The sequence below is a fragment of the Promicromonospora panici genome (assembly GCF_900608595.1).
Classification (GTDB): Bacteria; Actinomycetota; Actinomycetes; order Actinomycetales; family Cellulomonadaceae; genus Promicromonospora; species Promicromonospora panici.
The window spans coordinates 1-57671 of sequence record NZ_UWYY01000008.1 but is presented as its reverse complement, the minus strand read 5'-3'; the positions used below and the strand labels follow the sequence as shown (position 1 = coordinate 57671).

Annotated in this window: 40 protein-coding genes (1 of these 40 running past the window's edge); 14 read left to right on the top strand and 26 right to left on the bottom strand. The window is 72.3% G+C overall.

From position 1 onward, the window contains the following. Both EW117_RS10715 and EW117_RS10710 read left to right on the top strand, forming a co-directional pair. On the top strand, positions 1-715 hold the 3' portion of the coding sequence (locus tag EW117_RS10715) for a hypothetical protein (protein ID WP_129786528.1). The gene continues 359 nt to the left of window position 1, outside the view; the window shows 715 of its 1074 coding nt (coding positions 360-1074); the start codon falls outside the window, past its left edge; the stop codon is at positions 713-715. Continuing rightward, complete coding sequence (locus tag EW117_RS10710) at positions 712-1935, top strand: DUF6716 putative glycosyltransferase (protein WP_129786526.1); 1224 nt, start codon at positions 712-714, stop codon at positions 1933-1935. The genes EW117_RS10715 and EW117_RS10710 overlap by 4 nt, the downstream gene beginning before the upstream one ends. 98 nt (positions 1936-2033) lie before the next feature. On the opposite strand, the gene EW117_RS10705 is transcribed toward EW117_RS10710, so the two are convergent. From EW117_RS10705 to EW117_RS10695, 3 genes are all read right to left on the bottom strand, one after another. Then, a complete protein-coding gene (locus tag EW117_RS10705) occupies positions 2034-3077 on the bottom strand; it encodes a glycosyltransferase family 2 protein (protein WP_340641082.1) in 1044 nt (347 codons plus the stop codon). Positions 3078-3285: 208 nt separating this feature from the next. Beyond that, on the bottom strand, positions 3286-4179 hold the full coding sequence (locus EW117_RS10700) for an N-acetylneuraminate synthase family protein (protein ID WP_129786524.1): 894 nt from the start codon (positions 4177-4179) through the stop codon (positions 3286-3288). Positions 4180-4236: 57 nt separating this feature from the next. Then, positions 4237-5481: an acylneuraminate cytidylyltransferase gene (locus EW117_RS10695; RefSeq protein WP_129786522.1), complete on the bottom strand. Its 1245-nt coding sequence runs from the start codon at positions 5479-5481 to the stop codon at positions 4237-4239. 216 nt (positions 5482-5697) lie between these two features. On the opposite strand from EW117_RS10695, the gene EW117_RS10690 reads away from it, so the two are divergent. Both EW117_RS10690 and EW117_RS10685 read left to right on the top strand, forming a co-directional pair. Then, a complete protein-coding gene (locus EW117_RS10690; protein WP_129786520.1) occupies positions 5698-7830 on the top strand; it encodes a polysaccharide pyruvyl transferase family protein in 2133 nt (710 codons plus the stop codon). 65 nt (positions 7831-7895) lie between these two features. Continuing rightward, on the top strand, positions 7896-9812 hold the full coding sequence (locus tag EW117_RS10685) for a glycosyltransferase (RefSeq protein WP_129786518.1): 1917 nt from the start codon (positions 7896-7898) through the stop codon (positions 9810-9812). A gap of 153 nt (positions 9813-9965) precedes the next feature. Here the strand turns inward: EW117_RS10685 and EW117_RS10680 are convergent, their stop codons facing one another. The 5 genes from EW117_RS10680 to EW117_RS10660 form a co-directional block, all read right to left on the bottom strand. Continuing rightward, positions 9966-11462, bottom strand: coding sequence for a polysaccharide pyruvyl transferase family protein (locus EW117_RS10680; RefSeq protein WP_129786516.1), 1497 nt, complete (start codon positions 11460-11462; stop codon positions 9966-9968). Between the two features lie 92 nt (positions 11463-11554). Continuing rightward, positions 11555-12454 carry a hypothetical protein gene (locus tag EW117_RS10675; RefSeq protein WP_129786514.1) on the bottom strand — a complete coding sequence of 300 codons (900 nt, stop codon included), beginning with the start codon at positions 12452-12454 and terminating at the stop codon, positions 11555-11557. Positions 12455-12600: 146 nt separating this feature from the next. After that, positions 12601-13944 (bottom strand): polysaccharide pyruvyl transferase family protein, encoded by a 1344-nt coding sequence (locus EW117_RS10670; protein WP_129786512.1) that lies wholly within the window; start codon positions 13942-13944, stop codon positions 12601-12603. Between the two features lie 108 nt (positions 13945-14052). Next, positions 14053-14988, bottom strand: coding sequence for a hypothetical protein (locus EW117_RS10665; RefSeq protein WP_129786510.1), 936 nt, complete (start codon positions 14986-14988; stop codon positions 14053-14055). An 83-nt stretch (positions 14989-15071) separates the two neighbouring features. Continuing rightward, positions 15072-16976, bottom strand: coding sequence for an N-acetylmuramoyl-L-alanine amidase (locus EW117_RS10660; RefSeq protein ID WP_129786508.1), 1905 nt, complete (start codon positions 16974-16976; stop codon positions 15072-15074). Positions 16977-17101: 125 nt separating this feature from the next. Between EW117_RS10660 and EW117_RS10655 the strand changes: the two genes are divergently transcribed. Together EW117_RS10655 and EW117_RS10650 are read left to right on the top strand one after the other, a co-directional pair. Further along, the gene (locus EW117_RS10655; RefSeq protein ID WP_129786506.1) at positions 17102-18400 is read left to right on the top strand and encodes a SpoIID/LytB domain-containing protein; all 1299 of its coding nucleotides are present in this window, start codon (positions 17102-17104) and stop codon (positions 18398-18400) included. A gap of 171 nt (positions 18401-18571) precedes the next feature. Next, on the top strand, positions 18572-19798 hold the full coding sequence (locus EW117_RS10650) for a polysaccharide pyruvyl transferase family protein (RefSeq protein WP_165362641.1): 1227 nt from the start codon (positions 18572-18574) through the stop codon (positions 19796-19798). A 28-nt stretch (positions 19799-19826) separates the two neighbouring features. Here EW117_RS10650 and EW117_RS10645 read toward each other — a convergent pair whose 3' ends face one another. Genes EW117_RS10645 through EW117_RS10630 form a run of 4 tightly spaced genes read right to left on the bottom strand, consistent with a single transcriptional unit; the run spans position 19827 to position 24562 of the window. Then, complete coding sequence (locus EW117_RS10645) at positions 19827-21083, bottom strand: glycosyltransferase family protein (RefSeq protein ID WP_129786502.1); 1257 nt, start codon at positions 21081-21083, stop codon at positions 19827-19829. A gap of 18 nt (positions 21084-21101) precedes the next feature. Further along, positions 21102-22856: a glycosyltransferase family 61 protein gene (locus EW117_RS10640; RefSeq protein ID WP_129786500.1), complete on the bottom strand. Its 1755-nt coding sequence runs from the start codon at positions 22854-22856 to the stop codon at positions 21102-21104. Continuing rightward, complete coding sequence (locus EW117_RS10635) at positions 22857-23057, bottom strand: Trm112 family protein (protein WP_242504216.1); 201 nt, start codon at positions 23055-23057, stop codon at positions 22857-22859. Next, a complete protein-coding gene (locus tag EW117_RS10630) occupies positions 23054-24562 on the bottom strand; it encodes a phosphomannomutase/phosphoglucomutase (protein WP_129786498.1) in 1509 nt (502 codons plus the stop codon). Before EW117_RS10630 ends, EW117_RS10635 begins: the two co-directional genes overlap by 4 nt. Before the next feature lie 859 nt (positions 24563-25421). Between EW117_RS10630 and manA the strand changes: the two genes are divergently transcribed. After that, positions 25422-26660 (top strand): mannose-6-phosphate isomerase, class I, encoded by a 1239-nt coding sequence (gene manA, locus EW117_RS10625; protein WP_129786496.1) that lies wholly within the window; start codon positions 25422-25424, stop codon positions 26658-26660. Positions 26661-26806: 146 nt separating this feature from the next. Here manA and EW117_RS10620 read toward each other — a convergent pair whose 3' ends face one another. From EW117_RS10620 to EW117_RS10605, 4 genes are all read right to left on the bottom strand, one after another. Next, a complete protein-coding gene (locus tag EW117_RS10620) occupies positions 26807-27172 on the bottom strand; it encodes a DUF3499 domain-containing protein (RefSeq protein ID WP_129786494.1) in 366 nt (121 codons plus the stop codon). Between the two features lie 51 nt (positions 27173-27223). Beyond that, positions 27224-28156 carry a lysylphosphatidylglycerol synthase domain-containing protein gene (locus EW117_RS10615; RefSeq protein WP_129786492.1) on the bottom strand — a complete coding sequence of 311 codons (933 nt, stop codon included), beginning with the start codon at positions 28154-28156 and terminating at the stop codon, positions 27224-27226. A 149-nt stretch (positions 28157-28305) separates the two neighbouring features. Beyond that, entirely contained in the window at positions 28306-29430 is a 1125-nt protein-coding gene (locus EW117_RS10610; RefSeq protein WP_129786490.1) for a glycosyltransferase, read from the bottom strand. Then, positions 29430-30539, bottom strand: a complete 1110-nt coding sequence (locus EW117_RS10605; protein ID WP_129786488.1) for a glycosyltransferase family 2 protein — start codon at positions 30537-30539, stop codon at positions 29430-29432. The genes EW117_RS10610 and EW117_RS10605 overlap by 1 nt, the downstream gene beginning before the upstream one ends. Before the next feature lie 167 nt (positions 30540-30706). Here EW117_RS10605 and EW117_RS10600 point away from each other — a divergent pair, with 167 nt between their 5' ends. Continuing rightward, on the top strand, positions 30707-32338 hold the full coding sequence (locus tag EW117_RS10600; protein ID WP_129786486.1) for a glycosyltransferase family 39 protein: 1632 nt from the start codon (positions 30707-30709) through the stop codon (positions 32336-32338). A 1336-nt stretch (positions 32339-33674) separates the two neighbouring features. Here the strand turns inward: EW117_RS10600 and EW117_RS10595 are convergent. Then, complete coding sequence (locus EW117_RS10595; RefSeq protein WP_165362640.1) at positions 33675-35342, bottom strand: DUF2142 domain-containing protein; 1668 nt, start codon at positions 35340-35342, stop codon at positions 33675-33677. 116 nt (positions 35343-35458) lie between these two features. Between EW117_RS10595 and EW117_RS30640 the strand changes: the two genes are divergently transcribed. Then, positions 35459-36067: a metallopeptidase family protein gene (locus EW117_RS30640; protein ID WP_129786482.1), complete on the top strand. Its 609-nt coding sequence runs from the start codon at positions 35459-35461 to the stop codon at positions 36065-36067. Positions 36068-36089: 22 nt separating this feature from the next. Here the strand turns inward: EW117_RS30640 and EW117_RS10585 are convergent, their stop codons facing one another. The 3 genes from EW117_RS10585 to EW117_RS10575 all read right to left on the bottom strand — a co-directional run bounded on the left by EW117_RS10585 (position 36090) and on the right by EW117_RS10575 (position 41555). Further along, a complete protein-coding gene (locus EW117_RS10585; protein WP_129786480.1) occupies positions 36090-37694 on the bottom strand; it encodes a DUF5719 family protein in 1605 nt (534 codons plus the stop codon). Then, a complete protein-coding gene (locus tag EW117_RS10580) occupies positions 37691-41077 on the bottom strand; it encodes a glycosyltransferase family 2 protein (RefSeq protein WP_129786478.1) in 3387 nt (1128 codons plus the stop codon). Before EW117_RS10580 ends, EW117_RS10585 begins: the two co-directional genes overlap by 4 nt. 136 nt (positions 41078-41213) lie before the next feature. Further along, positions 41214-41555, bottom strand: a complete 342-nt coding sequence (locus EW117_RS10575; protein ID WP_129786476.1) for a WhiB family transcriptional regulator — start codon at positions 41553-41555, stop codon at positions 41214-41216. A 574-nt stretch (positions 41556-42129) separates the two neighbouring features. Here EW117_RS10575 and EW117_RS10570 point away from each other — a divergent pair. The 3 genes from EW117_RS10570 (at position 42130) to EW117_RS10560 (ending at position 45917) form a co-directional block, all read left to right on the top strand. Continuing rightward, positions 42130-42876: a TIGR03089 family protein gene (locus EW117_RS10570; protein WP_129786474.1), complete on the top strand. Its 747-nt coding sequence runs from the start codon at positions 42130-42132 to the stop codon at positions 42874-42876. A 137-nt stretch (positions 42877-43013) separates the two neighbouring features. After that, the gene (locus EW117_RS10565; RefSeq protein ID WP_242504215.1) at positions 43014-44345 is read left to right on the top strand and encodes an LCP family protein; all 1332 of its coding nucleotides are present in this window, start codon (positions 43014-43016) and stop codon (positions 44343-44345) included. 3 nt (positions 44346-44348) lie between these two features. Further along, positions 44349-45917 carry an LCP family protein gene (locus EW117_RS10560; protein ID WP_242504213.1) on the top strand — a complete coding sequence of 523 codons (1569 nt, stop codon included), beginning with the start codon at positions 44349-44351 and terminating at the stop codon, positions 45915-45917. Positions 45918-46035: 118 nt separating this feature from the next. Here the strand turns inward: EW117_RS10560 and purE are convergent, their stop codons facing one another. The 4 genes from purE to EW117_RS10540 form a co-directional block, all read right to left on the bottom strand. Further along, entirely contained in the window at positions 46036-46545 is a 510-nt protein-coding gene (gene purE / locus EW117_RS10555; RefSeq protein WP_129786472.1) for a 5-(carboxyamino)imidazole ribonucleotide mutase, read from the bottom strand. After that, positions 46542-47714 (bottom strand): 5-(carboxyamino)imidazole ribonucleotide synthase, encoded by a 1173-nt coding sequence (locus tag EW117_RS10550; protein WP_242504235.1) that lies wholly within the window; start codon positions 47712-47714, stop codon positions 46542-46544. Before EW117_RS10550 ends, purE begins: the two co-directional genes overlap by 4 nt. A 125-nt stretch (positions 47715-47839) precedes the next feature. Continuing rightward, positions 47840-49195, bottom strand: a complete 1356-nt coding sequence (locus EW117_RS10545) for a sensor histidine kinase (protein WP_129786468.1) — start codon at positions 49193-49195, stop codon at positions 47840-47842. A gap of 4 nt (positions 49196-49199) precedes the next feature. Then, positions 49200-49883, bottom strand: coding sequence for a response regulator transcription factor (locus EW117_RS10540; protein WP_026366105.1), 684 nt, complete (start codon positions 49881-49883; stop codon positions 49200-49202). 152 nt (positions 49884-50035) lie between these two features. Between EW117_RS10540 and EW117_RS10535 the strand changes: the two genes are divergently transcribed. Both EW117_RS10535 and EW117_RS10530 read left to right on the top strand, forming a co-directional pair. After that, positions 50036-51523: a sensor histidine kinase gene (locus tag EW117_RS10535; RefSeq protein ID WP_129786466.1), complete on the top strand. Its 1488-nt coding sequence runs from the start codon at positions 50036-50038 to the stop codon at positions 51521-51523. Then, positions 51520-52227, top strand: a complete 708-nt coding sequence (locus EW117_RS10530) for a response regulator (protein ID WP_129786464.1) — start codon at positions 51520-51522, stop codon at positions 52225-52227. The genes EW117_RS10535 and EW117_RS10530 overlap by 4 nt, the downstream gene beginning before the upstream one ends. Positions 52228-52375: 148 nt before the next feature. On the opposite strand, the gene EW117_RS30500 is transcribed toward EW117_RS10530, so the two are convergent. Together EW117_RS30500 and EW117_RS10520 are read right to left on the bottom strand one after the other, a co-directional pair. Beyond that, complete coding sequence (locus tag EW117_RS30500; RefSeq protein ID WP_129786462.1) at positions 52376-54988, bottom strand: ABC transporter permease; 2613 nt, start codon at positions 54986-54988, stop codon at positions 52376-52378. A 37-nt stretch (positions 54989-55025) separates the two neighbouring features. Beyond that, a partial coding sequence (locus EW117_RS10520; RefSeq protein ID WP_340641081.1) for an ABC transporter permease occupies positions 55026-57671 on the bottom strand: 2646 nt, incomplete at its 5' end.

Genomic DNA, 57671 nt, shown 5'->3' with positions numbered 1-57671 from the left:
CCTGGCAACCCTCGAGCTGTGCCGCCTCCTGGTGCGCCGCGACCCGCTGGTCCGGATCGGCCGACCGGCGCGCGCGCCCCGGCGTCGGCTCGGCGCCGTGGCCGCCGGCCGCCTCCGGTCCCTGGCGTCCGACGGCCGCGTCACGATCTTCACAGCACTTCCCCTTACGCCCGATCTGACCGCGGGCCTGCGGGCCCAGGGCTTCGACGTGCGGCCCAACCGCTTCGGCTGGCTCACCGCGCAGCCCGCGGACGTCGCGATGCCCGAACCCACCATCGTCGTCGGCTCAGGCATGCCCGCCGACGGGCTGATCGACCAGCACCGGTACGTCGACTGGATCCGGTCGCTGGCGAAGGAGGGCGCGCTGCGCTACCTGCCGCACCGGCGTCAGACGCCGGAGCTGCTCGCGGCACTGGCCTCGATCGACGGCGTCGTCGTGGACGCCCCCGGCGCCCCCGTCGAGATCCGGCTGCGCGGCCTGCGGCCCGGTCAGCGTGTGCTGAGCCTGCCGTCGACATCGACCATCCTGTTGACCACTATCATTTCACCGCTCGGTGTCCCCGTCACCGCGCTCGACGTGCCCGCCGACTGGTGGACCGCGCGCGCCTCGGCCGATCACCGAGCACACCTGACCAGCGTCGTCGAGCTCGCCCGGCAAGCCCGGGCCGCCGTCGAAAACGCTTCGGAAACAGACTCCCCGGAGGCGAACGAATGACCATCCGCGTGCTCGCGGTCGCGGACAGCGACTCGTACCTGAAGTGGGCATGCGCGACGCTGGACAGGCTCGGCCCGGCCGACGAGGCCGGCCTCGACCGCTCGGCGGTGATCGTCAAGACGCCGATCGCGCCGACCACCAGTCAGATCGCCGCCGCCGTCGCGGGATCCTCAGTGGTCCGTCCCGCCGTGCTGCCCGTCCGGGACCTCGCCGCGCAGATCCGTGACGACACGCCCGACGTCGTGCTCATCGCCGCCACCGGCCCCGTCGCCGAGGTCGTGGCGCGGGCCATCGTCGCCGCCACGGGCGAGCGCCGTCCGGCGCTCGTCACGGGCCTGCCCGGCATGGCGCTGCCCGCCACGCCGGAGGGCACGGGCTGGCGCCGCTGGTGCGACGCCTTCGTGGTGCACAGCCGGCTCGAGATCGACGCCTACCGGGAGGCGTTCGCCGGGCACGGCGTCGCCCCCGAGGTGCCGCTGGCGCACCTGCCGTTCCTCGAGCACATGTCGGCGAGCCTCGGCACCGAACCCGTGAAGCGGGTCGTCTTCGCCGCGCAGGCCAAGGTGCCGGACAACCGGCCCGACCGGGTGGCCCTCCTGGACCGGCTCGCCCGCCTCGCCGAGGACGAGTTCGAGGTCATCGTCAAGCTCCGCGCCCGCAAGGGCGAGCGGCAGACGCACAACGAGGCATTCCCGTACGACGAGCTGTGGGACACCGAGCACGGGCAGCTCGGGCACCGCAGCGACGCCCTGCGGTTCGTCGACGGGCCCATGGCCGAGTGGCTGCAGCCTGGTTCGGCGCTCATGACGGTCAGCTCGACCGCCGCGATGGAGTCGCTGGCCCTCGGCCTGTCCACGGTCATCATCGACGACTTCGGCGTCAGCCCCGAGCTGCTCAACGCGCCGTTCGCCGGCAGCGGCTGCGTGATGCACGTCGCGGACGCCGCGGGAGCGTTCCGCACGGGCGGCCCCGAGCCCGACCCCGCCTGGCTCGAGGACAACTACCTGCACGCCGCCGAGTCGGAGCTGCCGGGGACCGTCCGGGACCTCGCCGCGCGCCGCGAGACCGGGACGCTGACCGCGCTGGCCGAGGTCAAGCCGTGGCTCCGGGCCCGCTACCTCCGGATGGCCCTGCAGATGTACCTGCCGAAGTTCCTCTACGACGTGATCCGGCTGTCGACCCGCCCGGTCCGCCTCCTCTTCATGGACAAGAAGGCCTGACGGGCTGGCACGGCCACCGAGCGATTGTGCCCGAAAACCCCGCGCGGGGTGGGCACAATCGCTCGGTCAGGCGTGCTCCAGGTCGAGCCGGACGCCGGTCAGACCCCGTCGTCGACCCGGACGCGCTCCGTGAGGCCGCGGAGGAATCCCGCGCCCCACGCCATGTGCATCGTCACGAGCGTCGCGGGCAGGGCCAGCGCCGAGCGCAGGTCGAGCCGCGGACGGCGGGTCGCGGCGTGCGCCGAAGCACCGAGCACGCCCAGCAGGTAGACGGCAGGCGGGGTGAGTCCGAGCAGAGCCGTGGGCAGCGAGCCCACGACCGCGCCGACGATCGCGAGCAGCACGGACACCCCGAGAACGACGACGGCGGTCGGTGGGGCGAGGTAACGCAGGTTGGCGGTGCCGGGGTTGCGGCGCACGACCTCGCGGCGCCACATGCCGGTACGCCAGAACTGGGTCGCGACGGCGCCCAGCGTGCGGCGGGGCTTGTACTCGACCACCAGCGACGGGTCGAACCACAGCAGGCTGCCGCTGTTCCGCAGCCGGAGGCACAGCTCCCAGTCCTGCGCCCGCACGTACACCGGCGAGTACCCGCCCACCCGCTCGAGCGCCTCGCGGCGGAACGTGCCCAGGTAGACCGTCTCGGCCGGGCCGGCGCTGCCACCCGTGTGGAACGACGCCGAGCCGAGGCCGGCGGGGTGGCTCATGGCGCGCGCCACGGCCTTCTGGACGGGGGTGTCACCGACGGGCAGCATGCGCCCGCCGACGCCGTCGGCCCCGGCGGCCTGCAGGGCGTCGACCGCGCGGCGCACGTAGGTGGGCTCCGCGACGGTGTGGCCGTCCACGCGGACGAAGATCGAGTGGCCCTCCGGCATCCGCTCCAGGCCCGCGTTGAGGCCGAGCGGCTTGGAACCCGTCGGGTTGTCCACGACTGTGACGCGGCCGGTCTCGGCCGCGAGCTTCTCGGCGATCTCGTGGGTGCGGTCCTGCGACGGCCCCACGGCGAGCACCATGTGCAGCGGGTGCGGGTAGTCCTGCTCCAGGATCGACCGCACCATCGCCTCGAGGTACGGCTCCTCGTCACGTACGACGGCGACCACCGTCACCAACGGCATGCTCGCCGCATCGACCCGCTCGGGCACGTGGCCCCCTCTCGCGATGACCGGGCCGGTTCGGCCCGTTCCGGTCCTGCCGGACCCGGGAACATCGGAGGCGGGCACCGCGGTTGCGGTGCCCGCCTCCGACCATGAACAGTTCAGCAGACCCGACGGTCGCGCGAGGCGACCGGGCCCACGTCGTGCTTGTGGCCCTGGCGCTGTCCTACACGCCCGAGCCGCCTGAGCCCGTGGCTCAGGCGTCGACGCGACGGAGGCGCGACATCGGCGAGAACTCGCCGGGCATGACGCGCTTCTGGCCGTCGCCGAGCGCCTTCTCGAGGATCCGGATGTCGCGCACCAGGTTCTCGAGGCCCTTGGGCTCGAGCGAGGAGGCGTGGTCCGAGCCCCACATCGCGCGGTCGAGCGTGATGTGCCGCTCCACGGCCACGGCGCCCAGCGCCACGGCAGCGAGCGAGATCTGCAGACCGGTCTCGTGGCCCGAGTAGCCCACGGGCACGTTGTAGCGCTCCTGCAGCGTCGTGATGGTGCGCAGGTTCGCCTCCTCGGGGGGAAGCGGGTAGGTCGACGTGGCGTGCAGGATCACGAGCTTGCTCGTGTCCAGGATCTCCACGGCGGCGTCGATCTGCTCCAGCGTCGACATACCGGTCGACAGGATGATCGGCTTACCGGTCGCGGCGAGCGCACGCAGCATCTCGTGGTCCGTGACGGAGGCCGAGGCGACCTTGTGGGTCGGCACGCCCATCTTCTCCAGGAAGTCCACGGAGGGGGCGTCCCACGGGGAAGCGAACCACTGCACGCCCTTTTCCTTGGCGTACGTGTCGATCTCCGTGTACTCGTTCTCCTCGAACTCGACCTTGTACTTGTACTCGAGGTACGTCATCTCGCCCCAGGGCGTCTGACGGATCTTGTCGCGCTGGTCCTTCGGAGTACTGATCTCCGGAGTGCGCTTCTGGAACTTCACGGCCTGGCATCCGGCCTCGACCGCGACGTCGATCAGCTTCTTGGCGATCTCGACGTCACCGTTGTGGTTGATGCCGATCTCACCGATCACGTACACGGGCTGGTCGGCGCCGACCTGCAGGTCGCCGATAGTGACCGGCGCGGGCTGCGCGTTCGTCGCGCTCATAAGAAGGTCCTTCCGAAAGGGTCGAGCACAGGGTAGTGCTGTTACGTGTCGTCGGGACTAACCGGTGACGACGGGGGTCTGGACAGCTGCCGTACTAGGGGCTGCTGGAGCCGGACGCGCAGCGAGTATACGGTCACAGATCTCACGAACCGCACCGTTCCCGCCTTCGCGGGAGAGCACGAGCCGGGCCTGCGCCTTCACTTCCGGGCGTGCGTCGGCGACCGCTACCGGCCAGCCGACGATCGCCATGGCGGCCAGGTCGTTGACGTCGTTGCCGACGTACGCGACGCGTGCCGGGTCGAGGTCCTGCTCGGCGATCCAGGCGCGCAGAGCGGAGGCCTTGTCGTCGACACCGTGCATGACCTGCACCTTCAGCTTGTCGGCACGGGACGCGACCACCTTGTTGGTCTCCGTCGACAGGATCAGGATCGGCAGGCCCGTGCGGCGCAGGAGGGAGACGCCCATGCCGTCGCCGCGGCTCACGCGCACCTGCTCGGTGCCGTCCTGATCGACGTAGGCGTGGTCGTCGGTGTGCACGCCGTCGAAGTCCGTGACGAGCGCGTCGACGTCGAGCGGCCCGGGCGTGGCGTCGACGTCCTGGTCCACGAGCTGCCGGGCGAGCCAGAGGTCGCGGGGCTCGTCGATCTCGATGGCCCACTCGGAGGCGACGGGCTGGATTCCGACGTCGCCGAAGAACCGCGTGCTGCCTGCACGGAACCCGTCGGTCCTCATCACATAGAAGGCACCGGTCTCCCGGAAGTGCGGGGCCCGCTCCTGGCGGCGCGGGCGGTAGTCCGTGGTGTGCCCCACAGGGCTCGCGACACCGTCGTCGATCCGCCACTGGAAGTCGTGCGTCTCGGAGACCGCCACCACCACGTCCTTCTCGCCGGTGGCGACCCGGCGGATGGCGGTGTCGAGGTCCTCGGGGTCGATGAACGGCGAGGTGCACTGCACCAGCACCGTCACGGGCGGGACCTCCTGGGCGGGCAGACCGCCGTCGCCGGCCTCGATCCGGTCCAGCACGTGCAGCAGCGCCGACTCCGACGACGCGGTGCCGCCGGCGATCTCGGCGGGGCGTGCCACGACGCGCGCCCCGTGCAGACGGGCCTCGGCCGCGATCTCGTCGTGGTCGGTCGAGACGATGACCTCGGCCACCGACGGGGCGGCGAGCGAGGCCTGGACTGCGCGCCCGACGAGCGTGATCCCGTCCACCCGCGCGAGGTTCTTCAGGGGGACGCCCTGTGAACCTCCCCGGGCCGGGATGACTACGACGGCGGACGGGGTTTCACCGGGTACTGACATACGTGGCACTCTCGAGTCGGTCGGGATGGATACGCCGTCCACACTAGCGCTATCCGCATCGCATGACGTCCAGCGGGCGCACCGCTGGCGCCCCGGATGTGGGATCCTGCCGTTGCACGCGGCGGCGGAGTGCCGCAACCCCAGAAACATTCCCCACGAACGGTGCGCGGCATCCCGGATGCCGGCGCGACCGTGCTGAGAACGGAGACAGCTCGAGTGCCCGGAACCGAAGGTCGCAAGGCGAACTCCCCGCACCCCGACGGCGGCGCGCCCCGAGCAGCCCCGCGGTCCGAGCGGCGGGAGCGCGCCCGGCGCACCGCCGAGGTCATGCGCACGCTCAAGCAGATCAGCGGCGCGCGGCCCCAGCTCGACTCGTTCACGACGCACGAGCTCGCGAAGGGGCACGTCACGTGGCCCGAGGTCCGGAAGGTCCGCGTCGCGGTGCTGGAGGAGGCGCGCGCCGCCGTCGACCGCTGGGACCTCGACGCGGCGGCGACGCTGACCAACCTCCTGCGGACCGACGCCCCCGACCCCGACGTGGGCCACCTGGCCGGGCTCGTCGCCCTGCTCTCCGGCGACGCCGAGGCCGCCGAGCAGCACTTCTACCAGTCGTCCCGCGGCACGGGTTCGGTGTCCCGGCGCCGGACCAACGCCCACCGCATGGTGGAGGAGCGGCAGCAGTTCCTGGACTACCGGGCCGAGCTGCTCCGCCACGAAGGCCCCGCCGAGCTGGCCGACCTGCGCGAGCTCGCCGCGTCGGTCCCCATCACGAACCGGGCGGACGCCGACGCGGCGTTCGGGCGCTACCTCGTCGCCTGCCTCACGCTCGGCGTCGAGGGCCCGCTGGCCCAGATGCTGGACGAGTTCGCCGACGCGGGCCGCCTCGAGGCCGTCATGGCCCGTCCGGGCGTCCTCGACGTGCCCATCGAGAACGCCGAGTACGTAGCTGCCGACGCCGACCACGCCGGTGCGCTGCGCCTGCTGCAGGGCACGTTCCGCCACTACGGCGTCATCTCGGAGCGGTACCTGATGGCGCTCGGGACGTCGCTGTCGGCGCTCAGCCGGTACGACGCCGCCCGCCGCGCCTTCCGCATCGCGAGTCCCGGGGTGGGCTCCGCGCGCGCGGCGCAGGTCGCCTGGATCATGCACGACGACGAGTCCGCGCACGCGCTCGCCCGCAAGGCCCTGCGGAACGAGATGCCGCGGTCGTCGGTCCGCACCGTGCTGGCCCGGGTGGAGAAGCCGATCACGCCGCGGGAGGCCGATGCGCCGTCCGGCGGCCTGGGTCACGTGGCGTTCTTCGTGGACCGCGGCGAGAACTTCGGCGACATCGTGCTGCCCGACGCGGTCCGCGACGCGATCACCGAGCCCGCCGGCGCCACCGACTGGGTGTCCTTCCACGCCCACCAGGTGTTCGACGACGAGTTCACGCGGATCGCGAACGACCAGCGTGCCCTCGTCGTCGGCGGCGGTGGCCTGTTCCTCCCGGACACGTCGCCCAACGGGAACAGCGGCTGGCAGTGGAACGTGCCCGCCGCCTCCCTGGAGGCGGTGAAGGTCCCCGTCTACGCTTTCGCGGTCGGCTTCAACCTCTTCAAGGGGCAGCAGTTCAAGGGCGATCTGTTCCGCCGCAGCCTCATCGCCTTCACGCGGAAGGCCGAGTTCGTCGGTCTGCGCAACACCGGCTCGATGGAGCGCGTGCGGGACATGCTGCCCGCCGAGCTGCACGACAAGGTGCGGTTCGTGCCCTGCCCGACGACGGTGCTCGAGCACATCCGCCCGGAGCTGCCCGCAGGCCGGCCGGGCTCCGGCACGGTGCTGCTGAACGCGGCGTTCGACCGCAGCGAGCGGCGCTTCGGCGGCGGCTACGCGAACTTCCTGGAGCAGATCGTCGAGTTCACGGAGAAGGCGAGCAAGGCCGGCGCTGAGGTCCGGATCGCGGCGCACACGCGCGGCGACGTCCGGCTCGCGAAGGACCTCGTGGAGGCGCACGACCTGACCCTGCCCGTCGACGAGCTCCACAACCTGGACCAGGCCGACGCGCTCGGCGTCTACCGGCAGGCATCCCTGGTGATCGGCATGCGCGGCCACGCGACGATGATCCCGTTCGGTGTCGGCACGCCGGTCCTGAGCATCGTGTCGCACCCGAAGATGCGGTATTTCTTGGAGGACGTGGATCGTCTGGACTGGGGTTTCGACGTGGCGGACGCCGATCTCGGCGCCCGGCTCGCGGAGCGGACCCTCGACGTCCTCGCCCGGGAGGACGACTACCGGGCGGACGTCGCGCACCGCCAGCAGCTGCTGCTCCCGCACGTCCGCGCAGCGGCCGCGGACATCGCAAAGGCCTGAGCCGTCGTGGGCGAATCTGGCCGTTAGACTCAACCGGTCTCTGTACCTCGAAAGGGAGTTACCCGATGCCCACCATGCGGAGCGTTCCGCTCGGCCGTGAGCCCGGCGACGCGGAAATCGCGTCGTTCGCCGACCTGATCGACAGGCCCCTGCTCATCGTTGGCAACGGGCCGTCGTCGGCCATGCCTCCCTATCACCGGATCCCGGCTGACGTGGTCGTCTTCCGGATGAACTGGTTCTTCCTGGAGAGCAACTACCACTTCGGGGACCGGGTGGACGCGTACTTCACCGCCATCCCGAACGAGAAGCTGGAAAAGCTTCTCCAGGAGGAGATGCGGTCGAGCCGCTACGACGTGCGGCGCATCCTCAGCCCCATGCGCCACGCCGCGAACCGCGACGGCGACAAGTACGGCCTGGAGCCGGAGCCGATGGCCGGCGTCGAGGAGCTGGACTCCTGGTCGATCCCGGCCCGGCACCCCCGCCTCGCCCGCGCGTTCATGAGCCGGCCGGGCCTGCCCACCACGGGCATGCAGGCCCTCGCGTTCGGCCTGGGCGTCGGTTTCCGCGAGATCTACCTCGCCGGTGTCGATCTGTACGAGTCCAAGGACAGCCGGTACGGCTACACCGTCACGCAGGCCGCGGAGTCCGCGCTCAAGGACAAGGACCTCACGCCGGGCTACGAGTCGGCGCACGGCCTGGACTCCGACCTCGCGTTCCTGCGCTCGTGCATCGCGGAGTTCCCGGACGCGACGATCCGCTCCGTGAGCCAGTCGGACACGCTCCACCTGTTCGTGCCGCAGGCCGACGAGCTCACCGACCGACCGCACCTCACGCCCGAGGCCGTGCCCACGCTGGCCGCGTCCAAGGACACGGTGGACCTCTCGTTCCCGGAGGTCGGCGAGGACTCGTCCGTCGTCATCCCCGAGGTCGGCGGTCCGCTGTGGAAGGACATCGACGGGCGCAAGTGCGCGTACGTCACCGTCGTCTCCGGCGCGTACCACCACGGCGCACGCGCCCTGGCGAACTCGCTGCGCGAGCACACCGACGTCCCGCTGATCGCCCTGGTCACGCCCGACGCCGACCGCGCGGCCCTCGCCGCGAGCGGCATCCGGACCATCCAGGTACCGGGCATCCGCAACCCGATGAACTCGGGCGGCAAGAAGATCCAGGCCCGCTTCGCGATGACCTACACGAAGCTCCACGTGTTCCGGCTCGACTTCTTCGACCGCCTCGTCTATCTCGACAGCGACACCGTCGTGAAGGGCAGCCTGGACGAGCTGTTCGACGGCGACGACTTCGCCGCCGTGCCCGACGCGGGTCTGGACCTCCCCGACGGCAACGTCTTCAACTCCGGCGTCTTCGCCGTGAACCCGTCGCACGGCATGTTCGAGACCATGATGTCGCAGCTCAACCACACGACGTCGTACGACGGCGGTGACCAGGGCTTCCTCAACCAGTTCTTCTCGGACTGGCGCAAGCTCCCCCTGGAGTACAACACCACCAAGCGCATCTACTCCCACCACCCGCAGGTGTTCAACGAGGAGGACGTCAAGGTTCTCCACTACGTGGGGCGCAAGCCCTGGGAGCCGACGTCGAAGGGCGAGCGGTACGACCAGCTCGACTACGCCTGGCTCGACCACCTCCAGGACTGGGAGAAGAACGAGCTGGTGCGCGAGCTGCGGCACGCCGCGGCCGGCGGAAAGCCGCCGGAGGCCGGCAGCGCCAGCCCGTTCCGTCAGGCCCAGCAGGCCAACAAGACGAACCGGGCCGCCGACGCCGTCCGCGTCATCGAGGCCGTCATCGCCCAGCGCGAGCCGACGTCGGCCGAGCTGCGCGAGCTCGCCAAGGCGTACCGCCGGCTGGGCCGGCACGACGACTGCGCGCGGGTCCTCAAGCAGGCGTACGCGATCGACCCGCGCCGGAGCGTCATGCGCGACGTGATGCTGGCGCAGGCCCGCTCCATCAAGAGCAAGCTGGCCTGACCCACCCCGTCGAGGTAGAACTCTGGCGAGGTAGGACCCTGGCGAGGTAGGACCGTAGCGCGCGCTGCGGTTCTACTTCGCTGCGGTTCTACTTCGCTGCGGTTCTACCTCGCCAGGGTTCTACCTCGCCAGAGTTCTACCTCGGCGGATGGGTTACGGGCCGACGAAGCGGTCGTGCAGGCGGCGAAGCGGGCGCAGTCGCTGACGCACGCCCGCGGGCAGCTTCAGCCGGCGGTGACCGGCGGTGGCCTCGTGGACCCCGCGCGCCCTGGTCAGCTCCGCCTTGATCTCGCCGACGTCCTGCTCCAGCTTGTCGAACCGTAGGGCGAAGTCGCGCGGCTGCTCCGCGTACGCGACCCCCGCCGGGGAGGGGACGACCCGAACGCCCGCCACATCCCCGCCGAGCGCACCGCCCTCCTGACGCGCGACACCGGTCGCCACCGCGACGGCCTCTTCCACGAGCCGGCGCCGCTCGTAGTCGTCGGCGTAGTCCGCCTGGGCGAGGCTGATCTCGCGATCGCTGTACGGCACGAGCTCGGCGGTCACCCGGTCGCCCGTCAGACGCTCGTAGATCGTCGACAGATTGCTGGTCGTCACGTCGACGAAGCGCTGCTGCGTCGCGGCGAGCTCCGTGCGCAGCGTCGCGCGGTCTGCCTCCGCCGCCTTGATCTGCGTGAGCGCCGCACTCGCGAAGTCGCTCTGCCACGGGTCGATCAGGAACTCGGGGTGCCCGATCTCCCGCGCGAAGTACCTGATCTTGTTGTTGGTGCTCAGGGACAGCGGAATGTTGTTGAGACCGAACGGGATCATCTGCGAGTGGCCGCGGGCGCCCAGGACGATCGGCAGTCGGGCGTAGTGCCGCATCCCCTCGAACAGCACCTTCGGGCTACCGAACAGCGCCCGCCCGGTCAGCCCGAGGTCTGCGCCGTGCTCCCGGAAGAACTTCATGTCCGTACGTTTGTGCCCCACGAACTCGACGTCCCAGCCATCCGCCTGGAGCTTGAGGATCAGGTCACGGAGCTGCGGGAAGATCGCGCCGGGCTCGAGCCCGGCCTCGACGTGGGCCACCTCGAGGCCGACCTGGATGCCGATGCGCTTGTCCGGCACGGGCTCTGCCCCGGCGATACGCGGGAGGAGCACCCGGCCGATCGTCGTCGGGCACGGCTGCATGGTCAGCGGCGCCGAGGCGGGATCGTCCAGCCAGGCCCGCATGTCGTCCACGGCGCCGGTGGAGCGCAGCCCGAAGAAGATGCTCTGCGACATCGTCTGGTTGATGTGCTCGCGAAAGACCGGGTTGTACCCCTCCGGGACGAACTGAGCGGGATTGCCCGCGCCGAAGACGATGATCGGCTTCTTCAGCCGCTTCAGCAGGTCCGTCGTGATGTTCCACTGCCAGCCGGAGGCGGGGGTTGCGTTCGTTCGCCGCGGGAAGATCCCGCCTCCGCCGATGACGACCGCGTCGAAGTTCTCGTTGACGTCGTCGACGAACGAGCTGGTCGCCGCCTCGCGGAACGGGCTCGTGGTCGTCAGCTCGAAGTAGTCTCCACCGCCCCAGGCGTTGAACGACTGCCGGACCAGCTCGAAGAGCAGCTGGTCCCCGTAGCTGTAGACGGTCTTGAGATCGAGGTGGAGCAGTCGCTGACGATTCATCGTCCCCTCACATCACGCGATGGGACCGCCTCCCGTGGGCAGAGTAACAACCATGGGCCGGTCCGGCCCGGTGGCGTCGTCGAGGGGCGGAACTACTGGTTGTCGGGCACGTACGGCGAGGGGCCGTCCTCCCCGATCATGTCGTGCAGAGCCTTGTTCGAGGGCAGCAGCGCGCTGAGCAGCTCGTGCCGTTGCTCTGGCGTGAGGAGCCGCGGCGCCGGGTGCGTCAGGTTGGAGAAGTTGTCGTCCAGGAAGTGGCGCAGCTTCCGCGCGTCGTCCCTCTCCAGCAGGCCGTTGCCGAAGAGCGCCATCTGCAGAGCCATGTCCGAGTAGCCCCGGTTGACGCTCTGGGTGTTGAAGGTGAACTTCGGGTTGACGCCTGTACCGGTCGCCTTGAAGAAGTCACGCACGAAGCCCCGTGCGGTAAGCGTCTTGATGCTCTCGAAGTACTTGATCTTCAGCTCGGCGCCCTCGGGCAGGGCTTCCCGCATCTGGTCGACCAAGACGTCCCAGTGCAGGCGCTCCGCCGTGACCGGCTCCATGAACTCCTCGAACGTGAGGGTGGATCCCATCCGGACCGTCTGCAGGTAGGCGCTCTCCACGAACCGGTCCTGCCGGCGCACGTAGAACAGGAGCGTCGTCCGCTCGGGCCGGAACTCCTCCTGGGCGATGCGCAACACGTCGGCAGCCGGCCCGTAGATCGGCCCCTTGCGGAAGGACGACACCGTCGCGAACAGGTCCTCGTGCGACAGCATCAGGCTCTCCTGCTCGAGCTGGTCCCGCAGGCGCGAGAAGGCGACGTTGACCTTGTCGATGCTCGCGCCCCGCCGGCGCCAGTGGGCGTGTGCTCCGCCGGTGCCGGTCTCGAAGTCGTGCCGGACCAGTACGGCGTATCCCCTGGTCTCGAATGCCTCCCGGTTCGCGTGGAGCGCCTTCTGCACCAAGGTCGTGCCGGTCTTGGCGGCGCCCGCGTGGAGGACGAGGTGTTTCATGAAATCGAACATTACGCGCCGGTGCGTGCGTCGGCGCTCGGACTGCGGACACTTCACCCGCCGGACCGCGGGTAGTTCACCCTCCCGGACACACGAAAGCGCCGAGGTGGTCACCTGACCGCCTCGGCGCCTCCGCTCGATTCAGCTCAGCTGCCCGCGAGCCGCTTGCGCAGCGGGCGCAGCCGGCGGCGCAGACCGTCCGTCACCGACCGACGGGGCTGCCCGTCGATCTCGACGAGGTCGAGCTCCTTGCGGACCTTGGTCAGCTCGCGCTTGATCCGGCCGTTGTCCTGCTCGAGCTTGTCGTAGCGCATGGAGACGTCGTACAGCCGCGCCGCGGTGCGGCGCTCCGGCGGCGTCAGCGCGCGGAACGACGGCGCGACCGTCTCCCCCGTCAGGCTCTTGTAGATCCCGGCGAGGTTGTCCATGGACGTGTCGAAGAAGCCCTGACGGACGTCGGCGAGCTCCTTGCGCAGCTCCGGCTGACGCTCGTGGACCTCGTTGATCGTCTTGTACAGGGTGTCCTGGAAGTCGTCCTTGCGCGGGTCGATCGCCCAGTCCGCGTGACCGATGTCGGTAGCGAAATAGCGGATCTTGTGGTGCACGTACAGGGACAGCGGGATGGTGCCCATGCCGAACGGGACCATCTGCGCGTGACCACGCGTGCCCAGGATGATCGGCAGGTCGGCGAAGTACTCGATGCCCTGGTAGAGCACGTCGCGGTTACCCCACAGGACGTGCTCGCTGGAGACGATGCCGCGCTCCGTGAGGCGGTCGTGGAAGCCCATGTCGGCGCGCGCGTGCGGCACGCCCTCGACCCGCCAGCCCTCGCCGGAGAGCTTCTCCAGGACGTCGATCTGGTCGTCGTAGATCTTGTCCGCGTCGAACCCGGCGCGCGCCTGGCGCTTGCCGACGATCGAGTGGGCGGAGATGCGCCGCTCATGCGGAATCTCGGCCTTGAACAGGTCGGGGTACAGGAAGGACGACAGCGTCGTCGGGCAGGGCTGGTACGCGACCCGGTCCCGGTTCGGCTCGTTGATGTACTCCTTGATCGTCTCCACGGAACCGTGGTTGCGCAGACCGAAGAAGACCGACTTCTCGAGCGTCAGGTTCACGTGCTCGCGGAACGGGTCCGCGAAGTCCGCCTGGTCGATGAAGCGGTTGTTCCCGACCGCGAAGATGATGAGCGGCTTCTCGATGCGGCGCAGCAGGTCCAGCGAGATGTTCCACTGCCAGCCGGAGCGCTGGTTGGGGTTGGTGTCGCTGAGGAACAGGCCACCGCCGCCGACGACGACGGCGTCGACGTTCTCGTTGATGAAGTCGACGAGACGCGGCGTCACGGGGTCGCGCAGCTGCCTGCTCTGGACGACCTCGAAGGCGTCCCCGCCCGCGAAGCCCTCGAAGAGCTCGCGCACGGCCTCGAACAGCAGGGTGTCCCCGTAGTTGCCGTACGTCTTGATGTCGAAGTGGAAAAGTCGAAGTCGCTTCATCGTGTCACGCGCCGGTTCTTGGAATGCACGGGCACCATCCTTGATCACTGGGTCAGTTCTGCCAAGCCCGCCGTCCGGGGACGGCGGGGAGTCGTCGAGCGAGCCGGTTCACTTCCCGCTGGGAAGGTAGGGCGACTCGCCCCTGTTCACCTCGAGGTCCACCGCGCCCTTCGAGAGGCCGCTGGTGATCATCTCGTGCAGCGCCTTGTTCGACGGCGCGAGCGCGGACAGCATCTCCTCACGCTGTTCCTTGGTCAAGAGCAGCGGTGAAGGGTGCGTCACGTTGGAGAAGTTGGCGTCGAGGAACAGCCGCAGCTTGCGCCGGTCCTCCGACTCGAGCTCGCCGTTGCCGACGAGCGCCAACTTCAGTGCCGCATCAGAATACCCGCGGTTGACGGCCTCCGTGTTGAACGCGAACTTGGGATCGACACCCACACCGGTCTGCTGGAAGAACTCGCGCACGAACGGCCGCGAGCGGAGCTCCTTGATGCCCTCGAAGTAGTTGACGCGCACCTCGGAGCCCGCGGGGATCGAGTCCTTGATCTTGTCGACGAGGCTGTCCCACCGCAGGTTCTCCGTCGTCACGGGCTTCATGAACTCCGCGAAGGACTTGGTCGAGCCCACCCGGACGGTCTGGAGGTAGGAGCTCTCGACGAACCGGTCCTGGCGGCGCACGTAGAGCAGCACCGTGGTGCGCTCCGGCTCCAGCACCTTGTGGGCGATGCGCAGGACGTTGTCCGCGGGCGCGTACAGGGGCCCGGTCCGGAACGAGTGCACCGAGGCCAGGAGGTCCTCGTGCGAGATGACCAGGCTGTCGTGGGTCGCGGCGTCGCGGACCATCTCGAATGCCTTCGTGACGTTGCCGAGGCTCCCGCCCTGACGCCGCCACCGCGAGTGGTAGCCCTCCGTGAGGTTCTCGTACTCGTTGCGGATCAGGACGTCGTAGCCGCGGGCGGCGAACGCCTCGCGGTTGGTCTGCAGGGCCTTCTGCACCAGCGTCGTACCGGTCTTGTGGGCGCCGACGTGCAGGACGAGGTGCTTCACGGAAATCAACCTTTCGGGACGATGAACGCCCACGAGGATACAGGCGGATTTAACCCGCACCGTGAAGTTCCTACGTCAGTGCCTCACCACCGCACGAACGCGACCCCGCTGACCCGCACTCTCGCCTCGTCGAGCGTCCGCAGCGTCACCCGTCCGGACATCGCCTCCGGGAGCCGGACGGTCAAGACTCGTTGCGCGTCGCTCGGGGCGTCGGTGTTGATCACCCCGACGCGGGTGCTGCCGACGTACACGGCCACCCTGCCGCGGCCGGGCGCCGTCGCCACCATGACCCGGACCTGTGTCACGCGTTCGACGCCGGACACGACCAGCCGGCTGTCGGCGTGGATCGTGGACCACGCCCGGTCGCGGAAGTAGTCGCCGTCGGAAACGCGCGCCCAGGTGCCCGTGGTGCGGGCCATCGCCGTGAACGGCACGGGGCGGCTGGTCCGCACGAGGTGCGAGACGGGACCGAGCCGGCCGGCACTGTCCACTGCCCGTATCGCGTACTGCACCGAGAGCCCCTCGGCGGCGTACAGGTTGGCCGAGGTGCCCGAAACCGTGATGATGCGGCGCCAGTAGCGCTCGTTCGGCATCGGCGACCCGTACCCCGCGTACCGCTCCAGCACCTGGTAGCGCACGGCCCCGGGCTCGGGGTCCCAAGAGAAGCGCGTGCGGGCAGGCCACTGGATCGGGTACTGGTTCGCCGTCGCGGCATGCGGCTGGATCTCGCCGGTCGGGTACCGGACGGTGCCGTAGCGGTCGAGGGCGGCGTCCTTCATCGCTTTGACCGTCCGCCGGATCGCGGGCAGCCGGGACTGCAGGCGCTCCCCCGGGCACGCGGTCCAGTGCGTGGTGCGGTGCCCCAGGATCCGCGGCACCCGGACGACGCCGCCCGGGCTGCTGCGCGTGTTCGAGTCCGGGCTGCCTCCGTTGGGCAGGGAGACCGACCCGGTCACGGGCACGTGATAGCGGTACGCCTTCCAGGCGAGCACCCGCTCCAGGCTGCGCAGCATCGAGGCGGTGGGGCCCGTCGTCTCGAAGTTGCCCATCGCCGAGACGCCGATGGTGCCCGTGTTGAAGCCCCCGGCCTGCGCGCCGATCGGATTGTCGGTGGCCGCCTCCCTGCGCCCCACGAAGACCGTCCCGTACCGGTCCACGAGGAACTGGTAGCCGATGTCCGGCCAGCCGCGCGACTTCGTGTGGTACGCGTGGATGCCGCGGACGATGGCGGCCGACTGGCTCCGGCTGTAGGAGTTCGTGCCCGCCGTGTGATGCACGTACAGCGCGTCCAGCCGGCCCGACACCTCCGGCCACATCGACCCGAGCGACTCGTCGGCGCCCCAGCCGCTGCGGGGGACCAGCGCGGGCCGGATCTCGTCGCCGGTCGCCGCGGTCGCCGAGCTCGGCGGCCGTGTGGCCGACCGGTCGGCGGCCGCGACGCCCGGGTCCACCACGTCGACCCGCAGGCCCGACGGCGCCCGCCCGCTCAGCGTCCGGACGCGCACCTGGACGGCGTCCGCGCCGGTGGAGAGGAACGGTTCCGTACCGGCCCGCCCGTCGGTCGCCGCGCCGCCGTCCGAACCGATGTTCTCCACGCCGACCGACTGCCAGCCGCCCCAGCCCCGGTCCTCGCGGACCCGCAGCGCCACCTCGGTGACCTCTTCCGCCGTGCCCGCGTCCCACGTGACACCGGCGACGAGGAACTCCAGCGTCTCCGCGCGGCCGCTGAGCGCCGCGAGCCGGCCGGGCGCGGCCGGACCGTCCGCGTGGTCCTGGGCGTGGGGAACCGCGTGGCCCTCGGCCCTGCCCAGGGCGGTCGGGTCCCTGCGCGCCGTCGCGTCGATCCCCGCGACCGGCACGACGCCGACCTCCGGCGGTACGGCGGCGGCCTCGGGCAGGGGCAGCTCGACCGCCGGGAGCAGTACTCCGCCGATCGCGAGCGCGAGCACCAGGGATGCCGTGGTCGTGCGGCGTACGAGTGGCCTCATCTGCTCGACCGTAACCACGGCCGAGCCGTACCGCACCGAAGATCCCGACGAATCGCCCACTCGCCCTCGCCGACGTGCCGTCCGCACTCCAGTGATGCACAGTGGCTGGAAGGAAATGAGCGCACATGAACACCCGAACTGATACCAACCGACCGCATCGCTGGGGCCGTCTGCTCCTGACCCTCGCCCTGGTCGCGGCGACGCTCGTCGCGACGCCGGGTACGGCGTCGGCCGCCGTACCGGGCAAGTTCGTGATCACCGGCTCCGGCTACGGGCACGGCATCGGGATGCCGCAGTACGGCGCGTACGAGATGTCCCGCCGGGGCAGCTCCGCCACGGGGATCCTCGCCCACTACTACCGGGGCTCCGCCGCTGCCCGGGTCGCCACCAAGGCGCTGATCGACGTCCAGGTGTACGGGCCGGAGCCGTACTCGTTCTCCGGTTACGAGGACACGACCGCCACGAAGATCACCGTGCACGACGGCGGGTGGCGGCTGCGCGTGGGCACGCAGACCATCGCCCGCGGCTCGGGCACGCTGGGCATGTCGACGTCGAAGGGCGACGGCCTGGTGCGGCTCCCGAGCGGCCGCACGATCAAGCGCGAGCGCATGGTGCTGCAGTGGGCCGGCACTCCCTACTACCGGCCGGACGCGACGCCGGCGACGGTGACCGTCGCGGGCGCGCACGGGTCCTACCGGTACGGGCAGCTCCTGCTCAGCGCGTCGGAGGGCGTGCCGAACATCGTGAACCGGCTGCGACTCAACACCCAGTACCTGTACGGCCTCGCCGAGATGCCCGCGTCGTGGGGCACGACCGGCGGGCAGGAGGCGCTGCGCGCCCAGGCCGTCGTCGCACGTTCCTACGCGGTGCTCAAGATGCGGCAGCGGAACCCCGTCTGCGAGTGCCACGTCGTGGACGACGTGCGCGACCAGTACTTCTCCGGGTGGAAGCACGCGTCCGGCTTCGCGAACGACTACTGGCGCAACGCCGTCCGATCCACCACCACCTCGCTCACCAGCGGAAGCGTGCTGACCTACGGCGGCGAGACGGTCACCGCCCACTACTACTCGTCGAGCGGCGGGCGCACCGCGAACTCCGAGGACGTGTGGTCCTCCTTCGTCCCGTACGAGCGATCCGTCGCGGACCCGTACTCGGCGGCGGCGCCGGGCAACGGCTATGCGCGCTGGTACCGGGCGATCGGGCAGGCGGCGGCGCAGGACCTGTTCGGCCTGTTGCGGGTCGCGTCCATCCGGGTCGCCGACAAGTACTCGAGCGGTCAGGCCCGGACGCTGGTGGCGACGTCACCGACCGGTGTCACCAGAAGCATCTCGGGCAAGGCCGACGAGATCCGGTCGCTGGTCGGCGACCACACGATCGCGGGCGACGTGCCGTCGTCCTGGTTCAAGAGCATCCGCGCAGATTGAAACACAGCCATGGCGCGCACATTCCGGACAACGGGTGAACTATCGGCAGGACAGCGGGTGAACTCCCGGAAAGTGGGCCCAAAAACCGGCTCTGTACAGGCCGCGACATCGTAATCTCAGCTGGCCGTCCAACAGATCCCCGGACGGGCCATCGAGACCTCAAGGAAAACCGTGCCCGTCAAGAGCTCTGTCTATCGCCTGCACGACCCACTCACCCGGTCGAACTGGGGAGGGCGGTCCACCAGCCTCGCGCTCGGCCGGATCATCGAGGGTTCCGCCGGACGTCGGATCGAGTCGGCGATCGGGGCACCGTACATCCTTCAGCAGCTCACGGAACATGACCAGAGGACCCCGGGCCGGACGGTGTTCGATCTCGTGGACGACATCGCCACCGAGATCGCCTCGCCGCCGAGCGGAGCGTCAGCCCTGCTGATCGAGCTGCACGACATGCTGGAGGGGGCCGACGAGCTGGTGGTGAACGGCGAGGGCGACCTCATCCTGAGGGAACGCCTCACCCTCGTGCGCACGCTGGCCACCATGCGCGCCGCCAAGAAGCTGGGCAAGCCCGTCCACCTGCTCAACTCGATCCTCTCCCACGGGCCGACCCCGCCCGACCACGAGCAGCTCATCATCGACCAGGTCGGCGCGACCATCGAGCTGTGCGACTCGGTCGTGTACCGCGACCCCCACAGCCTCGCCCTGCACCGCGAGCTCTTTCCGCGCCTGGACGCGACGTGGAGCCCGGATGCGCTCTTCTCCTGGGCGGCGTACGCGCGCACCGACCTCGCGCGGCGGGACGCGTTCTCACCGGAGACCGAAGGCCTGCCCATCTCCGTCCAACGGCTGCTCGTGGAGCGCCGGCCGTACGCCGTCGTCTCCGGGACCTCGCGCTACCGGATCAACCATGCCCGGTTCCGCAACACGATGATCGCGTTCGCCGACCAGCTCGCGTCGCGCGGCGTCGAGACGGTCTTCGCCAGCACTGACGAGCCCGACCGCAAGCTCGCAGAGACCCTGGACGGCACCGGCATCGTCTGCGTCGACCCCAAGGTGCCGCTCAGCGCGGCTTCCCGGCTGCTCTGGAACGCGACGGCACTGGTCTCGGGCCGTTACCACCCGAGCATCCTCGCATCGCTCGGCGGCACGCCCTTTGTGCTCATGGCATCGAACTCCCACAAGACCCGCTCGCTGTACGAGGTCGTCCCGTTCGGCGGGGAAGTCGTCGAGGAGCCCTTCTTCTCCGGCGGCAAGAAGCAGGGTGGCCACCTCGCGGAGGTCGTCCTGGGCTACGCGAACTCGGCGGTACGCCGCCGGGTGTCGCGCAGTGCGCGGTCGAACGGCCGCCGCGTGGTCGCGGATTTCACCAGGGCGATCACCGGGACCGCCACACGCTCCTGACCACGGGCGCCCGACCACCGGAGGGCACTCACCTCAACCGCGTCCGGATACCTCCGCGCACGGCTCGCCTCAACCGTCGGTAGCGCTGCGCGAGGCGGTACACCCGGCTCTCGACGTGCTTGTCGAGCTCGGCCCGCAGTGCGTCCCGCTCCTTCGCGAGCGACTCGACCTGCGCCTCGGTCACCTTGAGCTCCGCGACCGCCTTGTCCTTGGCCACCGTCGTCGACCGGAGGAGCCGGTCGAGGAGCGACGAGGCGGCGGCCAGGTCCCGCGCTGGTCGGCCGGACGGCGATCCGGCGGCCTCGACCTTCGTACGCAGCTCTTGCAACGCGTCGGAGAGCCGGTACCTGTGTATCGCGGTCTCCCGGTACGCGCGCGAGAACTCGAGACCTCGCTCCCAGCCGTCGATGAGCTCTCCGGCGAGCTCGGCCGGGCGCCGCTTGTCGAACCCTCGTCCGGAGAAGTTCGTCGCTGCCGCGCTGTCGACGTTCTCGGTGTCCAGCCAGCCCGGCCCGCCGAACCGGTCGTAGCAGAACACCGCCCGGCCGGCGACCAGCGCGTACTGGACGGTCTTGCCGATGCTCACCACGGCGTCGTGAGCGGCTACCAGCTCGGCGTCGACACGCTGCGGCGTGGCACCCAGATGAGTCTGCTGCCCGACGAGCGTCACGTCGAACGTGCCTCCGACCCGCCTGAGCGCCCGGTGCAGGTCCTGAGGAATGTGGTTCGAGACCACGAGGAGCCTGGGACGCTCGCCAGGCACCCGGTCGAGCACCTCCCCGAACGGGTCGGGTGCCGGGTTCGGGAAGACGTGGAGCCGCTCGGGAGCTACCTGCTCGTAAAGCCCCAGAGCGACCTGCGCATCGCGCGACTCCGGCGAGTTGAAGACCACGGCTGACGCCAGCGCCGCCTCGAGCCCTGGCACCAGGGGCGCCTCGGCCGCAACTGTCGCCGACAGGTGGGCGAAGACGACGGGGGCGTCGACGGCGCCCCGCAGCACGGCGCCGGGGACGAGGTTGTGGTGTATCCAGACGAGCGAGAACGGGACGGAGGTCAGCCGGTCGTCGAGACCCGGCCACGTGCTCTCCCGGACCTCGACACCGGGCACCGCCGTGAACAGCGAGGCGATCTTGTCGTCGATCGACCGCGCCACCACGACGACTCGGGTGCCCGCGGCCGCGAAGTGCTCCGCCATCTCGAGCGCGATCATCTCCGAGCCGCCCATACCCCTGAGCCGGCCCTGCGTGATCAGCACATCACCACCGCTGAACGGCGTTTCTGACATGTTCGAGAGACTATCCATTCAGATCGTCCCCGTGCTACCAAGAAGCTCGTCGAGCATCGTTCCGTCACGCTCCAGGTCGACGGCGAAGCCTGAGTGGAACGCCTGCTTGGTCATGCCCGATTCGGGCACGGGCACGTCCGGGTCGCACCACAGATAGTGCAGGTCCGATCCGAAGAGCCTGGCCAGGTGGTACTCGTTGATCGCGGGGTACGAGCGTGACGAGATCACGATCCGCGTCGCGGGCCGCTGGGACCAGACCGCATTGATCATCCCGGAACCCGCATAGCCTGCGATGACCTCCGCCTGCGCGAACAGCTTCGCCTGGACCGCGAGCGGCAGCAGCTCGGGGTGGACGATCTCGAATCCAGCCTCCGCGAACCGTCGTTCGACCTCCACACCGTTCCGGCAGGCGCGTCGTGTCTGGTCCGTCCGCCCCACGAACGCGTGCGTGGGAACCGTGACCTCGCCCGCCGACCGGACGAGGGAGTCCCGGACCCGCGACCACGCGACGGCGGCCTCGGGAGCGAGGAAGAGCGGCTGCTGGAACGCCTGGGTGGCGGTCACGAGCCGCTCGACGCGCGTCGGACCCGCGAGGACCGTCACTCGGTCCGGCCCGATCCCGAACGCGGCCAGCATCTCGAGGACGAAGCCCGGAGCCGCGTTCTCGTCGCCCGTGCCGCTCAGCAGGATCCGGAGGTCCGGAAAGGCCGCCAGCGCCTCGTCCCAGGCCCACAGCCTGGTCAGGTCGTGCGTCAGGAAGTGCCCGTAGTGACCAGGCACCTCGTTGTCGAGATGGAAGTAGGTCCCCGCGAGCTCCAGGAGACCGCCGTCGCGGACGGGCGCCGTGCCGTACTCGCTCGCGGTGGTGTTCCCGGTGAGCTGCCCGAGGGGGCGACGCCATGGCTGCACGTACGACTCGGGCAGCAGCAGCCCCGCCACCGAGACGACCTGCCGTGGCGCGCACACCACGTCCTCGTACGTCCGGCACACCAGCTCCGGGACCTCCTCCGTCGCGGGGAACCGCGCGGCGGAGAACTCCGGTGCGTTCGAGTGCAGCCTGACCGGCGTGCTGACCGTACGTGCCGGCCGCCGCGTGATCTCCCGGTGCCGCACGCCCCGCCGCACCAGCGCGGACCGCGTGCCGGCGGGATCCAGCTTGAGGAGGTGCTCGCCCACCTTGGTGATGATCCGGATCTCGTCGGCGCGCACGACCTCACCCACCGCGGGCACGAGCTGCCGTTCGAGCTGGGTGAGCTCCCGGCGACGCCGTGCGATGCTCCAGCGTCGCGCGCCCTGCAGCGTCGTCAGCCAGTCATCGAGGCTCCCGGCCGGCGGCGTCACCTCGACCGGCCGGCGATAGGGGTCGACGACGGCGGCCGGCGGCGTCCTGTCCGACGCCGGATCCTCGTCCGGGATCGTGAGGACGACGTAGCGCCCGCCGTCGCGCAGGCTGAGGAAGAGGCGGCGGAACGCCCAGTACTTCTGGGCGGCGGGGCTGACGCGGGCATCAACGACGAGGTCGGCCTGCGCCTGGCCGGCCGCCGCCGCGAACAGGTCTTCGTGGTTGCCGCCGTCGAGCACGACGACCTCGGCGCCCGGGAACGCTGCCTCGACCGCGCCGCCGCTGGAATCGGGTCGTTCACCGTCGACGAGCAGCAGCACCCGCCGGGGTACGAACCCGTCCAGCCGGTTCACGGCCTCGTGCAGGAGCGGGCGCCATCGCGCCGTGGCCGGTTCCGCGCCTCGGCGCATCACCCGGCGAAGCAGGTCCACTCAGAGCTCGCGCGCGTCGTCGACCAGCAGCACCGGGATGCCGTCGCGCACCGGGTAGGCGAGCGGCCGCTCGGCGTCGGTCGAGTGCAGCTCGGGCTCGCCGTCCGGCCCGACGCCGTCGACCAGGGTCGCTCCGGTCACGGGGCAGCGCAGGATGTCGCGCACCCAGGGCTCCAGCGCTTCGATCTTGCCAGTGCTCACGGTGTCTCTTCTCCCTCGGCCAGGCCATCGGCCGTCTCGCGTACGAGCGACAGGACGTCGTCGCGTACCTTCTCCATGATGTCCTGGTCCGCGGCCTCGACGTTGAGCCGCAGCAAGGGCTCGGTGTTGGACGCGCGCAGGTTGAACCACCACTGCGGGTGCGCCTCCCAGTGCGAGACGGTCACCCCGTCCAGGGTGTCGACCACGATCGCGGGATACGCCGCACGGTAGGCATCCAGCACTCGCTCGGTCGCCGCCGCGGTGTCCGACACCGTCGAGTTGATCTCGCCCGAGCCGACATACGGCTCGAACATCTCCGCGAGCTCGGACATCTTGTGGTCCTGCGTGCCCACCGCGGCCAGCACGTGCAACGCGGCCAGCATCCCCGTGTCCGCGAACCAGAAGTCCCGGAAGTAGTAGTGCGCGCTGTGCTCCCCACCGAACACCGCACCGTGCTGCGCCATCTGCGCCTTGATGAACGAATGCCCCACCCGGGTGCGGACCGTGCTCGCCCCGGCCGCCGAGAGCAGGTCCGGCACCGCCCGCGACGTGATCAGGTTGTGGATCACGGTCGGGGTACGGCCCGCGGCCAGCTCCTTGGTCACCTCGGCCAGCCCCACCAACGCGGTGACCGCCGACGGCGAGACCGCGCCACCGCGCTCGTCCACCACGAAGCACCGGTCCGCGTCACCGTCGAACGCCAGCCCGAGATCGGCCTCGTTGGCCACCACCGCGGCCTGCAGATCGATCAGGTTGGCCGGCTCCAGCGGGTTGGCCTCATGGTTCGGGAACGACCCGTCCAGCTCGAAGAACAACGGCACCACCTCCAGCGGCAGCCCCGCCAGGCCCGCCGCCTCCTCCAGGACGGCCGGAGCGGTCAGGCCCGCCATCCCGTTGCCGGCGTCGACCACGACCTTCAGCGGGCGGATACCGGACAGGTCCACCAGCGACCGCAGGAACCCTGCGTAGTCCGCGAGCATCTCGCGTTCGATCACCCGGCCCGGCCCGGCGACCGGCTGGGGAATCCCCTCGTCCAGGAAGCCCTGCGCCAGGTCCCGGATCTGCGCCAGACCGGTGTCCTGGCCCACCGGGCGGGCACCCGACCGGCACAGCTTGATCCCGTTGTACTGCGCCGGGTTGTGGCTCGCGGTGAACATCGCACCCGGCAGATCGAGCTGGCCCGACGCGAAGTACAGACCGTCCGTGGAACACAGCCCGATCAACGTCACGTCCACGCCCTCGGCTGCTAGCCCGGCGGCGAACGCGTCGACCAGGGCAGGACCCGAGTCACGCATGTCTCGGCCGATCACCACGCCCGGCCGCTCCGACCCGGCCTCGGTCCCGACGGCTTCGACGCCGCCGTCCGCGCCGCCGTCAGCATCGGGCAGCACCACCACCCGGGCGAACGCGGCCCCGATCGCACGCGCCACCTCGGGCGAGAGCTGATCGGGAACTGTGCCCCGCACGTCGTAGGCCTTGATGATCTGGGAGAGGTCCGCTGCCACGCGGCCAGCCTACGTGCCGACACCGGCTCGGATCATCACCCCCGCCACTCTCTTTGAGCCGCAGATCCGACCCCAGGCTGGGCGCGTGCGCGGTTTGCGGCTCGAGGGCTTGTGCACGGTCAAGCGGTCATCCGTGGCCGGACCAGCTCGATACCCAGGGACTCTCCGGCATCAAGTACCGCAGCCGCGTGATGGTCGACGGGCACATGTGCGCCGTCCGACAGGAAAAGCCAGTGCGAACGGACCCAACCGCGCCAATTGCCAGGGTGAAAACCGCTGACGAGGCCGATCACGGTGACGTCTGTCGGTGCGTCAGACGAGCCGGAAGGGACGAGGTGCGCACTGCCGCCGTCCCACAGCTCGAGGGTCCAACGACTCGGTGGCACCGTCGTTCCGCCGGTTGCGGGAGCGGGGGTGGGCAGCACCCTCAACGTCAGAATGCGGCATTCATCGCTACCGACCGTCGTGTCGTCACCAGCAGATAGATGGGGATCGGTCTGTGGACGACGTGTCGGCCGCTCACGCTCCCGGAGCACTCGCCAGCCGATCCACCGCTGCCGGTCGCGAGCCTCCAGCCCGGCCAACCGGTGCGCGAACCGCCGCACCCAACGGTCCAGCCCACGCGGGAACCTTGTGTACGTACCCCAACTGGCCTCTCCCTCAGGGCGGTGCGACCGTCGACGGCGAACAGGAAACGGTAGCGCCGGATGGTCGACCGATTCATCGTCTGAACGGGTATTTCACCCTGCCCTGCCCGCGAGCGAACCAGTAGGACGACGGTGCGGTCCTCCTGCCGTCGCCGTCGCCCGAACGGACCGTCTTCACTCTTTGGTCGCAGTCGCCGGGCTATCCTTGCGCGGTGCTTGCCGTAGCCCAGTTTCACGCGCCCCTGCCACTGACCAACACGATTCAGCGGTACGACTGGGGGTCCGTCGAATCGATCCCGCACCTGCTCGGCAACGAGCCCGACGGGGGTCCGCAGGCCGAGCTGTGGCTCGGCGCGCACACCAGCGCGCCGTCGATCAGCGTGATCCAGGACGAGAACGTCACACTCGACCGCCTGGTCAGCGAGGCGCCCGTGCAGACGCTCGGCCACCGCGTGGCGGAGCAGTTCGGCCCCCGCCTGCCGTACCTGCTGAAGGTCCTGGCCGCGGGCAAGGCGCTGTCCCTCCAGGTGCACCCGTCCCCGCGGCAGGCTCGCGAGGGCTTCGCGCGCGAGAACAAGGCCGGCCTGCCGCTGACGTCGCCGAAGCGGTCGTTCAAGGACGACCAGCACAAGCCCGAGATGATCGTCGCGCTGTCGCAGTTCGAAGGGCTCGCGGGCTTCCGCACCCCGCGCATCATCCTGGACGTCCTGGACGGCCTGTCGGGCAATCTGGTCGACGGCGTCCGCACCGCGCTGCTGCGCGACCGCAGCCACGACGGCATGCGTGAGGCGTTCAACCATCTTTTGTCCGCGCGCGCCTCCGACGCCAGCACGGCCGACATCCGGACCACGCTCGACTCGGTGCGGGCCCGGCTGGCGGCGGGCTCGTCGTTCGAGCGCGCCGACCGTACGGTGATCGACCTCGCCGAGCAGCACCCCGGCGACCCGGGGGCGATCGCGTCCCTCATGCTCAACCGGTTCTCGCTGGAGCCCGGCGAGGCCGCGTTCACGCCGGCGGGCGTGGTGCACGCCTACCTGTCCGGGCTGGGCATCGAGATCATGGCGAGCTCCGACAACGTCCTGCGCGCCGGGCTCACCACCAAGCTCGTCGACGAGGAGAACCTCGTCGCCTGCACGTCGTTCGCCCCGCAGCAGCCGTCCATCCCCGAGATGACGACGGCGGGCAGCCGCGGGCAGGTGCACACCTACCGCGTGCCGGTCACGGAGTTCGCGCTCACGACGGCCGACGTCGACCCCGCCGAGCCGGTCACTCTGCCCGCCACGGGCCCCCGGATCCTGCTGTGCCTGGCCGGCGAGCTGAAGCTCGACGCGGACCGGGCCGAGGAGGGCCCGCACCGCCTCGTCCAGGGTGACTCGGTCTTCGTCCCGCACGACGCGGGCAACCTGGAGCTCTCGGGCGCGGGCCACGCAGTCTGCGCCTGGGTCCCGTAAACCCACACCGATCTCGCCGAGGTAGGACCAGGGCGAAGTAGGACCAGGGCGAAGTAGAAGCGCAGCGGCCTGCGGTCCTACCTAGCCAGAGTTCTACTTCGCCCTGGTTCTACCTCGCCAGAGTTCTACCTCGGCGGGGGTCGGAGTCAGGCGGTGCTGTCGTCGTCGGCTCTCAGGACTCTTAGGTGGCCTCGGCGCGCCGTCTCCGTGACCGACGAGGGCTCCGCGGCAGGGCGGCGCACTCGTCCGGCCTCGCGCACGGCGTCGGCCAGGGCGGACAGGTCGTCGGGACTCGGCCCGGCGTCCTCGAACTCGGGCATGAGGCGAACCACCTCCCACCCGCGCGGCGCCGTCAGACGCTCGGCGTGCTCAGCACACAGGTCGTAGCTGTGGGGCTCGGCCAGGTGCGCAAGCGGACCCAGTACCGCTGTCGAGTCCGCGTACACATACGTGAGCGTCGCTACGGCCGCGTTGGTGCAGGCCGAGCGCGAACACTGTCTCACCGATCTCACGCGCCGAGACTACGCCCTGACCGGGAACAACGCGCCGAACACGCCGGGCGGTCACGGGCGTAACGGTGGCGGTTCGACGCCGGGGCGCCGCACACCGCGGGCCAGCAGGAGCCCCGCACCGGCGAAGGCCAGGTCGACCAGCGTCAGGACGACCCGGCTGACCAGTACCGCGAGTCCCGCAGCTGGCCCGGACAGCGCCCCCGCGAGCACCGCGGCGAGCACCACCTCGCGCACCCCCGCGCCGGCCGGCGCGACGACGAACAGGAACCCGGCGGTCCACGCGAGCGCCCAGCCGCCGGTCGCGAGGGCGAACGTCCGCGCGGTGGGCGGCAGACCCAGTGCCGTGCAGAGCACCCAGAGCTGCAGCCCGGCGACGAGCCATCCCGCGACCGACCAGGCGGCGGCGCGGCCCAGGCCGCCCCAGGTCATCGGGTGCTCCAGCGCACCACGCCGGGCTACCCGCACCGCCAGGCCGATCAGCCGGTTGAGCACGGGCGGGGCGAGCACCACGACCACGGCCGGAGCCGCCCACACCACCCACGACCACGCCCCCAGCGCACCCGCCGAGACGAACGGCAGCGCGACGGCGCCCACGGCAGCCCCCGAGGCCACGGACACGGCGACCGCCACCAGCATCGACGCGGCCGACCGGCTGCGCGGCACACTGTGCCCGGCGCCGAACTCGGCGGCGGCCACGACGTTCCACACGCCGCCCGGCACGTACTTGCCGAGCTGGCTGATCCCGAACACCGCGATGGCGCTCCGCAGCGACAGGGGCGAGCCCAGGTCGGCGAGGACGGCGCGCCACGCCAGCAGCGTGCACCACACGTATCCGACACCGAGGACGACGACGAGGACCACCTCGGTCCCGGACAGGCCGGCCGCGGCCCGGAGCAGCGGCTCGCGGTTGCCCAGCACGTACCAGACCGCCAGCGCCAGCGCGGTCACGAGGAAGCCCCACCGCACCCAGGGCGAGCGGAGCAACCCGAGGGTTCCTCGTACGACCGGGGTCCGCCCGTCTGCCGGCGCGCTGCCCGGCGGCGCTGCGCCTGTCGGCGCGCCACCCGTCGGCGCGCCACCCGTCGGCGCGGCACCCGTCGGCGCGGCACCCGTCGGCGCGGCACCACCCGTCGTCACAGCACACCCCGGCGACGCAGCTCCACGGCCAGCGGCTCGGTGACCACCTGCGGTCGGATCCGGTCGCGGCCGCGCGCCGCGCGTTCCCGTGCGACGGCCAGCGCGGCCGGGTCGCAGAGCTCAGCGAGCCGGGCCGCGAGCGCCCCGGGGTCGGCCGCCGGGACGAGCTCGACGTTCTGCCCCAGGGCCCGGCGCTGTGGCGGGGTGTCCGAGGTGACGACGACGCAGCCGGCCGCTAGCCCCTGGTACACCTTGTTCGGCACCACCCGCACGCCCTTCGGGGTGTCGCTGAAGATGCCGAGACAGATCTGGTGGCCGGCGACGAGGGCGGGCAGCTCGTCCGGCTCGACCCAGTCGCGCCAGGTCACGCCCGGTGTCCGCGCCAGGATCTCGCGGGCCCGGGGCAGGTCCTGGCCGTTGCCGACCATCGTGACGCGCAGCGCGGCGCCCGCGGCGACGGCGTCCCGCACCGCTTCGGCGATGACGGGTGCGCCCTGCAGCGGGGTGTACAGACCGAAGAAGACGACGGACAGCTGCCCCGCATCAGCCGGAGGCTCAACAGGCTCGACCGAGGGTGCCGGGGCCGACGCCGCCGCCGTCCGCCACGCGTCCGGCGCCCCGACCAGCACGACGACGCCCTTGCCGGCGTCGGGGAGCATCAGCCGGTGCTCCTCCGTGTCGGTCACCACGACGTCGGCGCACGCGACGGCCAGCCGGTCCAGGCCGGTCAGCAGCCGGACGCGCAGTCCGGCGGCCCCGCGGTCGGCGGCCGTGTCGCCGGCGAAGACCAGGTGGTCGAGCACCACCACCGAGCGCGGGTACAGCAGCCGCGCCAGGAGCACGTCGAAGTGACCCAGGTATCCGACCAGCACGGCCCCGGGCCGCCCTTCCACGCGCCGCAGCCGCACGGCGTCGCCGACCAGCCCGGCCCAGCACCGCAGCAGCCGGCCCGCGAGCACGGGCAGCCGCCACGGCTGCTGGAGCATGCGGACCCGCTCGGCGGTGGTCAGGCCGAGCGGCCGGTTCAGCTCGGTCACCTTGGTCCCGTGGGCACGCAGCCCGGCGACGAGGACGGCGATGCGGGGGTGCCGTGCGGCGTCGTACGTGCCGAAGGCGATCACTACACGGCCGCCGGGACGTCCGCGAGACCGGTGTCGCCGGTCCCTGCCGCACCCGGCCGGTCCGCGGGAACGGGCCGGTCCACGGGCGCCGACCGGTTGACGGGTCCCGGCCGGTTTCCACCGGAGGACTTCCGGTTCTCGGGCGCGCCGGAGGCCACCGGAACCGCCGCCAGGCCGTACTGCACCTCCTTGAGGCGCTCCAGCGTGTCCTCGAGCAGCACCCGGTTGGTGCGCTGCAGGTCGGCGAGCACGAGCAGGGCGAAGCTGAGCAGCGCCCCGACCATGGAGGTCGCCCCGAGCACTATCGACTGGAGGTGCTGCCCAGGGGTTCCGGTCGCGAGCAGCACCGCGTACCGGGCGAACGGCACCGCCGCGCCCAATGCGAACACGAGCCCGAGCGTGAGGAAGACCGCGTGCGGCTTGTACATCACGTAGGACCGGCTGATGGCCTGACCCGACTTGGCGATGTGCTGCCACATGCTCGTGAAGAGCCGCGACTCGCGGGTCTTCGCATTGGTGGTGATCGGCAGGCTCTGGATCCGCAGCCGCTTGTGCCCGGCCTGGATGATCGTCTCCATGCAGTAGCTGAACTGCGTGACGACATTGAGCCGCAACAACGCCCCGCGTGAATAGGCACGGAAACCGCTCGCGGCGTCGGGCAGATCGGTTCCCGCGGCGAAGTTCACCACCTCGCTGCCCACCTTCTGCAGCGCCTTCTTCAGCGGGGAGAAATGCTCGATCGTCCCGGTCTGCCGGTCGGCGATCACGATGTCGGCGTCGCCCAGCACGACGGGCATCACCAGGTCGCCGATCCGTTCCTGCGGGTACTGGTTGTCGCCGTCGGTGTTCACCACGATGTCGGCGCCGTGCCGCAGCGCGTAGTCGATGCCGTCCCTGAACGACCGGGCCAGGCCCATGTTCCGCGTGTGGTGCACGAAGTGGCGCACCCCGAGGCGACGCGCCACCTCGACGGTGGCGTCCGTGGACCCGTCGTCGACGACCAGGATCTCGATCTCATCGACTCCCGGGATGTCCCGTGGAATCGTGGCAAGCACCAGAGGAAGGGTTTCCTCCTCGTTCAAGCAGGGAATCTGCACGAACAGCTTCATGGCCCTGTGCTTTCGGTATCAGGTTTTCGGCAAGCAGTGAGTGGCTTCACAAACCGTAAGCACGGCAGATGACCGGGGCGTGAACATTGGGTGCCATGGAGTGACTGTTACCTGGACGTGATCACGGGGCAATCGATCGGCCGAGGCGGCGCGGATACTCTGCACGCGTGACCCGACCTCGCACGGTTCCGGTCGTCGTGTGGCTGATCGTGCTCCTGCACCTCGCGGTGATGCTCGGCCAGACCGCCGTCTTCCCCAATGTCCGCTCGCCCGACGAGCGCCAGCACGTGGACCTGATCCTCCAGGTGCGGCAGGGCGACGCCTGGCCGTGGCCCGGCCCCGGCACCTCGTACGTCACGCAGGGCGTGACGGCCGGTGGCTTCGTCGAGCCCGACAGCCTCGACGGGCCGCAGCACCTGGCGGACCGCGAGGACATCCCCGAGCGCGACGAGCGGTCCTCGTACCTGGAGTCCGGCGGCTCGGCCACGATGACGGTGGAGGGGCCCGACGGCGACGTCGTCCCCGTGTTCAACCAGCTCGTCCAGCATCCGCCGCTGTACTACGTGCTCGGCGCCGGCGTCGTCGGCCTGGTGCCCGACTGGCAGGACGCGCCGCTGGACCGGGTGTGGCTGAGCCTGCGCTGGTGGAACGCGCTGCTCGCACTGCCGCTGCCCCTGCTGCTGTTCGCCGCCGCGCGGCGCCTGCGGCTCCCCGACCCGCTGCCGGTGGCCGCCGCCCTGGTGCCGCTCGCGGTCCCCGAGCTGACGCACCTGGAGTCCGCGGTCAACAACGACAACCTCCTCGTGATCCTCGGGGCGTGCGCCACGCTGCTGGTGATCCGGGTCCTCACCGGGGACCTCACCCGCCGCACCGCCGTCCTGCTCGGGCTGGTGACGATGCTCGCGCTGCTGACCAAGGGCTTCGCGCTGATGTTCCCCGCGTGGATCGCGCTGGCCTACCTGGTCGCGGCGTACCGGCGGCGTGAGCGCTTCGGCGCCGCCCTGACGTCGCTGCTGGTGGTCGCCGTCGTCACCCTTCCGGGCGTCGCCTGGTGGGTCCGCAACGTGGTGGTCCACGGCATGCTGCAGCCGCACGGCACGCACGCCACCCCGCCCGACCTGACCCCGGTCTACGGCTGGTCCGACGGCGGCTTCACCTGGCTCGGCCGGTTCACCGAGCGCATGATCACGCTCTTCTTCGTGCAGGATCATGCGGCGGCCCGCGAGCACGACGCCTCGTGGTGGATGGCCCGGGTGGCGCTCGTCGTCGTCCTCGCAGGGCTCGTCACCGCTCTGGTGCGCCGCCCGGTCCCCCGGCTCGACGCGCTCGTCCTGCTGTTCCCCGTGCCCGCCCTCGCGGGGATGGTCGCGCGCGGCTCGTGGGAGCAGTTCGCTGCGTTCCACGACTTCGGGGCCGCCCAGCAGGGCCGGTACCTGTACACGGGCCTGGTGGGGCTGATGGTCGTCGCGCTCGCCGGTGCGTCGCCCCTGCGGGCCGCGTGGCGCCGGGCCGTGCCGCTCGCGCTGCTCGTGCTCGCCGGCGGAATGCACCTCGCCTACCAGCACGACGTCTGGCGGCTGTACTGGATGCCGTACGACGGCGGGCCGGACGCGTTCGGCAGGGCGGTGGCCGCAGTCGCCCACTGGTACGCGTTCCCGGGCGCCGTGCTGGTCACGGTCGTGGCCGGGGGCCTCGCCCTCTGCGCCGCCATCGCCTTCTCGCTCACCCGCACCGCCCTCGGCGAGCGCCGGCCGGACCGGGCCGCCGGGGTGGACGCCGACCCGCTGCTGGCCGCATGATCCGCGCGCTCACCCGGTCCGTCGCCCGGATCCGGCCGCGGGTCCGCGGCCGGGCCGAGCGCCTCGCCCTCGGCGGCGCAGTGCTCACCGGGATGCTCCTCGCCCTGCTCGTCGCGCTCGCCGACGCCCCCTACGCGACGGGCGACGAGCCCCCGCACGTCGACTACGCCTACCAGGTGTGGCACGGCGAGCTGCCGGTCTTCGAGGACGGGCTCGAGCTGCGGCCCGACGGCGCCTGGCTCGCCCCCGTGCAGTGGACCGCCCAGCACCCGCCGCTGTACTACCTGCTGATCGCCCCGTTCGTGGGCCCGCTGGCGGACGCCGGCCATCCGGTGGCCGCCGTCTACGCCGCGCGCGGCGTGAACGTGCTGCTCAGCGGGGTCCTGGTGCTCGCGGCGTGGTGGAGCACCCGGCGCCTGGCCGGGCCGCACAGCGTGCTGCCAATGCTCGTCGGATTGCTCGTGGGGGTGATGCCCGCCGCCGCGCACGTGGGCGGCAACGCCTACAACGACCTGCTGGCGGCCCTCGGCGTCACCGTGCTGTTCGGGCTGGCCGCGACGGCAATCCGGCGCGGGCTCGACGGGCGGCTGATCGCGCTGCTGTCCCTCGTCGCCGCGGCGTGCGCGCTCACGCGGCTGTCGGCCGCCCTCATCGCCGCCGTGGTCGCGGGCGTCGCGCTGGCCGCCGGGGCGGTCCGGGCCGCGCAGGGCCGGGGCCGGTGGGGGCACGTGATCGCGCTTGCGGTCGCCGGCCCGGGTGCGGTGCTGGCCACCAGCGGCTGGTTCTACCTGCGGAACGTTCAGCTGACCGGCACGGTCACGGGATCGCACTTCGACTGGGCGCTTGCGAACCAGAACCGGCAGGAGCGGCCCGTGTGGGCGGTGCTGGCCGACCCGGAAACCTGGCTCCGTTTGCCCGACCTGTTCTGGTGGGCCGGGCGGTTGCCGCCCAACACGCCGCTCACGATCACCACGCTGATCGTCACCGCCGTGCTGCTCGTGTGGGCGCCGCTGGTGATCGCGCTGGTCACGGCCTTGCGGGCCCGGCGTCCGCTGGCCGAGCCCGCGATGCCGGACCGTATCGACGGGCTGCTGCTGCGCGCCCTGCCGGTCGCCGCGGTGGCCGTCTCGGTGTGCGTGCAGGTCGCGTACGCGTCCAGCGGCGGCGGCGTCTACCCGCGCTACCTGCTGGTCGTCTCCCTGCCCCTGTGCCTGGCGATCGCGGCCGGCCTGGCCACCCGCCCCCGGCTGCTCGTTCCCGCCTGGACGGCGGCCAACCTGCTCGACCTGGCGGTCTGGCTGTCCGTGGAGCTGGCCACACCCGCCGAACCGGGGTACTACGACGAGCTGCCGTTCCCCGCCGTCGTCGTAGGCGTGGTCGCCGTCGCGGCCGCCGTGTGCTCGGCGTCGCTCGCGCTCCGCGCGGTCAGCGAGACGGGCCGGGCGCGTGCGCAGCGGACGACGGCCAGCACGGCGGCGACCCCCACGAGCACGGCCACGGATCCGACCAGCACCAGCTGAAGACCCGTGAGCGGGCTCCACCCGGCCCAGCGGGCCGCGGCGTCGGCCACCGACTGGTCCGGCCCCTGGTAGAAGCCCCAGAACCCGAAGGCCAGGCCGCTCGCGGCGGCGGCACACGCCGCCCCGAACACCCAGGGCGCCGCGCGGCGCAGGCGCGGCCCGAGCAGCGCGAGCAGACCCAGCGCGGTCCCGGTGCCGAGCGCCAGCAGCCCGGCGAACAGGTACCGGCCCTGCACCGCGGAGATCCACCCGTGGGCCGCGTAGTCGGGCCAGGCGTTGACCAGCACCCCGCACCACAGCGCGACCGGCTGCAGCAGGAGCACCACGGTGGCCGCCCGCGCGGGACCGCGCACCACCGCCCAGGCGCACAGGACCGCGACGACGACGGCGGCGGTCCAGAAGACGGCGTCCGGCAGGCGGAGCTCCAACCAGCCGAGGTTGCCGAAGAACGACCGGGTCAGGCTGGTGACGACGATTCGCAGGAAGTACCAGAGGCCCCGCGGTTCGGCGTCGTCGAGGAAGCGGTCCGGGATGCCGACCGGCTGGACCGTCCCCAGCACCAGCAGGTTGCGCAGCCACCACCAGCCGCCGATCGCGACCGCCGCACCCCCCGCGACGAGCACGCCCAGCGTGCGCCGGCCGCGCGGCCCGGCCACCACCGCGTAGGCGGCCACGACCACGGGCAGCGCGAACACCGCCATGACCTTGGTCAGCAGGCCGACGCCGACCACCACACCGAGCGCCGCCGCGGTGCGCAGCCGCAGGTCGCCCGTCAGCACCCGGACGCACAGGTACCCGATCGCGGCCCCGCTCAGCGTGACGAGCGCGTCGTTCGTGACGCTCCCCAGGATGTGCCCCACCTGCGGCACGAACAGCGTGAACGACGCCGCCACCAGCGCCGCCGGGCGCGAGCCGGACAGCCGCCGCACGGCCGCGGCGGTCAGCAGCGGCAGCGGAAGCAGCAGGGCGACGTCGAACAGCCGCAGCGTGAGCAGCTGCAGGTCCCACCGGGCCTCGGCCATGCCCGTCGCCTGCAGCACGCCGGCCGCCAGCGCGTAGTACAGCGGCGGGTGCTGCGTCATCTGGTCGACGGCGGCGGGGTCCAGCTGCCGGGTGCTGGAGCCGGGCGGCACCGGGTCGGCGAGGGCGTTCTCGGCGCTGACCGTGCCGCGTTCGGCATCGTCGAGGGGCGGTACGCCGACGAACGGGGGTACGTCGGGGCGGTCGAGGTGCCTGCCGGGGACGTCGCTCGCGAGCGCCGCCTGGTCGCGGGCCTCGTCGACCGCCGGGCCCACGAGCGCCTCGCCCGCGGCGGGCCAGCCGCCGCCGTAGGCCAGCCGGAGCACGCTGTTGACATGCTGCGGCTCGTCCGGGGCCCGGAACGCCGGGGTCAGCACCGCCCACAACACACCGACCAGCGCCACGAGGGCGGTGACCAGGGCGAGGGCTCTGCGGTACGCCGCCTCAGCGGGATCGTCGCGCACGTCCACAGGATAGGCGCCGCTCCCCCCTTCCATGCGCCGGTACGGGATGTCGGCTCAGGTAGAACGGTGCCGTGGCGGTGGCGAACGGGACCCCGGATCGGACGTATCGTCGGTATGTGCCTCCGTTCTCTCCTCGTGGCCGCAACCGGCGGTCTGGCCGCGGGTCCGGTCCCGTCAGCTCCGGCGCCTCCGGCTCCACCGGCAGCTCGCCCGGTCTCTCCAAGGCCTCGCAGGCGGACCTGCTCCGGCTCGCAGCCGCCCGCCCGGGTGATTCCGGCGGCCAGCCCGGCGAGGCCACCACGGAGCGGGCGGCCCCGCGCCGCCGGGACCGCCGCGGCCGCGGCCTGCGCGGCCCGATGTTCCCGCCAGGCACCCCCGCGCACCGCACGCGCGCGCAGCGGTTCGACGACCTCGTGCTCGACGTCGTCGAGGACCTCGACCGGACGTGGGCCGCGCACCTGCGCGGCACGGAGTTCGCGGTCGAGGACGTCCCGCCGTCGGACCCGGCGCCGTGGGAGGACGGCGGCGTGCTGCTCGGCCGGTTCTTCCCCGCGGAGGCCGGGCGCCCCGGGCGCGTGGTGGTCTACCGCCGCCCCGTCGAGGTGCGGGCCTTCGACACCGACGACCTCGCCGACCTGGTGCGCGACGTCGTCGTGGAGCAGGTGGCGCACATGCTGGCGCGCACCCCGGAGGAGATCGACCCGAACTTCGGCGACCGGTCCTGACCGGCCGCGCCCGGCTCGGCGCTCAGCCGGCCGCGTCCACCCGGCGCACGCTGACGTCGCCGCCCGCAGCGAGCGGCGCCGTGGGCGCGAGCACCGAGAACAGCGTCGGGTCGCCCTCGTTCGCCAGGCGTACCGACCACACCACCCCGGGCTCGTCGGCGGACTGCCCGGCGACGACCGCCACGGTGTCGCCGAGCTCCGACAGCTCGGCCCAAGGCACCTCGACGGTCTCCCCGGTGGGCACGTCGACGGTCCGCGTCCAGGCCTCTTCGCCGTCCGGCCCGATGCCGCGCAGCTCCACCTCGGTGCTGCCCGTGACGTCCTCGATCCGATCGGGGTCGCGCTCGTCGGGCACGCCGCTCAGCGTGACCCCGTAGGCGGTGTCGGCCGGGACGGCGACCGCGCCGTCGGCCACGATGCCGGCCGAACCCGCCGCCTGCCCGGCGAGCCAGGCCCGGTCGTACGGGTCGTCGTCGATCACGGCGGCCTCGGCGGCGGTGCCCATGCGGTCCACGGCCGCGCCGGCCACCACCGGCACGTCGGCGTCCACCACGACCGTGTAGCTGCCCTGGGGCAGCCCGCCGAGCGGCAGCGTGATGACCTGGCCCGGTTCGAGGGCCACCTCCTCGCCGCCGCGCAGCCGGACCGGCCCGTCGGGCCCGAGCACCGCGAGGTTCGCCGTGCCGGCCTGGTCGCCCGGAGCCAGCAGGTCCAGGCGCGGCGCGTGCGGGTCGTCGACCGCCTCGCCGGTGCTGAGCACGCCGGAGACCGCCGTCGTGGCCGCCGGCGCGCCACCGCCCACGACGAGGTCGGCGCCCGCGGGCACCAGCCCTTCGATCCGGTGGTGCTGCACGTAGGCGCCCACGCGCCCGCCCTCGGCGGTGACGCGCAACGCGAGGCGGCTCTGGTCGGGGGCGATGGCCTCGAGCATGGTGACCACCTGCTCCCCCGGCGGCACGACGACGAGCGACTGGCTGCCGAGCACCACGGGCCCCGAGGCGCCCCACGCCTCGAGCGTCACGGTGGCCGGCGTGCGGCCGGGGTTCTGCAGGACCAGACGCCCGCTCGAGCCCACGGCCGTGCTGCCGCCCACCAGCCAGTGCTCGACGGCGGGCGCGGCGCACGGCCCGGCGACCATGCCGCGCAGGTCGCCCTCGGTCGTCACGGAGGCCACGGTTCCGGCCGCGAAGGTCGCGCCCCCGGGCGTGACGCGGAGCTGGCGCGCGCCGGGCACCTGCTCCTCGCGCACCGCGGCGCCGCCACCGGCCGCCGGCGGGCCCGTGAGGTCCCCGGCCCAGGCCCCGTCGAGCGTGGTGAGCGAGGGCTCCGTGCCCTCCGCCCCGTCCAGCACCGCCCCGGTCAGCGACGTGGTGGTGTCGACGGGGGTGGCGCTGAACTCGTCGTCGCCGACGTCCGGCTGCTCCAGCTCCGCCGGCATGGGGCACACCAGCCCGGTCTCGGCTGCGGCCACGGGGACCGCGTGCACGTCGTCCACCGGCGGTGTCGCGGCACGCCCGGTGCCCTCCGTGACCGCGAGGGCGGCGACCGCCATCGCGCACAGCAGACCACCCACGGCTGCGGCTGCCCGCCGAGCGGCGGCCGGGACCTCGCGCTTCTTGCGCTTCATCGAACCCTCCTGCGTCCCACCGGCAGGGCCAGCAGGGCGAAGATCACCAGCGTGAACGCCGTCAGCACGAGCCATGCCGTGCGGTGGGGCGCCTCGTACCAGACCACGAGGTGCCCGGCATCGGGCCCGAGCGTGAACGCCTGGAGACCGGCCGCGTCGTCCAGCGCGACCGGCTCCAGCCGGCGCCCGTCGAGCGTCGCGTGCCAGCCCCGGCCCGCGGCCTCCGCCAGCACGACCGAGCGGTCCGGGCCGCCCGCCGCCACGTCCGCGCGGACCTCCGTACCGGCCGACGGCAGCCCGGCCTGCGTGCTTCCGCCCGCCTCCACGCGAGCCCAGCCAGGGGCGGGCTCCCCCGTGGCGGCCACCCGCCACACCGAGACGGCCTGCCCCTCGGTCACGCGGCTCATGCCGGGCACCATGTCGAGCGTGGCCACGAGATCGCCGATCGCGGTGTCGTTCGCGCCGTCGGCCGACCGGACCTGCACCGCGCCGATCCCCAGGTCCGCGAGCTGTTCCGGCACCTCGTCGGTGGCGCCGGACACCAGTGCAGCGAGCGCGGCGTCCAGCGTGCCGGCCGGGCCGCTCCCGTCGTCCGCCGGCCCGTCCGACGCCCGGGCGGCGGCCGATACGTCCGCGAGCTGCGAGCCGTCGGCGCGCAGGAGCGCGTACTGGACGGTGCCGTCCGCAGGGCCGTCCGCGTCCGGCGAGAACCCGATCTCGAGCACCCGGGCCTGCCGCGGCGGCGCCTGCATCTGCTGTCCGACGGCGGGTACCACCGGGTCGGTCGTCACGCGCACCAGCCCGGTCCGCCCGTCACTCGCGACGCTGCCCGAGTCGATCAGCCACGAGGCGGCCTGCGCCGCGGGGAGCAGGAGCCCGACCACCACCAGGGAGACGATTCCGACGCCGCGCGCCGAGCCGAGAAATCCGCGCAGCGCCGTCCCGCGCCGGGCGAGCACTCCCGCACCCGCGAGCGCCGCGGCGGCCAGGCCGAGGAGCAGCAGCGACAGCCCGGGGCCGGACCACCGGCCGTCGTCCTGGGCGAGCAGCGCGACGGCGAGACCCGCCGCCGCGACCAGCCAGCCCACCAGCGACGTCGTCGCGACGCGGTCCGCCGTGTCCCCGGCCTGTCGACGCCCGACCCCGAGCAGCGCGGCCAGGAGGCCGACCAGCGCCAGCGCGAGCACCAGCACACCGGCGACCCACGGTCCGGCCGCCACGACGGCGCGGGCGGCGACGAGCGCCGGGCCGCCGCCGTCGGGCACGTCGAACCAGGGTGCGGGAGCGGCCGGCAGGCCGAGCAGGAGCTCCAGGCCCGACGCGGTGCCGGGCGCCGGGACGCCCGAACCGGCCAGCGGCTCGGCCGTCAAGAGCCCGCGGTCGCCGTCGCGCAGCGCCGTCCACCACAGCGGGGCGCCTACCACGAGGGCGGGCACGGGCGCGAGCGCCAGGTAGATGCGCCGGCGCGGGGCGGCGAGCGCGGCCGCGAGCAGTACGAGGATCGCGGCCGGCAGCAGGGCCGGCGCCCCGGCGACCACGCAGGTGAGCAGCAGCCCGCCCGTGCCCGCCGCGCCCAGCGAGCCGGCGCCGACGCGGGAGACGCGCGGGGCGGCGGGCGTCTCCGCGGCGCCCTCCTGGGCGCCCTCCGGGGGCCCGACGCGGTCGACCGCCTGGCCGCGCACCGCGCGGACGAGCGCGACCGCGGTCCAGGGCAGCAGCACGTGCGCGAGCACGGCGCCGAGCAGGCCGCCGTCGAGCGCACCGAGGAACGCCGGGGCGACGGTCCAGGCGAAGGCAGCGAGGACGCGCGGCCACATCAACCGCGTCACCGTGCCCGCGGCGGCCCAGGCGCCGACGGCGGCCAGCGGCAGCGCCAGCAGGAGCACCGCGTCCACGGTGTTCTGCAGGGAGCCGCCGGCCAGCACGGACAGACCCGACAGCACGAACAGCAGCGGGTCCGCCGGGGCGGCGGTGCCGAGCCCGTCCCGCACCCAGCCGGACGTCGCGGCCGACCACGCGGTCGCCGTCGTACCGCCCGCCGGGAGCAGCGCCCCGCCGACCAGCCGGCCACCCGAGGCGAGCGCGCCCAGCGCGGGGCCGAACAGTGCCGCCGCCAGGCCGACCGCAGCGACGACGACCACGGCGAGTGCCGACCGGCGTCGTATCGCGAGGGCCTGCAGCTCGACCTGCTCCAGGTCCGACGGCGCGGCGTCGACCCGGTGGGCCTCGCCGCGGGCGAGCCGCTTGTCCCGCCGCTCCGCCGCGACCTCGCGCCAGGTGCCCAGCAGCGGCCGCAGCACGCTGCGGGGCACCGTGGAGGTGCGTGCGATCCGGCGCCGGGCACGCAGCAGGAGCCCGAGGCGGAACACCGCCCACAGCGGCGCGAACAGCTCGTCGCGGGCCTGGTCGGGCTGTTTCATCGCGAGCCGGTAGCCCGCGGCGAACGGCGCCCACACCACCATCGCGAGCATGGCGAACGGCAGGATCCACGGCGCCACCGACGTCAGCCGCAGGTAGAGCTGGCCGCGGCGGCGCGCGCCGGACGAGCCGGGTGCGTGCAGGGCCACCTGGGCGTGCCGCACGACGGCGTCGGGCACCACCACGACGCGGTGGCCCGCGAGCCGCACCCGCAGGCAGAAGTCGGTCGAGTCGCCGAGCTGGCCGTACGCCGGGTCGGTGCCACCCACGTGGCGCCACACCGACGCCCGCACCAGCGCTCCGGCGAGCCCGACGGCGAGCACGTCCTCGCGCGAGTCGTGCTGGCCCTGGTCGATCTCGGTGTCGTCGATGCCCGTCATGCGCCGGCCGAGCGGCGACACGGTGTGCCCCACCTCGACGAGCACCCCCCGGTCGGACAGCTCGGGGTCGAGGGGCGCGCCGTCCGGCCCCGTCTCCCACCGCCGCTGCTTGCAGCCCGCCACGGCCACCGCGTTCGAGTGCTCCACGGAGCGCGTCAGCGCGGCCAGGGCACCGGGCGCGGGCGCGGAGTCGTCGTGCAGGAGCCAGAGCCAGCCGTGCTCCGGGGCGCCGGCCACGCCGAGCGCGACCTCGACCGCCTCACCGAAGGTGCGGGCGCCCGCACCGGCCACGTACCGCGCCCCGCCGAGCTGCAGGTCCTGGTGGCCCGACGTCGCGGGGGCGGTGTCGACGTCGACCACCACAACGGAGTCCGCGGTGCGCGACTGCGCGCGCAGGGCCGCCAGCGTCGCGGCGAGGTAGGGGCTGCTGCCGCGGGTCACGACGACGGCGGTCACCGTCACTGCGACCGGCGCAGGGCTGGAGGACTGGGCCGGGACCTTGGCCCACACCGGTCCTACGGCGGCCTCGTGGGGACCCCGGTCCGGGCTGGGAGCCGACAGGCTGTCGGTACGTGGAGCGCTCATCTCGCTTCACATCATGCGGCGCGTCTGCGCCGACACGCCGCAGACGCGCCGGTCGGACACGCAGAGTTGCGTTCCGTTCCGGTGCGCTCCGAGCCGCTGGTTCAGGCTCTGCTCGTCGGCCGTCGGAGCCGGCGGCTCAGACGGCGCGGCGCTTCAGCTTGCGGCGCTCACGCTCCGAGAGGCCGCCCCAGATGCCGAACCGCTCGTCGTTCTCCAGCGCGTAGTCGAGGCACTCCGCCCGGACCTCGCAGCCCGAGCAGACCTTCTTGGCCTCGCGTGTGGACCCGCCCTTCTCCGGGAAGAAGGCCTCCGGGTCGGTCTGCGCGCACAGGGCGCGCTCCTGCCAGCCGAGCAGCGACTCGTCCGGCTCCGTCAGCTCGTACAGCTCGCCGAAAAGTGGGAGCACCGGGGCCACCGGCGTCGCCGCGTTCTCGGCGTCAGTCGGGAACTCCACGTCCGATTCCAGAATGTTCCACATGACGTGCCCCTCCATGCCGTGTCCGTGCTCCGGGGCCTTGCCGGCTGGCCACGCCGATCAACGTCGCTGATCTATCTTGCCTGGCCAGACCTGCAGCTTCCTGGCCCCGTTGCGTATGCGCTACGAAAACTGCATACATGGAATTACACGCGTGTCGCCTGGAGTCGTCAAGCGGAAATGTGCTATCGCCCACGGGTTCCACGGGTAATTCACGAGTCCTTCCGCAGGTCGTGGCGCACGTCTCAGATATGACCCCGTTTTTCGCCTGACCACAGACACGGCGCGTCGACACGCCGGGGTACGTGATATATCGGCCTGCCGGCGGCGACCCGACGCGCGGCCGCCGAACCGAAGGTTGAACGTCCACCCGCCGCCGAACCGAAACCTGCACGTCGATCAGGCTCTCGTTGGACGCACAACCTTCGGCTCGGCCACGACGCCGACACGTAACCTTCGGTTCGACGCCGCTTGGTCGGGCGGGTTGGACACCTAACCCGCGGTTCGGCGGCGGTGGGTCGGCCACCCCTGGCAAGCCGTCCCCGACCGGCCACATGGACCTCATAGGCTGGGCCGCATGCAGATCGCGCCCCGCAGCGGCGGCCCCGTGCCCGACGTCGCCTCGCTCCTCGCCCGCCTCGCCGCCGACGGCGGCCGCCCGCGCCTGACCTGGTACGGCGACGACGGCGAGCGCGTCGAGCTGTCCGGCGCCGTCCTCGCCAACTGGGCGAGCAAGACCGTCAACCTCCTCGTCGAGGAGTTCGACGCCGCCCCGGGCACGCGGATAGTCGTCGACCTGCCCGTGCACTGGCGCACCGCCGTATGGGCGCTGGCGGCCTGGCGCGCGGGCGCGACCGTGGCGCTGCCCGACGCCGGTGCGGCGCACGCGGACGTGGTGGTCACCGACAGCCCGCACCGCTGGGCGGACGCCGGAGCCGACCTCGTCGTCGTCTCCCTGCCCGCGCTCGCCCGCCGGTACGACGGGGACCTGCCGGCCGGCGCCATCGACGCGGCCTCTGCCGTGATGACCTACGGCGACGCGATCGGATGGGTGCCCGAGGTGGACCCGGACCAGGACGCCCTGGTGACCGCGGCGGGCGCCGTCGGGCACAAGGGCCTGGTGCCGGAGCCCGGCGACGGCGCGCGCGTGCTCGTGGACGGTCGCGGGCCCGTGGCGGACGTGCTGCGTGACCTGCTCGGCGTCTGGGCGGGCGGCGGATCCGTGGTCCTCACGTCGCCGACCACCGCCGCGGAGCTGGAGCTGGACGAGGCGCGCCTGGACCGGCTGCTGAGCAGCGAGCAGGCACAGGGACCGCGCGGGTAGCGACGGCCCGAACCACCCGGTCACGTGGGGGTCAGCGACCGGCCACACGAGGCCATCAGGCTTCTCCACGAACCCTCTACGGTCCAACCCCGGGCGGTCCGCCGCCGGACAACACCCAGCCTCTAGGATCGGTGGCCGTGACATTTCCTGACTTCAGCGCCCCAGGTGCGACGAAACCCGTCAAAGGGCCGTCGCATGCCCGGACGCTGAGCGGGCTGGGGAGCGGCGCGTCCCGCACGGTCGGGATGGCGCTCGTCGCCGTGCTCACACTCGGTGCGGCGGGCGGCGCGACGGCCCTGACCCAGCTGACGGGGAACATCGACACCGTCGAGATGGGGGCGCTCGGGTCGGACCGGCCCAAGGAGGTGCTGCCCGAGGACCCGAACGCGGGCACGCCGCTGAACATCGTGGTCATGGGCAGCGACTCGCGCGACGGAGCCAACGACGCCCTGGCCGGGGGCGGCGAGATGGGCGCCCGCTCCGACACCACGATGGTCATGCACATCTCGGGCGACCGGTCCCGGGTCGAGATGATCTCCATCCCGCGCGACTCGACCGTGGACGTGCCGAGCTGCACGACCACGGAGGGTGCGGCCACCGCCGAGCTGTACGGCACCAAGTTCAACGCAGCGTTCTCGCAGGGTGTGCAGGCGGGTGGCACCGTCGCCGACGGCGCACTGTGCACGGTCAAGACCATCGAGAAGCTGACCGGCGTCTTCATGAACGGCTTCATCGTCGTCGACTTCGCCGGGTTCTCCTCGATGATCGACGCCGTCGACGGCGTCGAGGTCTGCGTAGAGGAGGCCATCTACTCCGAGAAGGCGAACCACCTGGCCCTGGAGCCAGGAACCCATACGCTGCGAGGTGTGAAGGCGCTCGACTACGCACGCGCCCGGACGGGCGCCGGGCTGGGCGACGGGTCCGACCTGGGCCGCATCGGCAGGCAGCAGGAGGTCATGGCCTCGCTCGCCCGCAAGGTGCTGAGCCAGGAAGTGCTGACCAATCCGGCGAAAACCCTCAAGTTCCTCCACGCCGTGACCGATTCGCTCACCATGAACAACGAGCTGGCCAGCATCGACGGACTCGCCGGGTTGGCTTACTCCATGCGGAACGTGCGGCCTGACACGATCACGTTCATGACCGTCCCCAACGAGTACGACCCTTACAACGCGGCTAACGTCGTGTGGACGGACGAGGCCGTACAGCTGTGGGACAACGTCAAGAACGACAGGCCCGTCGACTTCGACCCGAACGCCCCGTCGGCGGACGCCACGGCGTCCGCTCCTACGGACGGCGAGGGCACGGGCGCGGACGGCGAGGGCACGGAGACCGGGACGGGAGCCGGTACGGAGAACGGGACCGAGGGCGGCGCCGAGGGCACGTCCGAGCCCGAGCCGGACTCGACCGAGATCAAGCAAGCCGGTGAAGAGGCCTTCACCGGCGCCGACACCACCAAGGTCTGCGGCTAGCCCATGTCTGATCCAAGGACGTCGAATCGCTCGGCCCAGGAGGCCGACGACGACGTGACGCGCGTCCGGATACCGCCCAGCTTCACGCCCCAGGGCGTGAGCGGGCGTCCCGGCGCGGACGACGCCATCCCGGTGGGTGACACGGGCGAGCGCCCGCGCATCGTGCCGGGCGCGGCGTCGAGCAACGAGAAGGGCGGGCCCGCGAACGCGGAGACGCCCGGCGTCGGGGTCCCCGGCGTCGGTGGCGCCCACCGCATCGGACGGCCGGAAGGCTCCGACGGGGCCCGTAGTGAACCACGTATCCGTAGGCAGTCTTCCCGGGAGGTACCGGTGTCCGGCCAGCGCAACAATCCCCCGCCCGTCCCACCGCGGAGGTCGGGGATGCCCGCGCGCAACGAGTCGGGTGGGCCGCCGCGGTCCATCCCGCCGCGAACGGTTCCCCCGGCCGGTGGCCAGCCGCCGCAGGCCATCCCGCCGGGCCGCCCGGTCCGGGCGAGCGCAGGCCCCGTCCGCCCGACGCCGGTGCGCTCAGCGCCGCGTCCCCCGGCCGGTGGCGGTGGCCGGGGCGGCAACTACCCCGCGCGTGGCGTCGCCTCCGGCGGCCGCGGCGGCGGCAACATCCGGATCCGTAAGGGCCGCGTGGCCGGCGTGATCGCGGTGGTGGTGCTCCTCGCCGTCCTCGCCTGGCCGATCGGGCTGCTCATCTGGGCCAACGGCAAGATCCAGCACGTCGAGGCGTTGTCCGGCGCGGAGAACACCCCGGGCACGACGTACCTGCTCGCGGGCTCGGACGCGCGCGGCACCGGCGGCATCAACGACTCCACCTCGGGTGCGCGCACCGACACGATCATGCTGCTGCACAAGCCGTCGTCGGGCCCGGTGGCGCTCATCTCGATCCCGCGCGACACCTACGCGGAGATGCCCGACGGCTCGGGTAGCAACAAGATCAACGCCGCGTACTCGTACGGCGGCGCGCCGATGCTGGTCAAGGCGGTCGAGACGCTCAGCGGGCTCACCGTGGACCACTACGTCGAGGTCGGATTCGGCGGCGTCGAGGGTGTCGTGGACGCCGTCGGCGGTGTGCGGCTGTGCCTGGACTACGACGTGCACGACGTGAAGTCGAAGCTCGACTGGAAGGCCGGCTGCCACGAGGTCGACGGAAAGACGGCCATCGCGTTCTCACGGATGCGGTACGCCGACCCGACGGGCGACATCGGCCGCGCGGAGCGCCAGCAGCAGGTCATCGCCCAGGTGGGCAAGAAGATCGCGGACCCGGGCGTCCTGCTCAACCCGGCCACCCAGGTCGGGCTCGCCGACGCCGGCCTGGCGGCCCTGGTGACCGACACCGACTCAGGCATCATCGACATCGCCATGATGGGCCTTGCGTTCCGGACCGCCAACGGCGACGACGGCGTGACCGGCACCCCGCCGATCGCCGACATCGGCTTTCGCACCCCCACAGGCGCGTCCGCGGTGCTGCTCGACGAGAACCAGACCCCCGAGTTCTGGGCCAAGATCCGCGACGGCGACTACCAGGCCGGCGAAAAGATAGGCGGCATGCCCGGCTCCTGACCCGGCTTCGCCGAGGTAGAACTGTGGCGAGGTAGAACCAGGGCGAGATAGGACCGCAGTTCGGTTCTATCTCGCCCTGGTTCTACCTCGCCACAGTTCTACCTCGGCACATTGGAGGTCAGAGCTGGGCTCGGAGGTTGGCGCCCTTGGCGTGGGCTACCTCGCTCAGCTCGGCCTGGAACGCCTCCATGCGCTCCCGCAGGGCCGCCGCCTCGTCACCCGCACCGGAGGCAAGGATCCGCGCCGCGAGCAGGCCCGCGTTGCGCGCCCCGCCGATCGACACAGTCGCGACGGGCACACCCGCCGGCATCTGCACGATCGACAGCAGCGAGTCCATGCCGTCCAGGTATTTCAGCGGCACCGGCACCCCGATCACGGGCAGCGGCGTCACCGCCGCCAGCATCCCCGGCAGGTGCGCCGCGCCACCGGCGCCCGCGATGATCACGCGCAGCCCGCGGCCTGCGGCCTGCCGCCCGTAGTCGATCATCTCGGTGGGCATGCGGTGCGCGGAGACGACGTCGACCTCGACCGGCACGTCGAACTCGCCCAGCGCCTCGGCGGCCGCCTGCATGACGGGCCAGTCGGAGTCCGACCCCATCACTATGCCGACCTGCGGGTTGGTGCTCATGCGTTGGCCTCTTCCTCGGTGGTGGTCTCGACAGGCTCGCCCCGCAGCAGCGCCGCCGCCGCGATCGCCCGACGCCGGACCTCGTCCAGGTCGTCGCCGCTCACGTTCACGTGGCCCAGCTTCCGGCCCGGCCGGATGCCCTTGCCGTACAGGTTGACGCGCGCCTCGGGGAACGCCGCGAGCACCTCGGGCAGAGCGTCCGTGAGCTCATCCAGCGTGGAGCCGAGCACGTTCGCCATGACGGTCCACGCCGCGGTCGGCGTCGTGGCCCCCAGCGGCAGGTCCAGCACCGCCCGCAGGTGCTGCTCGAACTGGCTGGTCACGGCGCCGTCGATGGTCCAGTGCCCGCTGTTGTGCGGCCGCATCGCGAGCTCGTTGACAAGCACCGTCGGCCCGCCGTCGGGCCCGGCCACCTCGAACATCTCGACGGCGAGCACGCCCGTGACATCGAGCCCCTCGGCCACCGTCGTCGCGATCTCGCGGGCGCGCCCGTCGAGCTCGGCGGACAGGCCCGGCGCGGGCGCGATCACCTCGGAGCAGACGCCGTCGCGCTGCACCGATTCCACGACGGGCCACGCACGCACCTCGCCCGAGGGTCGCCGGGCCACCAGCGCGGCCAGCTCGCGCACGAACGGCACCTTCTCCTCGACCAGCAACGCCGGCCCGCCGTCGGCCACCGCGGTGAACCAGTCGGCGACGTCGTCCGGGGACGAGACCACACGGACGCCCTTGCCGTCGTAACCGCCGCGGGAGGTCTTCACCACGGCCTCGCCGCCCACCTCGTCGAGGAAGGCGGCCAGGGCGGCCCGCCCCTCTTCGGGGGACGACGCCGGCAGCGGCGCCCACCGCGGGCACGGCACGCCGAGCTCCGTGAGCCGCCGCCGCATCACGATCTTGTCCTGCGCCTGCACCAGGGCGTGCGGGCCGGGCCGCACCGGGGTGCCGTGCTCGATGAGGTCCGTGAGCAGGGCGTTCGGCACATGCTCGTGCTCGAACGTGAGCACCGACGCCGCCACGCCGTCGGAGGGCGCGATCAGCGAGCGGATCGCCGCCTCGTCCGAGGCCACGCCCACCGGCGTATCCGTCACGACCTGCGCGGCGGACGACATCGGCTCCTCCACCAGGACCCGCAGGTGGATGCCCAGCTCGCCGGCGGCCGGCGCCATCATGCGGGCCAGCTGCCCGCCTCCGACCACCGCTACGACGGGAGGTCCGGCCGGGGACGGCGCCGCGCCGGACGGCTCACGGGAGGAGGACGGAAGGGAATCGAGTGTTGCGCTCACGTGAGTGAAGCCTACCGGCGGCCGCGACCCTTCTTCTGGCCGAGGGTGGAGATCTTCGACCCCACCGGCAGCACCTGGTGCGGGTCGAGCGTCTTGGGCACGCCCGAGAGGAACACCGAGAACACCGGCGGCGTGCGCTGGGTGAGCTGCAGGTTGCCGCCGTCGGCCGCGACGAGGTCGCGCGCCAGGGCGAGCCCCAGCCCCGTCCCCGCGCCGGAGGTGACGCCGCGGTCGAAGATCTTGCCCTGCATGTCCTCGGGAACGCCCTCGCCCTCGTCCGTGACCTCGATGGCCATGGCGCCGCGCTGACCCTCCCGGATCCGCAGGGTGGTGGTGCCGCCGCCGTGCTTGAGCGAGTTCTCCAGCAGCGTGGACAGCACCTGGGCCAGCGCGCCCGGCGTGGCCAGGACGCGCGCGCCGCCGGAGTCCTCGACGTTCAGGTGCCGGCCGGCCCGCTCGAAGGACTCGCGCCACTCCTCCTCCTGCTGGAGGAACAGGACCGCGACATCCACCGACTCCGTGGTGCCGCCCTGCGCGCGCCGCGAGCGGGCGAGCAGGTCGTCGACCACACCGACCAGCCGCTCCACCTGCTCGAGCGAGATCCGGGCCTCCTCCTGCACCTCGGGCTCGCTGGAGGTGAGCGTGATCTCCTCGAGGCGCATGGTGAGCGCCGTCAGCGGCGTGCGGAGCTGGTGCGAGGCATCGGACGTGAACTGTCTCTCCACGGCGAGCCGGGCCGCGAGCCGGTCGGAACTTCGCGCCAGTTCGGCCGCGACCAGGTCGATCTCCTCGACACCGGACGGGTCCAGCCGTGGACGCACCTGTCCCGCGCCCAGCTGTTCGGCCGACGCCGCGAGGTACACGAAGGGTTGCGCGAGCCGGTTGGCCTGCCAGGCCGCGGTGACGGCGCCCGCGGCGAACGCGCCCACGCTGCCGAACACGACGAGCACCACGACGTTGATCGCCTTGATGTACGCCGGCCAGGCCGAGACGGAGACGAGCACGCCCATGACGGGCTGCTCCGCGGACGTGAGCCCGCGCTCGATGGTGGCGCCGGCCACGGCCTCACCCGAGGTCAGCTGCACCCCGTTGGGCTGGTTCACCGTCACGTAGGCGACGATGTCCGTGCCCTGCGGTTGCACGGCGCGGTCCAGGACGGACTGGTCGACAAAACCGGACTCGGCGGCGGAGCGGTTGCGCTCGTAGGAATTGACGGCGGACGCAAGGAGGTCCTGCGCCCGGGTCTCGACTCGCTGGACTTCCTGGCCGTAGATGTACCGGGCACCGAAGATCGCGAGCGGGATGCCCAGGAGCAGGACGGCGACCGCAACCGCGGCGATCGTCGCCTGCAGGACGCGAGCGCGCATCCGGCTAGCTCGCCCCTATCTCGAAGCGGAACCCGAGACCGCGCACGGTGGAGACGTAACGCGGGGCGTTCGCGTCGTCGCCGAGCTTGCGGCGCAGCCACGACACGTGCATGTCCAGAGTCTTGGTCGAGCCGACCGGGTCCGAGCCCCAGACGTCGCGCATCAGCGTGTCCCGGACGACCACGGAGCCGGCGTTCTGCACGAGGACGCGCAGCAGGTCGAACTCCTTGGTGGTCAGGTGCAGCTCGCGGTCACCCTGGAAGGCGCGGTGCGCGGAGACGTCGACACGGACGTCCTGCGCGTGCAGCTCCTCCTCCTCGCCGGTCTCGCCGTGCGAGCGACGCAGCAGCGCCCGCACGCGCGCGAGCAGCTCGGCCAGGCGGAAGGGCTTGGTGACGTAGTCGTCGGCGCCGGCGTCGAGGCCGACGACGAGGTCGACCTCGTCGGCACGGGCGGTCAGCACCAGCACGGGCACGGTGAGGCCATTGGCCCTGATCTCGCGCGCGACATCGAGCCCGTCCATGTCGGGAAGGCCCAGGTCCAGAACTACGATGTCCGCACCGGTCGAGCTCTCGATCGCACCTTTGCCGGTTCCTTGCACGACGACGTCGTATCCCTCACGGGAGAGCGCTCGTGCCAACGGCTCGGCAATGGCCGGGTCGTCCTCGGCTAGGAGTACGTGAGTCATTTCGCCATCGTAGGGCATAACCGACGCTCTGGCGCTACCCGGGCACCCACGTATCGGCCGCCCTACCGAATCCTTTCGGCTGAGGTAGCTATGGCGCAAGTGCTACCACGGTATGACGCGCCGACGCAACGGCTAGACCTACGCTGACCTGCATGGGTTGGTACGAGCGGTGGGCGTGGTGGACCGAACGACACCGATTCGTGGTCGACCTCGGTTCGACGCTGCTAGCAGCGCTGCTCGCCATCCCCGGAGCCCTGTCCGTCTACGCCGAACGGTTCGACGCCACCTGGATAGTCGTCGCCTCGATCCTGGTGCTCGCGCCGCTCCCCTGGTGCCGCACCCGGCCGTTCGCCTCCGCCACGGCGGTGTTCGTCGCCAGCATGGTTCAGCTGTGGGTCTTCAACCTGCCGGTCATGGCCGCCGACGCCGTCGTGGTCGTGTCCATGTACTGCGTCACCGTCTACGGCACCCAGCGGGCCTATCTCGCGGCCTGCGGCATGGCCGTGGTCGGCTCGGTGGCCCTCGGCCTCACGCTCTCCATGTCCCCGCCCAGCCTGATCCTCATCGTCCCGACGCTGGCGATCATGGGCTGTGCCTTCGCGTTCGGCCTGGTGCGCAGGTCCCGTCGGCTGATGATGGGCGCGCTGCGCGACCGCGCCGAGCGTCTCGAGATCGAGCGCGACCAGCAGGCCCAGATCGCCACTGCCGCCGAGCGCGCCCGCATCGCGCGCGAGATGCACGACATCGTTGCCCACTCCTTGTCGGTGATCATCGCGCAGGCCGACGGCGGCCGGTACGCCGCCGCCGCCGACCCCGCGGCCGCCCAGCGCTCCCTCGGCACGATCGCCGAGACCGGACGCGCGGCGCTGGCCGACATGCGCCGGCTGCTGGGAGTGCTGCGCGAGGACCAGCCGAGCGCCGCTACACCGCTGGGGCTCGTCGCGCCCGCCGCCGCCCGGCCTGCGCCGTCGGCGCTCAGATCCGAGACGGCGTCCGCGAGCGCCGCCGGGACCACGAGCGGCCAGGGACAGGCGGCTCTGCCGTCGGGCAGCCAGGCGCCGCTGAAGCCCCAGCCCGACGCTGCCGACATCGGCCACCTGGTCGACCAGGCACGCGACGACGGCATGCGTGTCTCCTGGGCCCGTGTGGGCGTCGAGCGGCGTCTGCCGCCCGGGGTGGGGCTCACCCTGTTCCGGGTCTGCCAGGAGGCGCTCACCAACGTGCGCAAGCACGCCGGCCCGCGGCCCGCCGTCACCGTCCTGGTGCGCTGGGGCGAGGACGAGGTGGAGCTGCGGATCGACGACGACGGGCGGGGCCTCGCCGCCGTCGGCGCTCCCGGCTCCGACGAGCGAGCGCCCACTCCCGGGTACGGTCTGCTCGGGATGCGCGAGCGCGCGGAGATGTTCGGCGGCACCCTCGCCGCGGGGCCTCGGCAGGGCGGCGGGTTCTCCGTGCGGTTCGTGGTGCCGATCCCGCGGGTGTCCGCGCCCGTACCCGACCGCGCGCCTGACGGTGAGTCCGATGCGGCGCCCGGCGCGCTGCCGGACACCGCACCCGCCGACGAGGTGTCCGAACCGGACGACGACCACACCGACCAGGCCGCCCCCGCCGACCTGAACGACACGCGAGGAGCACGATGACCAACGCCCCCGGCGCAGCCGACGGACCGGTGCGCGTAGCGCTGGTCGATGACCAGCCCTTGGTCCGAGCGGGGCTGCGCATGGTGATCGACTCGCAGCCCGATCTCCAGGTGGTGGTCGAGGCCGACGACGGCCGCGACGCGCTGCACCTGCTCGGCACCACGGCGTCCGACGTCGTGCTGATGGACGTGCGCATGCCGGGGATGGACGGCCTGTCCGCCACCCGGGCGCTGCTGGCCGACGGCGGCCGCGCCGCGGCGGGCGACCCCCGCGTCGTCGTGCTGACGACGTTCGACCTGGACGAGTACGTGCTGGACGCGATCCGGGCCGGGGCCAGCGGCTTCCTGCTCAAGGACGCCCAGCCGGAGGAGCTGCTCACGGCGATCCGCACGGTGCACCAGGGCGACGCGGTGATCGCGCCGTCGTCCACGCGGCGGCTGATGGAACGCCTGGTCACCGCACTGCCGCCCGAGGAGGCGGCCGGCCCTCAGGAGGCGCTGGCCGGCCTCACGGGGCGCGAGCGCGAGGTGCTGGTGCTCATGGCGCGGGGGCGGTCGAACACGGAGATCGCCACGGACCTGTTCGTCGCTGAGGCGACCGTCAAGACGCACGTGGGGCGGATCCTGTCGAAGCTGAACGCGCGCGACCGCGTGCAGGCGGTGGTGACGGCCTACGAAACAGGCCTGGTCCGCCCAGGCTCATAACGCCGAGGTAGAACCCTGGCGAGGTAGGAGCAGGGCGAGGTAGAACTGCAGCGAGGTAGGACCGCAGCGCGAGCTGCAGTCCTACCTCGCCAGGGTTCTACCTCGCCAGGGTTCTACCTCGCCACAGTTCTACCTCGGCGGGGTGGGGTCAGTCCGCTGCCAGGGCCGCTACCGGGTGTGTGCGGACCGCCGCCCGGGCCGGCAGCACCGAGGCCGCGAGCCCGGCGACCAGGGCGATCCCGATTATGGCCGCGACGTCGGCCCACGGGACCATGAGGGGCACCTCGCCCAGGCCGGACAGCGCGGTGGTGGCGCCGGCCCACCCGTAGACGACGCCGAGCGTGGTGCCGAGCACGGCACCCACCCCGGCGATGACCATCCCCTCGATGGCGAGCGTGGCCCTCAGCTGTCCCTTCGTAAGCCCGATGGCCCGCAGCACGGCGTTCTCGCGCGTGCGCTCGATGACGGACAGTGACAGCGTGTTGGCCACGCCGATCAGCGCGATGACGACGGCGACGGCCAGCAGACCGACCACTATCGCGAGGATCACGTCGATGATCTGCTGGTAGGCGTCCCGCTCGACGACGATCCCGGCGACGGCGACGGTCTCGCCGGTGGCGGAGACGGCGTCCTGCGCCGCGGCGACGACGGCGGCCGCGTCGCAGCCGCGGTCGACGTCGGCCCAGACCTCGTTGGGCGCGAGGCCGGGCGCGAAGGCCGCGAGGTCCTCGGGCGTCAGGTACGTCCGGTCGGACAGGGACTCCGTGTGCACGACGTCGAGGGTGACCGCGCCGCCCGGCCCCGTGAGCCGCAGGGTGTCGAGGCCGGTCAGGCCGTACGACGTCGCCGCCCGCTCGGGCACGACGATGGTGCCGGGACGCAGCTTCGCGGCGTCGGCGGACGTGTTCAGGACCGACCGCAATGCCTCGGGTTCGACGGCGGCCACCTGCACGCGCCGGCCACCGTCGGCACGCTCGGCGGACACGGTGGCCACCTCGGCCAGGGACCGCAGCCCGGCGACGTCGTCCAGCGCGGCCGGGACGGTCCCGGGCACGGCGGCGGCCACGCCGTTCTCGTCGTAGGTGACGCCGGTGACCTGGACGTCGACGGGAAACCGCGAGTCGAGCTGGCGGTCCATGGTCACGCGGGCGCTGGCGGCGCCCGCCGTCATCATGGCGACCAGGGTGACCCCGACCAGCAGCGCGGTGGACGTCGCCGCCGTGCGGCGCGGGTTGCGCAGCGCGTTGGCTGACGCCAGGCGGGCCGCCGGACCGACGACGTCCACGAGGCGACCGAGGCGGGCCGCGAGCCGGGGCAGCCAGAAGACCGCCCCCACGATGACGCCGACCAGCGACACGGAGCCACCGAACACCACGGCGAACAGGCCGACGTCGATCCGCCCGGACAGGCCGAGGGCTACTCCCCCGGCCAGGAGCGCGAGCCCGCCCACGGTGGCGATCCAGGCGAACGCCGACCGGACGCGACCGGCTCCGTGCAAGCAGGGCATGCCGGCCGGGCGCATCGCGGCCAGCGGTGCCACGCGGGAGGCGGCGCGCGCCGGGGCGAGCGCGGCGAGCAGGGTCACCAGCACGCCGACGCCGAGCGGCACGAGGAGCACGGGGGCGCTCAGGGGGACCGTCCGCGGTAGCGCCACCCCGAGGTCGAAGGCCGGCGCGACCAGGAGCCCGGCCTGCACGAACAGGGCTCCGGCGACGATGCCCCCCGCCGAGGCGACCAAGCCGAGTGCCGCCGCCTCCAGCAGCACCGTGCGGTAGACCTGGCTCGTGCTCGCCCCGACGCAGCGCAGCAGCGCCAGGGTGCGCGACCGCTGGGCGACCAGCACCTGGAAGGTGTTGGCGATGACCAGTCCCGCCACCACCAGGGACACGGCCGCGAGGGCCAGGACGAACACGAGGACGATGATGTTCTGACCGTCGGACAGCCCCGCGACCACGTCCTCGGCGTACTCCTCGGGCGTGGTGACGCCCGTAGCCGACGGGACGGCGCGAGCGAGCGCGTCCCGCACCGCTTCGACGGCCCCGGCGTCGGCGGGACGGTCCAGGGCGACGACCACGGTCCGCAGGCCCGGCGCCCCGGCAGCGCCCCCATCGTCAGCGAGCCGCCGCTCCAGCGCCCGCGGGGTCACGACGGCGACGCCGCCGCTCGTCGCGTAGGCGCTCTGCGGGTCGTCGACCAGCCCGGACACCCTGAGCCGCTCGGCCCCCGCCCGGCCGCCGTCGTACTGGGGGCCGGACTCGTCCATGGCGGGCTTGACACCCGGCAGCCAACGGGTCGAGGAGACGGTGTCTCCCACCCCGACCCCGAACAGCGCCGCGACGTCCACGGGGAGCGCGATGCCACCGGGTCCGGCCGGCCATGCGCCTTCGGCCAGGACCAGCGGCGAGAGCCGCCGGTCCGACGGGACCGCGACGAGCGACTGGTAGACCGTCCGCCCGCCGTGGTTGAGCTCCGCGTAGGTGCCGCGCAGGCCGTCGGCGGCCGCCACGCCGCCGACGGCCCGCACGGCGTCGACGTCGGCCGGCGTCATGGTGCCGGCGCTGTCGAAGACCACGAGGTCCGCGTCCGCGTACTGTGCGGACACCTGGTCGTACGTGGCGCGGGTGACGATGCCGCCCGCCAGGAGGGTGGCGGCCACGAACGCCGTACCGATCGTTACAGCGATGCCCGCTGCGGCGAGCCTGCCCATGCCGCGCCGCATCTGGCCGAGGGCGAGACGGACGGTCGGTCCGGTGGTGGCCACGGTTCCCTCCTCGGTCGATGCGGGTGAGACAGGGCTGCTACTCCGCCGCGAGCGCCGCCACAGGACGGGTGCGGACCGCCGCGCGGGCAGGTACCACCGAGGCGACGAGCCCGGCCACGAGGGCGACGCCGAGCATCACCGCGACGTCCAGCCACGGCACCACGAAGGGCACCTCGCCCATGGTGCTCAGGGCCGCGGCGGCACCCGCCCAGCCGTAGACCAGACCCAGCACGACGCCCAGCAGGGCGCCGACCCCGGCGATCAGCATTCCCTCGACCGCGAGCGTGGTCCGTAGCTGGCCCTTCGAAAGCCCTATCGCACGCAGCATGGCGTTCTCCCGGGTGCGCTCGATGACGGACAGCGACAGGGTGTTGGCCACGCCGATGAGCGCGATGACGACGGCGACGGCGAGCAGGCCGACCACGATCCCGAGGATCACGTCGATCACCTGCTGGAACGACTCCCGCTGGACGACGGCGCCGGTCACCTCCACTACCTCGTCCGTCGCGGCGACGGCGTCCTGCACGCCGGCGAGGGTGTCCGCCGGGTCGCTGCCGTCGGCGACGCCCGCCCACAGGGTGTTCGGGCCCACGTCCGGGGTGAACCCGGCCAGGTCGAGCGGCGTCAGGTAGGCGGAGGAGGTCCGCAGCTCGCTGCTGATCACGTCCAGCGTCACCTCGCCGGCAGGCCCGGTGAGAGTGATCGTGTCGAGCCCTTCCAGGCCGTAGTCCTCCGCGACCTGGGCGGGCAGGAGCAGCGTCCCGGGCCGCAGGGACGCGGCGTCGTCCGGCGTGTTCAGCACGGACGACAGCGCCCCGGGGGTCGCGGCGACGACCGGCAGGATCGAATCGGCCGTGTCGGCGACGTCCACGGTCGCAGTGGTCACCTCGGCCACGGCGCGGACACCGTCGACGTCCCGCACGGCGTCCAGCACCGCCCCCGGGAGAACTATCGGGTTCCCGTCGTCGCCGTAGGACGTGGAGGCGACCTCCATGTCGACGGGGTACTGCGCGTCGAGCTCGGCGTCCATCGAGGCGCGGGCGCTCGCGGCACCCGTGGTCATCATGGAGACCAGCGTGACGCCGATCAGCAGCGCGGTGGCGGTCGCCGCCGTGCGGCGCGGGTTGCGCTGCGTGTTGGCCGCCGCGAGGCGGGCGGAGGGCCCCGCCGAGCCGACCAGACGGCCGACGCCGCCCGCGACCTTGGGCAGCCAGAAAACCGCACCGACCACGACGCCGACGAACGATATGGAGCCGCCGAACACGGCGGCCAGCACACCGATGTCAGCCCGGCCCGCTGCGCCCATGGCCACCCCGCCGGCCATGATCGCGAGCCCGCCGAAGGTGGCCAGGCCTGCCACCACCGCCCGGAGCTTGCCGGTGCCGCGCAGCGTGGGTGCGTCCGACGGCCGGAGGGCGGCGAGCGGAGCCGTGCGGGAGGCGGCCCGTGCCGGAGCGAGTGCCGCAGCGAGGGTCACCAGCACACCGACGGTGAGCGGCACGAGCACGACGGGCATGCTCAGGGTGATGGTCTCCGGGATCGGCACGGCGAGGTCGAAGGCCGGCGCGATCAGTAGACCTGCCTGGACGAGCAGGGCGCCGATGAGCACGCCCGCCAGCGAGGCGAGAACACCCAGGACCGTGGCTTCCAGCAGGACGCTGCGGTAGAGCTGGCCGGTGCCGGCCCCGATGCAGCGCAGCAGGGCGAGGGTGCGCGACCGCTGGGCCACCAGCACCTGGAACGTGTTGGCGATGACCAGCCCCGCGACCACGAGGGCCACCGTGGCGAAAGCGAGCACGAACACGAGGAAGAGGATGTTCTGCCCGCCCGACATGTCTGCCACGACCTCCTCGGCGTTCTCGTGCGGGGTCTGGACGCCGGTCGCTGCCGGGACCGCCGCGGTGAGCGCGTCCCGCACCGTCTCGAGTGCCGCCTGGTCGCCGGGCGGGTCGAGGGCCACGACGATCGTCGAGTAGGCCTCGGTCGCGCCGGGTTCCCGCTCGTCGGCGAGCCGCTGGGCCATGGCCTCGGGCGTGATGACCCCCATGCCGCCGCTCAGCGCGTACGCCTGGTGCGGGTCGTCGACCAGACCGGAGACCGTCAGGTCCTCGGTGACCTCCTGGCTGTCGTAGTACTCGGTGCCGTCGTCCTCGACGGTGGGTTCGTCGTCCGTCACCCAGCGGGTGGAGGAGACGGTGTCGCCGACGCCGAGCTTGAGTCGCTCGGCGACGTCCGTCGGCAGCGCGATGTCGGCGGGGCCGGCCGGCCACGCGCCGTCGGCCAGCACCAGCGGCGAGAGCCGGGGGTCGGACGCCTGGGCGACGAGCGACTGGTAGATCACCCGGCCGCCGTGGTTGAGCTGGGTGTACGCCTCATCGAGCCCATCGGCCGCCGCGACACCACCGGTGGCGCGCACCGCGTCGAGATCGGCCCACGTCATGGTGCCGGCGTCCTCGGACACGACGAGGTCGGCGTCGGCGTACTGGGCGGAGACCTGGTCGTAGGTGGTGCTCGTGATGACGTTGCCCACGAGGAGCGTGGCCGCGACGAACGCGGTGCCGATGGCGATCGCGACGCCCGCGGCGGCGAGCCGCCCGGTGCTGCGGCGCATCTGCCCCAGGGTGAGGCGGGCGGTGGGGTACCTGGTCGACATCACGCACCCGTCCGCGTCGTCGCGGAGGCG

What these genes read in the sequence shown, in the direction of transcription:
- EW117_RS10710 (WP_129786526.1), top strand. Translation starts at nt 712, where the DNA reads ATGACCATCCGCGTGCTCGCGGTCGCGGACAGCGACTCGTACCTGAAG.
- EW117_RS10700 (WP_129786524.1), bottom strand. Translation starts at nt 4,179, where the DNA reads ATGAGCGCGACGAACGCGCAGCCCGCGCCGGTCACTATCGGCGACCTG.
- EW117_RS10685 (WP_129786518.1), top strand. Translation starts at nt 7,896, where the DNA reads ATGCCCACCATGCGGAGCGTTCCGCTCGGCCGTGAGCCCGGCGACGCG.
- EW117_RS10550 (WP_242504235.1), bottom strand. Translation starts at nt 47,714, where the DNA reads ATGATGGCGCCGGCCGCCGGCGAGCTGGGCATCCACCTGCGGGTCCTG.
- EW117_RS10660 (WP_129786508.1), bottom strand. Translation starts at nt 16,976, where the DNA reads ATGAGGCCACTCGTACGCCGCACGACCACGGCATCCCTGGTGCTCGCG.
- EW117_RS10670 (WP_129786512.1), bottom strand. Translation starts at nt 13,944, where the DNA reads ATGAAGCGACTTCGACTTTTCCACTTCGACATCAAGACGTACGGCAAC.
- EW117_RS10570 (WP_129786474.1), top strand. Translation starts at nt 42,130, where the DNA reads ATGCAGATCGCGCCCCGCAGCGGCGGCCCCGTGCCCGACGTCGCCTCG.
- EW117_RS10655 (WP_129786506.1), top strand. Translation starts at nt 17,102, where the DNA reads ATGAACACCCGAACTGATACCAACCGACCGCATCGCTGGGGCCGTCTG.
- EW117_RS10580 (WP_129786478.1), bottom strand. Translation starts at nt 41,077, where the DNA reads ATGAGCGCTCCACGTACCGACAGCCTGTCGGCTCCCAGCCCGGACCGG.
- EW117_RS10575 (WP_129786476.1), bottom strand. Translation starts at nt 41,555, where the DNA reads ATGTGGAACATTCTGGAATCGGACGTGGAGTTCCCGACTGACGCCGAG.
- EW117_RS10535 (WP_129786466.1), top strand. Translation starts at nt 50,036, where the DNA reads ATGGGTTGGTACGAGCGGTGGGCGTGGTGGACCGAACGACACCGATTC.
- EW117_RS10530 (WP_129786464.1), top strand. Translation starts at nt 51,520, where the DNA reads ATGACCAACGCCCCCGGCGCAGCCGACGGACCGGTGCGCGTAGCGCTG.
- EW117_RS10680 (WP_129786516.1), bottom strand. Translation starts at nt 11,462, where the DNA reads ATGAATCGTCAGCGACTGCTCCACCTCGATCTCAAGACCGTCTACAGC.
- EW117_RS10645 (WP_129786502.1), bottom strand. Translation starts at nt 21,083, where the DNA reads ATGTCAGAAACGCCGTTCAGCGGTGGTGATGTGCTGATCACGCAGGGC.
- EW117_RS10545 (WP_129786468.1), bottom strand. Translation starts at nt 49,195, where the DNA reads ATGCGCGCTCGCGTCCTGCAGGCGACGATCGCCGCGGTTGCGGTCGCC.
- purE (WP_129786472.1), bottom strand. Translation starts at nt 46,545, where the DNA reads ATGAGCACCAACCCGCAGGTCGGCATAGTGATGGGGTCGGACTCCGAC.
- EW117_RS10585 (WP_129786480.1), bottom strand. Translation starts at nt 37,694, where the DNA reads ATGAAGCGCAAGAAGCGCGAGGTCCCGGCCGCCGCTCGGCGGGCAGCC.
- EW117_RS10675 (WP_129786514.1), bottom strand. Translation starts at nt 12,454, where the DNA reads ATGAAACACCTCGTCCTCCACGCGGGCGCCGCCAAGACCGGCACGACC.
- EW117_RS10695 (WP_129786522.1), bottom strand. Translation starts at nt 5,481, where the DNA reads ATGTCAGTACCCGGTGAAACCCCGTCCGCCGTCGTAGTCATCCCGGCC.
- EW117_RS10560 (WP_242504213.1), top strand. Translation starts at nt 44,349, where the DNA reads ATGTCTGATCCAAGGACGTCGAATCGCTCGGCCCAGGAGGCCGACGAC.
- EW117_RS10540 (WP_026366105.1), bottom strand. Translation starts at nt 49,883, where the DNA reads ATGACTCACGTACTCCTAGCCGAGGACGACCCGGCCATTGCCGAGCCG.
- EW117_RS10605 (WP_129786488.1), bottom strand. Translation starts at nt 30,539, where the DNA reads ATGAAGCTGTTCGTGCAGATTCCCTGCTTGAACGAGGAGGAAACCCTT.